The 54287-nt window shown below is 66.3% G+C and carries 55 protein-coding genes and 1 tRNA gene (1 of these 56 running past the window's edge); 23 read left to right on the plus strand and 33 right to left on the minus strand.

The features are described from left to right. Positions 1–733 (plus strand): SDR family oxidoreductase (locus tag ACE3P6_RS13670; protein ID WP_374395958.1); only part of this gene is annotated, 733 nt, incomplete at its 5' end. Positions 734–802: 69 nt separating this feature from the next. Here the strand turns inward: ACE3P6_RS13670 and xylA are convergent. The 5 genes from xylA to xylF form a co-directional block, all read right to left on the minus strand. After that, complete coding sequence (xylA, locus tag ACE3P6_RS13675) at positions 803–2104, minus strand: xylose isomerase (protein WP_374395960.1); 1302 nt, start codon at positions 2102–2104, stop codon at positions 803–805. After that, positions 2101–3540 carry a xylulokinase gene (gene xylB / locus ACE3P6_RS13680; RefSeq protein ID WP_374395963.1) on the minus strand — a complete coding sequence of 480 codons (1440 nt, stop codon included), beginning with the start codon at positions 3538–3540 and terminating at the stop codon, positions 2101–2103. The genes xylA and xylB overlap by 4 nt, the downstream gene beginning before the upstream one ends. Then, a complete protein-coding gene (locus tag ACE3P6_RS13685) occupies positions 3540–4301 on the minus strand; it encodes an ATP-binding cassette domain-containing protein (protein ID WP_374395965.1) in 762 nt (253 codons plus the stop codon). Before ACE3P6_RS13685 ends, xylB begins: the two co-directional genes overlap by 1 nt. After that, positions 4298–5599, minus strand: a complete 1302-nt coding sequence (locus tag ACE3P6_RS13690) for a sugar ABC transporter permease (protein ID WP_374395968.1) — start codon at positions 5597–5599, stop codon at positions 4298–4300. The genes ACE3P6_RS13685 and ACE3P6_RS13690 overlap by 4 nt, the downstream gene beginning before the upstream one ends. 91 nt (positions 5600–5690) lie before the next feature. Then, positions 5691–6713, minus strand: coding sequence for a D-xylose ABC transporter substrate-binding protein (gene xylF, locus ACE3P6_RS13695; protein WP_374395970.1), 1023 nt, complete (start codon positions 6711–6713; stop codon positions 5691–5693). A gap of 582 nt (positions 6714–7295) precedes the next feature. On the opposite strand from xylF, the gene ACE3P6_RS13700 reads away from it, so the two are divergent. Continuing rightward, the gene (locus ACE3P6_RS13700; RefSeq protein ID WP_374395972.1) at positions 7296–8576 is read left to right on the plus strand and encodes an ROK family protein; all 1281 of its coding nucleotides are present in this window, start codon (positions 7296–7298) and stop codon (positions 8574–8576) included. 15 nt (positions 8577–8591) lie between these two features. Here the strand turns inward: ACE3P6_RS13700 and ACE3P6_RS13705 are convergent, their stop codons facing one another. Then, a complete protein-coding gene (locus ACE3P6_RS13705) occupies positions 8592–9434 on the minus strand; it encodes a YihY/virulence factor BrkB family protein (RefSeq protein ID WP_374395975.1) in 843 nt (280 codons plus the stop codon). An 86-nt stretch (positions 9435–9520) separates the two neighbouring features. Between ACE3P6_RS13705 and mgrA the strand changes: the two genes are divergently transcribed. Next, a complete protein-coding gene (mgrA, locus tag ACE3P6_RS13710; RefSeq protein WP_374395978.1) occupies positions 9521–10546 on the plus strand; it encodes an L-glyceraldehyde 3-phosphate reductase in 1026 nt (341 codons plus the stop codon). A 78-nt stretch (positions 10547–10624) separates the two neighbouring features. Here the strand turns inward: mgrA and gltB are convergent, their stop codons facing one another. The 6 genes from gltB to ACE3P6_RS13740 form a co-directional block, all read right to left on the minus strand. After that, entirely contained in the window at positions 10625–15160 is a 4536-nt protein-coding gene (gltB, locus tag ACE3P6_RS13715) for a glutamate synthase large subunit (protein ID WP_374395980.1), read from the minus strand. 13 nt (positions 15161–15173) lie between these two features. Next, complete coding sequence (locus tag ACE3P6_RS13720; RefSeq protein ID WP_374395982.1) at positions 15174–15617, minus strand: GFA family protein; 444 nt, start codon at positions 15615–15617, stop codon at positions 15174–15176. Next, the gene (locus ACE3P6_RS13725; RefSeq protein WP_374395984.1) at positions 15607–16308 is read right to left on the minus strand and encodes a hypothetical protein; all 702 of its coding nucleotides are present in this window, start codon (positions 16306–16308) and stop codon (positions 15607–15609) included. Before ACE3P6_RS13725 ends, ACE3P6_RS13720 begins: the two co-directional genes overlap by 11 nt. 103 nt (positions 16309–16411) lie before the next feature. After that, positions 16412–17848, minus strand: a complete 1437-nt coding sequence (locus tag ACE3P6_RS13730; protein WP_374395987.1) for an NAD(P)-dependent oxidoreductase — start codon at positions 17846–17848, stop codon at positions 16412–16414. A gap of 160 nt (positions 17849–18008) precedes the next feature. Beyond that, positions 18009–18809: an undecaprenyl-diphosphate phosphatase gene (locus ACE3P6_RS13735; protein ID WP_374395990.1), complete on the minus strand. Its 801-nt coding sequence runs from the start codon at positions 18807–18809 to the stop codon at positions 18009–18011. Positions 18810–18812: 3 nt separating this feature from the next. Continuing rightward, positions 18813–19799: a complex I NDUFA9 subunit family protein gene (locus tag ACE3P6_RS13740; RefSeq protein ID WP_374395992.1), complete on the minus strand. Its 987-nt coding sequence runs from the start codon at positions 19797–19799 to the stop codon at positions 18813–18815. Positions 19800–19951: 152 nt separating this feature from the next. Here ACE3P6_RS13740 and ACE3P6_RS13745 point away from each other — a divergent pair. Next, positions 19952–20036 (plus strand) — tRNA-Leu (locus tag ACE3P6_RS13745). Positions 20037–20118: 82 nt separating this feature from the next. On the opposite strand, the gene ACE3P6_RS13750 is transcribed toward ACE3P6_RS13745, so the two are convergent. From ACE3P6_RS13750 to ACE3P6_RS13760, 3 genes are all read right to left on the minus strand, one after another. Further along, positions 20119–21330 (minus strand): class I SAM-dependent methyltransferase, encoded by a 1212-nt coding sequence (locus ACE3P6_RS13750; protein ID WP_374395995.1) that lies wholly within the window; start codon positions 21328–21330, stop codon positions 20119–20121. 78 nt (positions 21331–21408) lie between these two features. Further along, the gene (locus ACE3P6_RS13755) at positions 21409–22641 is read right to left on the minus strand and encodes a sensor histidine kinase (RefSeq protein WP_374395997.1); all 1233 of its coding nucleotides are present in this window, start codon (positions 22639–22641) and stop codon (positions 21409–21411) included. Between the two features lie 203 nt (positions 22642–22844). After that, on the minus strand, positions 22845–23420 hold the full coding sequence (locus ACE3P6_RS13760; RefSeq protein WP_374396000.1) for a hypothetical protein: 576 nt from the start codon (positions 23418–23420) through the stop codon (positions 22845–22847). Positions 23421–23793: 373 nt separating this feature from the next. On the opposite strand from ACE3P6_RS13760, the gene ACE3P6_RS13765 reads away from it, so the two are divergent. Next, positions 23794–23976: a hypothetical protein gene (locus ACE3P6_RS13765; RefSeq protein ID WP_374396002.1), complete on the plus strand. Its 183-nt coding sequence runs from the start codon at positions 23794–23796 to the stop codon at positions 23974–23976. Between the two features lie 244 nt (positions 23977–24220). On the opposite strand, the gene ACE3P6_RS13770 is transcribed toward ACE3P6_RS13765, so the two are convergent. The 3 genes from ACE3P6_RS13770 to ACE3P6_RS13780 form a co-directional block, all read right to left on the minus strand. Further along, on the minus strand, positions 24221–24517 hold the full coding sequence (locus ACE3P6_RS13770; protein WP_374396004.1) for a PRC-barrel domain-containing protein: 297 nt from the start codon (positions 24515–24517) through the stop codon (positions 24221–24223). 115 nt (positions 24518–24632) lie between these two features. After that, a complete protein-coding gene (locus ACE3P6_RS13775) occupies positions 24633–24815 on the minus strand; it encodes a DUF3008 family protein (protein ID WP_374396007.1) in 183 nt (60 codons plus the stop codon). 47 nt (positions 24816–24862) lie between these two features. Beyond that, on the minus strand, positions 24863–25447 hold the full coding sequence (locus tag ACE3P6_RS13780; RefSeq protein ID WP_374396008.1) for a DNA-3-methyladenine glycosylase: 585 nt from the start codon (positions 25445–25447) through the stop codon (positions 24863–24865). 94 nt (positions 25448–25541) lie between these two features. On the opposite strand from ACE3P6_RS13780, the gene ACE3P6_RS13785 reads away from it, so the two are divergent. Then, entirely contained in the window at positions 25542–25811 is a 270-nt protein-coding gene (locus ACE3P6_RS13785) for a hypothetical protein (protein WP_374396011.1), read from the plus strand. A gap of 124 nt (positions 25812–25935) precedes the next feature. After that, the gene (locus ACE3P6_RS13790; protein WP_374396014.1) at positions 25936–26082 is read left to right on the plus strand and encodes a hypothetical protein; all 147 of its coding nucleotides are present in this window, start codon (positions 25936–25938) and stop codon (positions 26080–26082) included. Between the two features lie 198 nt (positions 26083–26280). Here ACE3P6_RS13790 and ACE3P6_RS13795 read toward each other — a convergent pair whose 3' ends face one another. Both ACE3P6_RS13795 and ACE3P6_RS13800 read right to left on the minus strand, forming a co-directional pair. Then, positions 26281–26754, minus strand: a complete 474-nt coding sequence (locus tag ACE3P6_RS13795; protein ID WP_374374371.1) for a sigma-70 family RNA polymerase sigma factor — start codon at positions 26752–26754, stop codon at positions 26281–26283. A 307-nt stretch (positions 26755–27061) separates the two neighbouring features. Then, entirely contained in the window at positions 27062–27820 is a 759-nt protein-coding gene (locus tag ACE3P6_RS13800) for a DUF1013 domain-containing protein (protein ID WP_374374369.1), read from the minus strand. 126 nt (positions 27821–27946) lie between these two features. On the opposite strand from ACE3P6_RS13800, the gene ACE3P6_RS13805 reads away from it, so the two are divergent. Then, entirely contained in the window at positions 27947–28585 is a 639-nt protein-coding gene (locus tag ACE3P6_RS13805) for a ribonuclease T (RefSeq protein ID WP_374396015.1), read from the plus strand. 228 nt (positions 28586–28813) lie between these two features. On the opposite strand, the gene ACE3P6_RS13810 is transcribed toward ACE3P6_RS13805, so the two are convergent. After that, positions 28814–29806: an NAD(P)H-quinone oxidoreductase gene (locus ACE3P6_RS13810; protein ID WP_374396018.1), complete on the minus strand. Its 993-nt coding sequence runs from the start codon at positions 29804–29806 to the stop codon at positions 28814–28816. 17 nt (positions 29807–29823) lie between these two features. Then, positions 29824–30498 (minus strand): COQ9 family protein, encoded by a 675-nt coding sequence (locus ACE3P6_RS13815; protein ID WP_374396021.1) that lies wholly within the window; start codon positions 30496–30498, stop codon positions 29824–29826. 100 nt (positions 30499–30598) lie between these two features. On the opposite strand from ACE3P6_RS13815, the gene rpsU reads away from it, so the two are divergent. Both rpsU and ACE3P6_RS13825 read left to right on the plus strand, forming a co-directional pair. After that, positions 30599–30805, plus strand: a complete 207-nt coding sequence (gene rpsU / locus ACE3P6_RS13820) for a 30S ribosomal protein S21 (protein WP_008027119.1) — start codon at positions 30599–30601, stop codon at positions 30803–30805. A 222-nt stretch (positions 30806–31027) separates the two neighbouring features. Beyond that, positions 31028–31615, plus strand: coding sequence for a TetR/AcrR family transcriptional regulator (locus ACE3P6_RS13825; protein WP_374396023.1), 588 nt, complete (start codon positions 31028–31030; stop codon positions 31613–31615). On the opposite strand, the gene ACE3P6_RS13830 is transcribed toward ACE3P6_RS13825, so the two are convergent. After that, entirely contained in the window at positions 31612–32076 is a 465-nt protein-coding gene (locus ACE3P6_RS13830; protein ID WP_374396026.1) for an Lrp/AsnC family transcriptional regulator, read from the minus strand. The two genes, ACE3P6_RS13825 and ACE3P6_RS13830, sit on opposite strands and share 4 nt — an antisense overlap. 140 nt (positions 32077–32216) lie before the next feature. Here ACE3P6_RS13830 and ald point away from each other — a divergent pair, with 140 nt between their 5' ends. Both ald and ACE3P6_RS13840 read left to right on the plus strand, forming a co-directional pair. Beyond that, positions 32217–33335, plus strand: a complete 1119-nt coding sequence (gene ald, locus ACE3P6_RS13835; protein ID WP_374396028.1) for an alanine dehydrogenase — start codon at positions 32217–32219, stop codon at positions 33333–33335. 55 nt (positions 33336–33390) lie between these two features. Continuing rightward, complete coding sequence (locus ACE3P6_RS13840) at positions 33391–33999, plus strand: sulfite oxidase heme-binding subunit YedZ (protein WP_374396030.1); 609 nt, start codon at positions 33391–33393, stop codon at positions 33997–33999. 58 nt (positions 34000–34057) lie between these two features. On the opposite strand, the gene mscL is transcribed toward ACE3P6_RS13840, so the two are convergent. Beyond that, positions 34058–34429 (minus strand): large conductance mechanosensitive channel protein MscL, encoded by a 372-nt coding sequence (mscL, locus tag ACE3P6_RS13845; protein WP_374396033.1) that lies wholly within the window; start codon positions 34427–34429, stop codon positions 34058–34060. Between the two features lie 173 nt (positions 34430–34602). After that, positions 34603–35547, minus strand: a complete 945-nt coding sequence (locus ACE3P6_RS13850) for an L-threonylcarbamoyladenylate synthase (protein WP_374396036.1) — start codon at positions 35545–35547, stop codon at positions 34603–34605. A 113-nt stretch (positions 35548–35660) separates the two neighbouring features. Here ACE3P6_RS13850 and ACE3P6_RS13855 point away from each other — a divergent pair, with 113 nt between their 5' ends. Then, a complete protein-coding gene (locus ACE3P6_RS13855; protein WP_374396040.1) occupies positions 35661–37364 on the plus strand; it encodes an acyl-CoA dehydrogenase in 1704 nt (567 codons plus the stop codon). Between the two features lie 218 nt (positions 37365–37582). Here the strand turns inward: ACE3P6_RS13855 and ACE3P6_RS13860 are convergent, their stop codons facing one another. The 5 genes from ACE3P6_RS13860 to ACE3P6_RS13880 all read right to left on the minus strand — a co-directional run bounded on the left by ACE3P6_RS13860 (position 37583) and on the right by ACE3P6_RS13880 (position 40694). After that, complete coding sequence (locus ACE3P6_RS13860) at positions 37583–38224, minus strand: CDGSH iron-sulfur domain-containing protein (RefSeq protein WP_374396042.1); 642 nt, start codon at positions 38222–38224, stop codon at positions 37583–37585. 94 nt (positions 38225–38318) lie between these two features. Next, on the minus strand, positions 38319–38495 hold the full coding sequence (locus ACE3P6_RS13865) for a Trm112 family protein (protein ID WP_374372337.1): 177 nt from the start codon (positions 38493–38495) through the stop codon (positions 38319–38321). After that, positions 38492–39148 carry an LON peptidase substrate-binding domain-containing protein gene (locus tag ACE3P6_RS13870; protein ID WP_374396075.1) on the minus strand — a complete coding sequence of 219 codons (657 nt, stop codon included), beginning with the start codon at positions 39146–39148 and terminating at the stop codon, positions 38492–38494. The genes ACE3P6_RS13865 and ACE3P6_RS13870 overlap by 4 nt, the downstream gene beginning before the upstream one ends. A gap of 26 nt (positions 39149–39174) precedes the next feature. Next, the gene (gene trxA / locus ACE3P6_RS13875; RefSeq protein ID WP_374396044.1) at positions 39175–40077 is read right to left on the minus strand and encodes a thioredoxin; all 903 of its coding nucleotides are present in this window, start codon (positions 40075–40077) and stop codon (positions 39175–39177) included. A 59-nt stretch (positions 40078–40136) separates the two neighbouring features. Next, on the minus strand, positions 40137–40694 hold the full coding sequence (locus tag ACE3P6_RS13880; protein WP_374372342.1) for a DNA-3-methyladenine glycosylase I: 558 nt from the start codon (positions 40692–40694) through the stop codon (positions 40137–40139). A gap of 117 nt (positions 40695–40811) precedes the next feature. Between ACE3P6_RS13880 and ACE3P6_RS13885 the strand changes: the two genes are divergently transcribed. The 5 genes from ACE3P6_RS13885 to ACE3P6_RS13905 all read left to right on the plus strand — a co-directional run bounded on the left by ACE3P6_RS13885 (position 40812) and on the right by ACE3P6_RS13905 (position 46201). Next, positions 40812–41678: an EAL domain-containing protein gene (locus ACE3P6_RS13885; protein WP_374396048.1), complete on the plus strand. Its 867-nt coding sequence runs from the start codon at positions 40812–40814 to the stop codon at positions 41676–41678. 415 nt (positions 41679–42093) lie between these two features. Next, positions 42094–43266 carry an acetyl-CoA C-acetyltransferase gene (locus ACE3P6_RS13890; protein WP_374372346.1) on the plus strand — a complete coding sequence of 391 codons (1173 nt, stop codon included), beginning with the start codon at positions 42094–42096 and terminating at the stop codon, positions 43264–43266. 131 nt (positions 43267–43397) lie between these two features. After that, positions 43398–44123 carry a beta-ketoacyl-ACP reductase gene (locus ACE3P6_RS13895; RefSeq protein WP_374396051.1) on the plus strand — a complete coding sequence of 242 codons (726 nt, stop codon included), beginning with the start codon at positions 43398–43400 and terminating at the stop codon, positions 44121–44123. A 201-nt stretch (positions 44124–44324) separates the two neighbouring features. Then, entirely contained in the window at positions 44325–45344 is a 1020-nt protein-coding gene (locus tag ACE3P6_RS13900; protein ID WP_374396054.1) for a sugar-transfer associated ATP-grasp domain-containing protein, read from the plus strand. Beyond that, positions 45341–46201, plus strand: a complete 861-nt coding sequence (locus ACE3P6_RS13905) for a DMT family transporter (protein WP_374396057.1) — start codon at positions 45341–45343, stop codon at positions 46199–46201. Before ACE3P6_RS13900 ends, ACE3P6_RS13905 begins: the two co-directional genes overlap by 4 nt. Here the strand turns inward: ACE3P6_RS13905 and ACE3P6_RS13910 are convergent. The 3 genes from ACE3P6_RS13910 to ACE3P6_RS13920 form a co-directional block, all read right to left on the minus strand. Beyond that, the gene (locus ACE3P6_RS13910) at positions 46198–46365 is read right to left on the minus strand and encodes a YdcH family protein (RefSeq protein ID WP_374372355.1); all 168 of its coding nucleotides are present in this window, start codon (positions 46363–46365) and stop codon (positions 46198–46200) included. The two genes, ACE3P6_RS13905 and ACE3P6_RS13910, sit on opposite strands and share 4 nt — an antisense overlap. 96 nt (positions 46366–46461) lie before the next feature. Next, positions 46462–47220, minus strand: coding sequence for a tRNA1(Val) (adenine(37)-N6)-methyltransferase (locus ACE3P6_RS13915; RefSeq protein WP_374396060.1), 759 nt, complete (start codon positions 47218–47220; stop codon positions 46462–46464). Next, positions 47220–47435 carry a DUF2007 domain-containing protein gene (locus ACE3P6_RS13920; RefSeq protein ID WP_374372359.1) on the minus strand — a complete coding sequence of 72 codons (216 nt, stop codon included), beginning with the start codon at positions 47433–47435 and terminating at the stop codon, positions 47220–47222. Before ACE3P6_RS13920 ends, ACE3P6_RS13915 begins: the two co-directional genes overlap by 1 nt. A gap of 42 nt (positions 47436–47477) precedes the next feature. Between ACE3P6_RS13920 and ACE3P6_RS13925 the strand changes: the two genes are divergently transcribed. From ACE3P6_RS13925 to ACE3P6_RS13945, 5 genes are all read left to right on the plus strand, one after another. Then, positions 47478–48503 (plus strand): polyprenyl synthetase family protein, encoded by a 1026-nt coding sequence (locus ACE3P6_RS13925; RefSeq protein WP_374396063.1) that lies wholly within the window; start codon positions 47478–47480, stop codon positions 48501–48503. Positions 48504–48760: 257 nt separating this feature from the next. After that, positions 48761–49594 carry an FHA domain-containing protein gene (locus ACE3P6_RS13930; protein ID WP_374372363.1) on the plus strand — a complete coding sequence of 278 codons (834 nt, stop codon included), beginning with the start codon at positions 48761–48763 and terminating at the stop codon, positions 49592–49594. Continuing rightward, a complete protein-coding gene (locus ACE3P6_RS13935; RefSeq protein ID WP_374372365.1) occupies positions 49575–50627 on the plus strand; it encodes a PP2C family serine/threonine-protein phosphatase in 1053 nt (350 codons plus the stop codon). The genes ACE3P6_RS13930 and ACE3P6_RS13935 overlap by 20 nt, the downstream gene beginning before the upstream one ends. A gap of 3 nt (positions 50628–50630) precedes the next feature. Further along, positions 50631–53012, plus strand: a complete 2382-nt coding sequence (locus tag ACE3P6_RS13940; RefSeq protein ID WP_374396065.1) for a hypothetical protein — start codon at positions 50631–50633, stop codon at positions 53010–53012. Between the two features lie 154 nt (positions 53013–53166). After that, positions 53167–54287: the 5' portion of a dynamin family protein gene (locus ACE3P6_RS13945; RefSeq protein WP_374396067.1), read on the plus strand. 943 nt of this gene lie beyond the right edge of the window; the window shows 1121 of its 2064 coding nt (coding positions 1–1121); the start codon lies at positions 53167–53169; its stop codon lies off the right edge, out of view.

A 54287-nucleotide genomic window follows, 5' to 3' on the forward strand; every position in this document is an offset into this window, starting at 1 on the left:
CGAGGCCTTCCGAGCCGAGGGGGTGGAGCCACTGATGTGGCCCGGCGACCTTTGGGCCGCTCTGGCCGAGGCGACGCATATCCTCTGCTCTGCCGCGCCGGATGCGCAGGGCGACCCGTTCCTGCGCGCAGTGCCCGGGATTGCGCAGTCGAAAGCGCAGTGGGTCGGCTATCTGTCGACGACCGGGGTCTATGGCGACCATGACGGCGGCTGGGTGGACGAAACCACTCCGCTGACCCCGCAGTCCGACCGGGGGCGGCAGCGGGTGCTGGCGGAGGGCCAGTGGCAGGCGACCGGCCTGCCGGTGCATATCTTCCGGCTGGCGGGCATCTACGGCCCCGGTCGAGGGCCGTTCGAGAAGGTCCGTGACGGCACTGCCCGGCGCATCATCAAGCCGCGGCAGGTATTCAGCCGCATCCATGTCGACGACATCGCGCAGGTGCTGGAAGCGTCGATCCGCCAGCCCGACCCGGGTGCGGCCTACAACGTCTGCGACGACAACCCCTGCCCGCCGGAAGAGGTGATCGGTTACGCGGCACGGCTTCTGGGCCTGCCCGAGCCGCCCGCCGTGCCCTTCGCCGAGGTGGAACCGACCATGACCCCGATGGCGCGGGGCTTCTACAACGAGTCGAAGAAGGTGCGGAACGACCGGATCAAGGCCGAGCTTGGGGTGAAGCTGCTCTACCCCGACTACCCGCAGGGGTTGGCGGCGCTGCTGGCCGGGGGCGACTGAAATGCTCGTCGTCGCCTTCGGCGCTCCTCGCCAAGCGACGAGAAGCCGAAGGCGCACGAGGAGCCGCCGTCAGACGTAGCGGTTCCAGAGGTTCTCCAGCCGCTCCTGCCGCCCGGACTTGGGCTGCGGCTCCAGCTTCTCACTGATCACCCGCGCAGCGGCCTCTTCCAGCGTGCCTTTCAGCATCGCCTGCGCCTTGGGGTCGTTCCAGCCCGCGTAGCGCGTCTTGACCGCAGCCTCCATTTCCCCGCTTTCCAACAGCGCGGCGGCAGCTTTCAGCGCCCGGGCGCAGGTGTCCATGCCACCGACATGGGCCAGGATCAGATCCTCCGGATCCAGCGACTGACGGCGGATCTTCGCATCGAAGTTCACGCCGCCGGTGATGAAGCCCCCCGCCTTCAGGATCTCGTAGAAGGCCACCGCCTTTTCGGCGTGGTTGTTCGGGAACTGGTCGGTGTCCCAGCCGGATTGGTAGTCGTTCCGGTTCATGTCGATCGACCCGAAGATGCCCAGCGCAGCCGCCAGCGCGATCTCGTGCTCGAAGCTGTGGCCCGCAAGGATGGCGTGGCCCTGCTCGATGTTGGTCTTCACCTCCTGCTCCAGCCCGAACTCCTTGAGGAAGCCGTAGACCGTGGCCACATCATAGTCGTACTGGTGCTTCGACGGTTCCTGCGGCTTCGGCTCGATCAGGATCGTGCCCTTGAAACCGATCTTGTGCTTGTAGTCGACCACCTGCTGCAGGAACCGCCCGGCATGGGCGCGCTCGGCCTTCAGGTCGGTGTTGAGCAGCGTCTCATAGCCCTCGCGCCCGCCCCAGAGGACGTAGTTCTGCCCGCCCAGCCGGTGCGTCACATCCATGTTCGCCTTCACCGTCGCGGCGGCATAGGCATAGACGTCCGGGTCGGGGTTGGTGGCGGCACCCGACATCCAGCGCCGGTGGCTGAACAGGTTCGACGTGCCCCACAGGAGCTTGGCCTTGTGCTTGCCCTGCTTCTCGCCCAGGTAGTCGGCGATCTCGTTCAGGTTCTTCAGGCTTTCGGCGAAGGTCGCCCCCTCGGGCCGGGCATCGGCGTCGTGGAAGCAGTAGAACGGCACCCCCAGGATATCGAACATCTCGAAGGCCACATCGGCCTTGAGCTTCGCCAGCGCCATGCCGTCGCCGAACCAGGGCCGCTCGAAGGTCTGCCCGCCGAACGGGTCACCGCCGGGCCAGGCGAAGCTGTGCCAATAGGCGACCGCGAACCGCAGCTGATCCTCCATCCGCTTGCCGAGGATAACCTCGTTCGCGTCATAGTGGCGGAAGGCGAATTCGTTGGAGGACGACGGGCCTTCGTATTTGATCTGCGGGATACCCTTGAAGAATTCGGTCATGTCAGGTCCTTGATGGCGGATTGGGCAGCGCGGAAGCGGGCGTGGCCTGCGTCGAAGGCGTCGGTGAGGGACGGATCGGGCTCGATCACCCGGGCGATGGGCGGCAGAGTGGCGATCTCGGCCCCCGCCCCGGTCGCGGCCATGAGGCCAAGGCGCGCGGCCCCGAAGGCCCCGCCGAAATCGCCCGCGACCGGCAGCTGCACCGGGCAGTCGAGCGCGGTGGCGATGAGCTTCAGCCAGTAATCCGACCGGGTTCCGCCGCCCACCGCCAGCAGGTTCTCCAGCTTCGTCCCGGTGGCGGCCAGCGCATCGCGGCTGTCGCGGATGGCATAGGTCACGCCCTCCAGCACGGCACGGGTCGCGGCCTTGCGGTCGGTGGCGTGTTCCAGGCCGGTGAAGGCCCCGCGCACGGAAGCCGAGTTCAGCGGCGTCCGCTCTCCGCCAAGGTAGGGCAGGAACAGGGTCTTGCCGGGGGCTTGCAGATCGCCCAGCTCGCCGGTCAGCCGGGCGGCCTCGGTGCCGATCAGACGCGCATACCAGTTCAGCGCGTCGGTCGCCGCCAGGATCACGCCCATCTGGTGCCAGGTGTCTGGCAGCGCGTGGCAGAAGGTGTGGACGGCGGTGTCCGGGTCGGGCTGGTAGCCGTCATTGGCGGCGAAGAGGACGCCCGAGGTGCCAAGCGAGACAAACGCCTCCCCCGCCCGCACCACGCCGACGCCGACGCCCGAGGCGGCATTGTCGCCGCCGCCGCCCGCCACGACCACGCCTTTCGGCAGGCCCCAGCGCGTCGACAGCGCCTCGCGCAGAGTGCCCGAAACCTCTGACCCTTCGACAAGACCCGGCATCTGGCTCCGGTCCAGTCCGGTCGCCGCCAGCAGATCATCCGACCAGTCCCGCTTGCCGGTGTCCAGCCAGGAGGTCCCGGCGGCATCCGACATCTCGCCAACATGCTCGCCGGTCAGCCAGAGCCGCAGATAATCCTTCGGCAGCAGGACCTTCGCCACCCGGTCGCGGATCGCCGGTTCGTGCCGTGCGACCCACAGAAGCTTGGGCGCGGTGAAGCCCGGGAAGACGATGTTTCCCGTCAGGCGGCGGAACATCGGGTCGCCATCCAGTTCGGCGGCTTCCTCATGGCTGCGGGTGTCGTTCCACAGGATGCAGGGGCGCAGCACCTCGTCCCGCGCGTCCAGCAGCGTCGCACCGTGCATATGTCCGGACAGCCCGATCCCCCGCACCTGCCCCAGCGGCTTCTGCGCCGCCAGCCGGTCGAACACCGTCTCGGCCGCATGGATCCAGTCGGACGGGGCCTGCTCGCTCCACCCCTCCGCCGGGCGCTGGACCGTCAGCGGCGCGGTGGCCTCGGCAAGGACCGTCTGGTCCTCGCCGATCAGAACCCCCTTCAGCCCGGAGGTGCCGAGATCAAGCCCGATATACATCAGGCGGCCAGATGCGCCGGGCGTTTCCCGAGGATGATCATGCCCAGGATGTCGTCGTCAGTGACTTCGTTCACGTTCACCGTCCCGACAAGCTGGCCGTTCTTCATCACGCTGGCCCGGTCACACAGTTTCATGACGTTGTGGATGTCATGCTCGATCAGGAAGATGCCAAGTCCCTGCGCCTTCAGCTCCTGGATCAGTTCGGCGACCATCTGGGTTTCATGCGGCCCCAGCGCGGCGGTCGGTTCGTCCATGATCAGGATCCTGGCGTTGAAGTAGACCGCCCGCGCGATGGCGACCGACTGGCGCTGGCCGCCGGAGAGCGCGGAGACGGGCACGTTGAACTTGCGGAAGTTGGGGTTGAGGCGGCCCATGATCTTGCGGGTCTCGGCCTCCATCTTCGCGTCGTCGACGAGGCCCCCGCGCTTCAGCTCGCGCCCGAGGAACAGGTTCGAGGCCGCATCCAGATTGTCCGCCAGCGCAAGCGTCTGGTAGATCGTCTCGATGTTCTGGGCCCGGGCGTCGCGCGGGTTGTTGATCTGGACCTCCTCGCCGTTGATCAGGATCTGGCCCGCGTCCTTCTGATAGGCGCCGGACAGGCATTTGATCAGCGTCGACTTGCCCGCGCCGTTGTGGCCGAGAAGGCCGACCACTTCGCCGGGGTAGAGGTCGATCGAGACATGGTCGACGGCCTTGATCCCGCCGAACGAGATCGAGATGTCGCGCATCTCGACCAGGGGAGTGCGTGCAGACTGGTTCATTTGGTCAGCCCCAGACGTTTGCGATACAGGATGTCGACCCAGACGGCGATGACCAGCACCAGGCCCACGATGATGTTCTGGAACGGCGTGTCGACCCCGACCATCGCCATCCCCGATTGCAGGCTCTGCATGATCAGCGCCCCCAGGACCGCGCCGTAGATCGTGCCGATGCCCCCGGCCAGGGCCGTGCCGCCGATGACGGTGGCCGCGATCACCCACAGCTCCCACTTGTCGCCCAGGTCGTTGCCGTGGCTTTGCAGCCGCGCCTGCGCGACCAGCCCGGCGACGGCACAGAGAAAGCCCATCAGGGCGAAGATCTTGACGGTCAGCAGGCGGGTGTTGATCCCGGAAAGCTCTGCCGCATCCGGGTTGCCGCCCATCGCGAAGATATAGCGCCCGAAGGTGGTCTTCTTCGCCACCACGGTCATGACGACCGCCACAAGGATCAGGATCAGGACCGAGATCGGCAGCCCGTGCATCGCGGTGTAGCCCTCGGGCATCGCCTCGCCCCGCGCCTCGAACAGGCGTTTCAGCTTGGCCTCGGGGATCGGATAGCGGCTCAGCCAGCCGACAAAGAACAGGATGGCCCCGACGATCAGCGCGCCCAGCACCGTCTCGGCCCATAGCGGCTTGACCATGAAGCCGTGACCCTGCTTGGTGCGACGCGCCGACATGATGGTCCAGATCGCCACGGCCGAAGCGATCAGGCCGACGACCCAGCTTGCCGTTGCCCCCAGCACGCCCTCGGTACCGCCGAACATCAGGAGGTTCGGATCGGTCAGCGCGACCGATTGGCCGTTGGTGGTGAACCAGTTCAGGTTGCGCCAGATCAGAAGCCCGCCCAGCGTCACGATGAACGAGGGAATGCGCTGGTAGCCGACCAGCCATCCCGTCAGCGAGCCGATGAGCGTGCCGGTGACCAGGCCGATCAGGATCGTCGCCACCAGGATGACCGGGTTGCCATATTCCAGGCCGAACAGCTTCGGCAGCCACTGCGCCTGGCTCATCGCCATCACGGCGGAACACATCGCCAGCATCGAGCCGACCGACAGGTCGATGTGCCGCGCCACGATCACGAAGACCATGCCGCAGGCCATGATCGCCACCGGCACCGTCTGCACCGCGATGTTGAACACGTTGCGCGGGCCCACGAAGGTGCCCCCGGTCCAGATGGTGAAAACGACGGCCACGGCAGCGAAGGCCATGAGCATCCCCAGAAGACGCACGTCGATTTCCAGCGTGTCGATCACGCTGCGACGTGGCGCTGCGGCTTGGGCAGCAACCCCTTGTTGCGTCATGCTTTCCTCCCTTGCGGCGACCTAGCGGCGCCAATCCCCCGAAAGAACAGCCCCGGCCCCTCGCAGGACCGGGGCTCTCCACCCTCTCAGATCATTCGCAGACGGCCACGCCCGAAACGCCGGCGCAGAGCACGTCCTTGGTGATCCAGCCCGCGTCGAGGACGACGTTCAGATTGTCCTTGGTGATCGGAACCGGCTTCAGCAGGACCGAGGTCAGGTCCTTGCCGCCCGGCGACTTGAAGACCGCCGCACCCGGAACATCGGCCATCGCCGTGCCCGAGGCCAGCGCCACGGCGATCTCGCCCGCGGCCTTGCCCAGCGCCCGGCTGTCCTTCCAGACCGACACCGTCTGCGTGCCAAGCGCCACGCGGTTCAGCGCCGCCATGTCGCCGTCCTGGCCGGAAACCGGAATCCCCGCCATGCCCTGCGCGGTCAGTGCCGCCACGACGCCGCCCGCGGTCCCGTCGTTCGACGCGACCACGGCATCGACGCCGTTGTCGGTCTCGGTCAGGATCTGCTCCATGTTCTTCTGCGCATTGGCGGGCTGCCAGTCGTCGGTATAGGCCTCGCCGACGATGGTGATGTCGCCAGCGTCGATGGCGGCTTGCAGAACTTCTTGCTGGCCACCGCGCAGGAAGTCGGCGTTCGGGTCAACCGGCGAGCCCTTGATCATGACGTAGCGGCCCTTCGGCGCCACTTTCAGCACTTCGGCGGCCTGCATCCGGCCCACTTCGACGTTGTCGAAGGTCAGGTAGAAGGCGCGCGGGTCGTCGATCATGCGGTCGTAGCCCACCACCGGCACACCAGCGTCAGCGGCAGCATCCAGCGCCGGGCCGATCGAGGCCGAGTCCTGCGCCAGAATGATCAGCGCCGAGCAGCCTTGCGTGATCATGCCTTCGATGTCGGCCAATTGCTTGGTCGCCGAGGTCTGCGCATCGGCCGAGATGTATTCGGCACCGGCGGCATCCAGCGCGCCCTTGATCGCGGCTTCGTCGGTCTTCCAGCGCTCTTCGCGGAAGTTCGACCAGCTGACGCAGACCTTGAGATCGGCAGCCGACGCCGCCGAGGTCAGCCCCGCAACCGCAACGGATGCGAGCAGAAGAGACTTCTTCATTCTTGTTCCTCCCATGGAATCACCGGACTTGGAACCGGCTTGGCGACCATCGCCTGGCATGATCTGACGCATCTGCACATCAATTGTCAATTTCTGTTCCTTGCAATGTTACTTGCAGGATCAGATTTTACTCTCCCCGGACGCATGACAATGGGGAGACGACCTTGGCAGATTCGTCAGAACCTTGGGAAACATGCCGCGAATAATTTCAGTTGTCAAAATATAAAAGCGCCAGGCCAGCCGAAACCGGCATGGGATGCGGGGCCGCCTTGCACGCGACAGCAGGCTTTTGCGCCCGGATACGGTCGACGCCAGGCTCTTTGGCCGGTTCGGAGGCCCCCCTCCTGCACTCGCTCACAAAGGCTGCAAGTGCAGCAATGGGCAGCACCGCCCGGTCAGCAGGGCTTCCAGCCACGGCCCGCCCCAACCCAGCTCGGATCGCGCCAACAATTTCAGTTGTCAAAATAAATCAGGTGGTGAAAGCTTGGGTCTCCCCGCAGCGCGCCGGATTCCGGCGCGAATGTGGCAAGCTTGTGGCGTCGATGGCCACATTTCCTGGTCTTTCCTTCGGAGAACGAACAAATGCTTCCGAAGCTGCAACCGGCCGCCAGCAGCGAGGGGCGCAAGGGTGTCGGCCCGCTGATTCCCCCGCTCACCGAAAGCCAGCGGCCGTTGCGACAACAGGTGTTCGAACTGGTCCGCGCCGCAGGGCTGATCCCTCGCGTGCAGCTGGCCAAGGATCTCGGCGTCAGCCCGGCCTCGGTCACGACGATGTCGTCCGAACTGATCGAGGCCGGCCTGATCGAGGAGGTCGCCGCCCCGCGCGAGAATGACGCCGGTCGCGGCCGACCCGCCGTCGCCCTCGGCGTCCGGGCGCAGGCCCATCGGGTCGCCGGGATGAAGCTGTCGGATCGCGAACATACCGCAGTCATCGTCGACTTCGCGGGCAAGCTGATCGCCGACGAGTCCATTCCGCGCCTGCCGGGACCGATGTCGCTGCCGGAGATCCTCGACACCATCGAGACGCTCCTCGCCCGCGTCTGCGCCAAGGCAGGCGTGGACCGTGCCGACCTTTCCGCCGTCGGCATCGGGCTTCCGGGCTTCGTGGATTGCGCCGAGGGAGTGGTGTTCTGGTCCTCGATCCTGGCCGAACGCGCCGTTCCAGTCGCCGCTGCGGCCACCAGCCGCCTGGGCCTGCCGGTCTATGTCGACAACGACGCCAACCTTGTCGCACTGGCCGAGCTGTGGTTCGGTGCCGGGCGCAGCCTGTCGGATTTCGCCGTCGTCACCATCGAGCACGGCGTTGGCATGGGGTTCGTGATGAACCACCGCATCTATCGCGGCGCACAAAGGCTGGGGATGGAGCTGGGGCATACCAAGGTGCAGCTGGACGGCGCGCTTTGCCGCTGCGGCCAGCGCGGTTGCCTTGAGGCCTATGTCGCCGACTATGCCCTCGCGCGTGAGGCGACGACGGCGCTGAACTGGGGCCACAAGGAAAGCCAGCCGATCAACGTGCTTCTGGAAAGCCTGTACGACCATGCCAAGGCGGGGAATGCGACGGCGAAGTCGATCTTCCGCCGTGCCGGGCGCTACCTGGCGGTTGGCCTGTCGAACGTCGTCAATCTCTTCGACCCCTCGCTGATCATCCTCTCGGGCGAGCGGATGCGATACGACTACCTCTACGCCGCCGAGACACTGGCCGAGATGGAGAACCTGGCCATCGACACCGGTCGCCCGCGCCCGCCCATCGAAATTCACGCCTGGGGTGACCTCCTCTGGGCGCATGGCGCGGCGGCGCTGGCGCTGTCGGAGGTGACCGAGGCTATCCTGTCGCCAGCCAATCGCGAAATCGCCGCGCAGTAGCCCGCGGCGTTGCGGTCACTGACGAGCCCCCCGCATCCTTGCGTCCAGTTCCGCGTTGATCGCCCCGCCCAGCAGCACGGCCCAGACCGACAGGTACAGCCACATCATCAGGATGATCACCGCCCCGATCGAGCCATAGATCGCGTTGTAGCTGTTGAAATTGGCAAGATAGACCGAGAACCCGATCGACACCCCCGCCCAGGCCAGCGCCGCGACCAGCACGCCGACGCTGATCCAGGGCGAGCGGAACCCGCCCGGCACGTTCGGCCCGAAGCGGTAGAGGATCGACAGGCAGGTGACGACCAGCAGGAACATCGCCCCCCAGGGCAGGACCTTGGTCAGCCAGGCTTCGAACGTGCCGAAGGTCACATAGCTGAGCAGGATCGGCACCACGACCACCGTCACCAGCGCCACGAACAGCGCCCCGATCAGCGCCGTGGTCAGGACGAAATCCACCGCCCAGCCCTTCACGAACCCCCTGGGCCGCGAGCGGTGCACCACGTCCAGCCCCTGCACCAGCGCCGAAACCCCCGCGCGGGCGGAGTAGAGCGCGATCAGCACGGACAGCAGCGTCGTCCATTGCAGGGCGCTGCGCGGCGCGGTGATCAGGCCCATCACCTGATCGTGGATCAGCGTCCGCGCTTCGGGCGGCAGGAAGCGTTCGGCCACCACCAGATAGCCCTGGATCACACCGGGATCGGCGAACATCCCCCAGACCGCGACGGCGGCGGCCAGGCCGGGGAAGACGGCGAACATGGCAAAGAAGGCAACCCCGGCGGCGATCAGGCCGAAATGCCCGTCGCCGACCCGCATCCAGACGCACACCAGGAAATCCCAGACCAGCCGAACCTGCCTCATGCAGCCACCTTCCCCCGGATTGCTGCGTCGCGCAACTTGAAGCCGGATGCCCCGCATGGGATGGTAGCGCCAACAGGAGGACCCAAATGACCTACACCCCCGCCGCCGACCGCTACAGCCGGATGATCTACAACCGCTGCGGCCGCTCCGGCCTGAAGCTGCCCGCGATCAGCCTCGGCCTCTGGCACAACTTCGGCCACGACACACCGCATGCCACGAAACAGGCGATCTGCCGCACCGCCTTCGACCTTGGGATCACCCATTTCGACCTCGCCAACAACTACGGCCCCCCGCCCGGCAGCGCCGAAGAGGCATTTGGCGAACTCCTCCGCACCGATTTCCGTTCCCTGCGTGACGAGCTGATCATCTCGTCCAAGGCCGGGTACGAGATGTGGGACGGCCCCTATGGCGAATGGGGCAGCCGGAAATATGTCATCGCCTCCTGCGACCAGTCGCTGAAACGGATGGGGCTCGACTATGTCGACATCTTCTATTCCCACCGCTTCGACCCCGACACGCCGCTTGAAGAAACGATGGGCGCGCTGGACCACATCGTCCGGTCGGGCCGCGCGCAATACATCGGCATCTCCAGCTACAACAGCCAGCGCACCCGCGAGGCGGTGGCGATCCTGAAGGATCTGGGAACGCCCCTGCTGATCCACCAGCCCAGCTACAACATCCTGAACCGCTGGGTCGAAACCGACGGGCTGAAGGACACGCTGAAGGACCTTGGCATCGGCTCCATCGCCTTCGTGCCGCTGGCGCAGGGCATCCTGACCAACAAATACTTGAACGGCATCCCGGCGGGCAGCCGCGCCGCGCAGGACAAGTCGCTGCATCCGTCGGTGGTGGAAAAGGCGCTGGGGTCGGTCCGCAAGCTGAACGACATGGCCGCCGCACGGGGGCAGACACTGGCGCAGATGGCGCTGGCCTGGGTGCTGCGGAACGGTGGCATCACCTCCGCGCTGATCGGGGCGTCGAAGCCCGAACAGGTGGTCGATTGCGTCGGCGCCTTGCAGAACCTGGACTTCACCGCCGGGGAGTTGGCACAGATCGACGCCATTTCCGAGGAAAAGGCGATCAACCTCTGGGCCAGGTCGTCCGAGGATTGACAGAGATCCCGCCCCGGACCTGATCCGGGGCCTCGTGTTCTTGAAGGAGGCCCCGGATCAGGTCCGGGGCGCTCTCGTTTACTCCGCCGGAACCTTCGCCACCTCGTCCGACAGCGGATAGGGCAGGCGGTCCACCATCTCCTTCGGGCAGACCTGCAGGAAGTTCAGCCGCTCGCGGTCCCAGTTCGCGAGGATGCGCTCGGCGACGCGGCTGCCGGTCTCCTCCAGATGCCGGGTGATCAGGCCTTTCAGCTGCATCTCCCAATGCGGGTGGCCGACCGCGCAGGTCAGGATCGTCTCCAGGTTCATCACATCCTCGGCCACGCCGTCGGGATCGTAGACATAACCCATCCCGCCCGTCATCCCCGCCCCGAAGTTCGCGCCGATCCGGCCCAGGATCACCGCCACCCCGCCGGTCATGTATTCGCAACCGTTCGAGCCGCAGCCCTCGACCACCACCGAGGCTCCGGAGTTCCGCACCCCGAACCGCTCACCAGCGCGACCCGAGGCGAACAGGAACCCGTCCGTCGCGCCATACAGAACCGTATTGCCGATGATCGTGTTCTCCTCCGCCCTCAGCGGCGAGGACATCAGCGGCCGCACGGTGATCGTGCCGCCCGACAGGCCCTTGCCGACATAGTCGTTGGCATCGCCCTGCACTTCCAGCTTGAGGCCCCGCACCGAAAATGCCCCCAGCGACTGCCCGCAGGACCCGGTCAGCTTCACCGTCAGATGGTCGGGCTGCAACGCGTTCCGCATCCCGAACTTCTTCACGATATGGCTCGATGCCCGCGTGCCGATGGTCCGCAGCGTGTTCCGCACGGCATAGGACAGCTGCATTTTCTCGCCGTCCTCGAAGAACCGATGGCCATCCTTGATGATCTCGGCGTCCAGCGTGTCCGGCACCGCATTGCGCGGTTTCGTCCGGTCATAGGTGATCGACCGCGACCCATCCACGCTGATCAGCATCGGGTTCAGGTCGAGGTCGTCAAGGTTCGCCGCCCCGCGCGAAACCTGGGTCAAGAGGTCGGCCCGCCCGATGATCTCGTCGATGCTCCGCGCCCCGATAGAGGCGAGGATTTCCCGCACTTCCTGCGCGTAGAAGGTGATCAGGTTCACCACCTTGTCCGCAGACCCGGTGAACTTCGCCCGCAGCTTCTCGTCCTGGGTGCAGACGCCCACCGGGCAGGTGTTCGACTGGCATTGGCGCACCATGATGCAGCCCATCGCGATCAGCGCCGCGGTGCCGATGCCGTATTCCTCGGCCCCCATCATCGCCGCCATGACGATATCCCGCCCCGTCCGCAACCCGCCATCGGTGCGCAAGGTCACCCGCTCACGGAGGTTGTTCATCGCCAGCACCTGATGCGCCTCGGTCAGGCCCATCTCCCAGGGCAGGCCCGCGTATTTGATGGACGTGGCCGGAGAGGCCCCCGTCCCGCCGTTGTGGCCCGAAATCAGGATCACGTCCGCCTTGGCCTTCGCAACGCCGGCCGCAATCGTGCCCACGCCCGAGGACGACACCAGCTTCACCGTCACCTTGGCGCGCGGGTTGATCTGCTTCAGGTCGTAGATCAGCTGCGCCAGGTCTTCGATGCTGTAGATGTCGTGGTGCGGCGGCGGGCTGATCAGCGTCACCCCCGGCGTCGAATGGCGCAGCCGCGCGATCAGCGCCGTGACCTTCATCCCCGGCAGCTGGCCGCCCTCACCCGGCTTCGCCCCTTGCGCGACCTTGATCTCCAGCTCTTCGCAGGCGTTCAGGTATTCCGCCGTCACGCCGAACCGGCCCGAGGCCACCTGCTTGATCTTGGCAGACGGGTTGTCCCCGTTCGGCTCCGGCGTGAAATGCGCCGGGTCCTCGCCGCCCTCACCACTGTCCGACTTAGCCCCGATCCGGTTCATCGCCACGTTCAGCGTCTTGTGCGCTTCCGGCGACAGCGCCCCCAGCGACATGCCCGGCGTGACGAAGCGCTTGCGGATCGAGGTGATGCTCTCCACCTCCTCGATCGGCACCGGCTTGCCCAAAGCCTTGATGTCCAGCAGGTCGCGCAGGTGGATCGGCGGGTTCGCCCGCATCGCAGCGGAGTACTGCTTCCAGATGTCATAAGACGCCCGGTCGCAGGCCGATTGCAGCATGTGCATCGTCTGCGCTTCCCAGGCGTGCTTTTCGCCCGACCGCCGCGCCTTGTAGAAGCCGCCGATGGGCAGGACGTCCGCGCCGCCCAGCCAGCCGCGCCGGTGGACCTCTTCCAGCTTCTGCTCCACGCCCGTCAGGCCGATGCCCGAGATGCGCGACTGCATCCCCGGGAAATACTCCGCCACCATTGCGCGGCTGAGGCCCACCGCCTCGAAGTTGAGGCCCCCGCGATAGGAGGAGATCACCGAAATCCCCATCTTCGACATGATCTTCAGAAGGCCAGCGTCGATGGCATCGCGATACCGCCGCATCGCGTCGGTCAGGCTGCCATCCAGCAGCCCGCGGTCGATCCGGTCGGCGATGCAATCCTGCGCCAGATAGGGGTTCACCGTCGTCGCCCCCGACCCGATCAGCACGGCAAAATAGTGCGGGTCGATGCACTCCGCCGACCGCACGTTGATCGAACAGAAGGTCCGCAGCCCCTTGCGCGTCAGCCACGAATGCACGGCGCTGGTGGCCAGGATCATCGGCATCCCCACCTTCTCCGCGCCCTGATGCTCATCCGTCAACACCAGCTGCCCCGCGCCCGACCGCACGGCGTCCTCGGCTTCTGCCCGGATACGCTCCAGCCCCTGACGCAGGTCATCCAGCCCCTCGCCCACCGGGAAGGTGCAGTCGATGAAGGCCACCTGGTCGCCGAAGCGCTCCACCATCACTCCGAACTCGGTGGTGGCGACGAAGGGGCTTTCCAGCACCAGGATCTCGGTCTGGGAGTTGTTCTCGTCCAGCACGTTGCGCAGGTTGCCGAACCGCGTCTTCAAGGACATCACCCGGCCTTCGCGAAGCGAGTCGATGGGCGGGTTCGTCACTTGGCTGAAGTTCTGCCGGAAGTAGTGGCTCAGCGGCCGGTAGACCGAAGACAGCACCGCAGGCGGCGTGTCATCGCCCATCGAGGCGACCATTTCCTTGCCGTCCTCGGCCATCGGCGCCAGCACCTGCTCCAGCTCCTCGACCGTGAAGCCCGCTGCGATCTGCCGCTTGCGCAGTTCAGCCCCGGTAAAGGTCTGGTTCTCGGGAATGTCACGCAACAGGCTGTTCAGGTCGACGATCTTGCCGACCCATTCGCCGTAGGGCTGGGACGCCGCCAGCTTGTTCTTCATCTCGGTGTCGTGGAAAAGCTTCCCCTCCACCATGTCGACCGCGATCATCTGCCCCGGCCCCAGCGCGCCCTTTTCGCGGATCGTGCTTTCGTCGACCGGCACCATCCCGGCCTCGGACCCCGCGATCAGCATCCCGTCGCCGGTCACCACATAGCGCATCGGCCGCAACCCGTTGCGGTCCAGGCCGCCGCAGACCCAGCGCCCGTCGGTCATGGCAAGGGCCGCCGGGCCATCCCAGGGCTCGATCACCGAGTTGCAGTAGGAATACATGTCGGCCCAGGCCTTCGGCATGTTCACCGTCTGCTTCGACCAGGCCTCGGGCACCAGCATGGTCTTGGCCATCGGAGCCGACCGCCCCGACCGCACCAGAACCTCGAACACAGCATCCAGCGCGCCCGAGTCGGACGTGCCCCCTGGGATGATCGGCTTGATGTCCTCCGCCGCCTCGCCGAAGTTGGCGCTGGCCATGCGGATTTCGTGGCTCTTCATCCAGTTGACGTTGCCCTTCAGCGTATTGATCTCGCCGTTGTGGGCCAGCATGCGGAACGGCTGCGCCAGCCACCATTGCGGGAAGGTGTTGGTCGAATAGCGCTGGTGGTAGATCGCGAAGGCGCTCTCGAACCTTTCGTCCATCAGGTCGGGGTAGAAGGTCGCCACCTGCTCGGCGAGCATCATCCCCTTGTAGATGATCGACCGGCACGAGAGCGAACACAGATACATCCCCTGGATGCCCGCCGCCGTCGCCGCCTTCTCGATCCGGCGGCGGATGATGTACAGCTCGCGCTCGAACTGCTCCTGGTCCACGTCCTTCTCGCAGCGGATCAGGATCTGCTCGATCTCGGGCCGCGTCGCATTGGCCTTGTCGCCCAGCACCGACACATTCACTGGCACATGCCGCCAGCCATAGATGTAATGCCCCATCCGCAGGACTTCCGTCTCCACGATGGTCCGGCAGCGCTCCTGAGCGCCGAAATCCGTGCGCGGCAGGAAGACCTGGCCCACGGCGATCAGCTTCTTCGCGTCGGGCTCGTGCCCGGTCCGGCGGACCTGATCATAGAAGAACTTGACCGGGATCTGCACATGGATGCCCGCGCCGTCGCCGGTCTTGCCATCCGCATCCACCGCGCCCCGGTGCCAGACCGCCTTCAGCGCATTGATGCCGTTTTCCACCACCTTGCGGCTGGGCTTGCCAGAAATGGAAACCACAAGCCCGACCCCGCAGGAGGAATGCTCGTCCTCGGCCTTGTAGAGCCCGTTCGCATCCAGCCAGGCGCGCTTTGCTTCCTCGGCCTGCACCCAGGCGGCGTCATAGGTCATGGCTTTCCCCTTCTCATTCACTGGCCAGCAGCGGGAATTTCTCCACGCACTGCGCTCGCGTCAAAACTTGCCGACCCTCACCGGCAAAGGCATAGCTGTCGGGCTTGAAGTCGATGTAGATCTCGTTGGCCATCGCCAGACCGTTCGCGTCGTCGAACGTGCCGACCGGCAGTTCCAGGTTCCCCGCATAGGGCCCATTCACTGTTACCCGGAACCACAGCGCCGAGCCGCAGTCCGCGCACCAGGCCCGCTCGGCCCAGGGTGAGGACTGGCGCCGTGCCACATGGCCCAGCCCCGTCCAGGCGACGTTCCCCTCCGGTACCGTGATCCCCAGGAGCGCCAAGCCGGTCCATTTCCGGCACATCGGGCAATGGCAGACCCCGAATTTCGTGCCCGTCAGCCGCGCCTTGAACCGCACGGCGCCGCACAGGCATCCGCCGTCGCGATCAAGGCTCATACCGCGCCCTCCAGACGGATTGCGGCAGTTCCGCCGTCAGCGCATCGCAATCGAACAGCGGCTGGCTGGAGAGGAACCCCTCCTCCCCCGGAAAGACGAACTGCATGGGCGAGCCGTCGATCGGCAGCCATTGCCCGTCGCCGAGGTCGGTCTCGCCCGGCCCGGCGAAGAACAGCCGCCAGTCGGGGTTCACATATTCATTTCCCTTCGACCGGCGGAGCACATTGCCCGCCAGGTCGTATTCGGTGAAATCCACCTCGGTCTGCTGCAGGGTGATCCCGTCGATGACGAAGCTTTCCCCCGTCAGCCGGTCATAGCCCTCGGCCCGGCTGCCGGTGCCGTCTTCCTTCGACAACCCGAAGCTCCAGGTGTCCATGCCTTCCGCGATCAGCTCGCTGTAGCTGGCCGGGTCGGCGGGGTTCGGGTCAAGCACCTGCTTCACCGGATCATAGCTCTCGACCCATTGCCCCTCGCCGTCGATCTTGGAAAAGAAGAACGGCCCCTCCTGATCCAGATCGACACGCCACTGGTCGCCCGGCTGGTCCGCCTCGCAGCGGTAATAGTGCGACACCCGGCAGCCCTTGGACTGCACCGTCATGAACGCCTCGCAACCCTCCGGCGCGGTCCAGGTCCCGGCGAGCGCGGGGGCCGCCGGGGCAGTCAGACAGGCAAGGATCACAAACTTCCGCATCGCCGTTTCACCTTGAATCAGGTCACATATCCTGACGTTTAACTTTCCCCGCATCCGGCGCGCGTATGGATGGAAGCCAGACGCGATCCATACCGGAACCAGACTATTCCGCCGCCACAGCCCCGGTCTGGGCCAGATAGGACAGGATCGCCTCTGCCGCCTCGCGGCCGTCCCGGATTGCCCAGACCACCAGGCTTGCGCCCCGAACGATGTCACCTGCGGCATAGACGCCGGGAAGGCTCGTCTCATGGGTGCGGAAATCGGCCTTGACCGTGCCCCAGCGCGTGACCTTCAACTCCGGCACGCCCCAGAGGCCCGGCAGGTCCTCCGGCTCGAAGCCCAGGGCTTGCACCACCAGATCGGCGGGCTCGACATAGTCGGCGCCCTCGATCACTTCCGGCGACTGGCGGCCCGAGGCGTCCGGCGCGCCAAGGCGCATCTTCTGGACCATCACGCCCTCGACATCCGTGCCGCCGGTGAAGCCCTTCGGCGCGGAAAGCCACACGAATTCAACGCCTTCCTCTTCGGCATTCGCCACTTCGCGCTGCGAGCCCGGCATGTTGGCCCGGTCGCGGCGATACAGGCACTTGACCGACAACGCCCCCTGCCGGATCGCCGTCCGCACGCAGTCCATCGCCGTATCGCCGCCACCGATCACCACCACGCGCTTGCCGCTGGCGTTCAGCTCGCCCGAGTCATACTCGGCCACCTCGTCGCCAAAGCCCTTGCGGTTCGACGCGGTCAGGTAGTCCAGCGCCTTGACGATGCCGCGTGCGCCCACGCCCGGGGCCTCGATGTCGCGCGACTTGTAGACGCCCGTCGCGATCAGCACCGCATCATGCTGGCCCCGGATCGCGTCGAAGGTGATGTCCTCGCCAACATTGCAGTTCAGGACGAAGTTCACGCCGCCCTCCGTCAGCTGGGCATTGCGGCGCTCGACGATATCCTTCTCCAGCTTGAAACCGGGGATGCCATAGACCATCAGGCCGCCCGCGCGGTCGTAGCGGTCATAGACCGTGACCTGCACGCCCTGCCGCCGCAGCATGTCCGCCGCCGCCAGCCCCCCCGGCCCGGCGCCGATGATGCCCACCGATTCCGCGCGTTCCACATGGGGGCGGATCGGCTTGACCCAGCCTTCCTCCCACGCCGTATCGGTGATGTACTTCTCCACCGAGCCGATGGTGACCGTGCCATGCCCCGACTGCTCGATGACGCAGTTGCCCTCGCACAGCCGGTCCTGCGGGCAGATGCGGCCGCAGATTTCCGGGAAGGTGTTGGTCGCCTGGCTGATCTCATAGGCTTCCTGCAACCGGCCCTCGGCGGTCAGCTTCAGCCAGTCGGGGATGTTGTTGTGCAGCGGGCAATGCGACTGGCAATAGGGCACGCCGCATTGGCTGCACCGGCTCGCCTGCTCGGCGGCCTTGCGGTCGGCGAACTCGCGGTAAATCTCGTGGAAATCCTGCGCGCGCGAGGATGCGTCCCGCTTCTCGGGCATCTCCCGGCCGACGGTGACGAATTTGAGCATCTTCTGCGTGGCCATCGGCTGCGTTCCTGGCAAGACTTCCGGGTGCGCCTTGGTACAAGGAAGCGGCTGACAATAAAAGTCAGCACAGTTTACCTATTTGCGGGTTTTTCGGCGGATAAGACAGGAAAGCTGACACTTTTGTGTCGAAATAGGTCAGTATGGTTTCCGAACCCTGCTAGTACCCCATCCAAAGCGCCCCCAGCGCAACCGATCCGACGATGATTCGCCACCAGCCGAACAGGCCATAGCCGTTGCGCGAGATGAAATTCAGCACCCAGCGCACCACCAGCACCGCCGTCACGAAGGCCACCGCGAAGCCCACGGCGATCTGCCAGACCGCGCCGAAATCCAGCACGTCGCGGTTCTTGAACAGGTCATAGGCCACCGCCGCGCCCATCGTCGGCAGGCTCAGCAGGAAGGAAAACTCCGCCGCAGCGCGCTTTTCGACGCCCAGCATCAGCGCCCCGACGATGGTCGCCCCCGAGCGACTGACCCCCGGCACCAGCGCGAGGCACTGGAAGAAGCCGATGGCGAGCGACTTGCGGAAGGGCAGCGCCATCGCGTCGAACTCGACCGGCGGCGGGGCGATCCGGTCGATCACCAGCAGCACCACGCCGCCCAGGATCAACATCACCGCGATCAGCTTGGGCGTCTCGAACAGCACGTCCTTGACGAAATCATGCGCCAGAAGCCCCGCCACCACCGCCGGAAGGAAGGCCAGCAACAGCGACACCAGCGTCCGCCGCGCCGCATCCTCATGACGCGCGCGCAGGACCAGTCGGGTCAGGATCCCGGCATAGACGGTGAACAGCGCCAGGATCGCGCCGAGCTGGATCACCACTTCGAACGTGCGTCCCGCCGACTCGAAGCCCAGAAAGTGCCCGGCAAGGAGGAGGTGCCCCGTCGAAGACACCGGCAGGAATTCGGTCAGCCCCTCCAGCAGCCCGAGCAGAGAAGCGGCAAGCGTGCTGTCCAACCCTCAGGCCTTCTTCAGGTTCTTGGCCGAATCCATGATCGCTGCATATTGGCCCGAGGGACGGTAGCGCCACAGGTATTCCGGCAGCACCGCCTCCATCGCCGTGGGCGTGATGCCAAGGTCGGCAAAACCCCTCGCGCCTGCCGAGACCACATTGTCATGCCGCAGGCTCTTCACCTGGTCGCGGGTCAGCACCTTGTTTTCGACCAGGCCCAGCGTCACGCCCTGCACCATGTCGAAGCCGAAGCCCACGATACGCGCCAGGACGAACGGCATGTTGACCACCGCACGCCGGCGCTGAACGACCGTCAGCATCCGGCCCATCAGCCCACGGAGGCTGTCGACCTCCGGCCCGCCCAGTTCGTAGATGCCGGGCGCCGCCTGCCCCAGCACACCCTTGACCGCCGCCTGCGCCACGTCATCGGCAAGGACCGGCTGGAACCGGGTCTTCGCACCCACCACCGGCAGGATCGGCCCCAGCCGGGTCATGGCGGCAAAACGGTTGAAGAAGCTGTCCTCGGTTCCGAAGACGACCGAGGGGCGCAAGATCACCGCCGACGGGAAGGCTGCAAGCACCGCCGCTTCGCCTTCGCCCTTGGTGCGCGCGTAATCGCTGGCGGCCGAGGCATCGGCACCGATGGCCGAGATCTGGACCAGCGTCTGCACGCCTTCCGCCGCCGCCAGCCGCGCGATCCGCCCCGCGCCTTCTGCCTGCACGGCCTCGAAGGTATTGGCACCAAGGCTGTTCAGCACGCCGACGCAGTTCACCACCGCGTCCGCCCCGCGGATCATCGATCGCACGCTGGCATCGTCGCGGATGTTGCAGGCCAAAGGCTCAACCTGGCCGGGCACTCCGTAGGGCTTGACGAAGAGGGCCTCGTTCGGGCGACGGCAGGCCACGCGCACCCGCCAGCCTTCCTTGGCCATGCGCCGGGCGATGTAGCGGCCGACGAACCCCGAACCGCCGAAGATGGTGACAAGCTTGCTCATGCGCGCACTCCTTCACGGGCGCCCGCAGGGCACCGGAAACCTGCCGGATCATTAGCCGCGCCGCCCCGGACGGGCAAGGCCAAAGCAACCCGAGAATTTTGCAGCGGGGGCCGTTGACTCTGCCAGAGGGCACCGTTACATCGCCCATCAGTGCCCAGATGGCGGAATTGGTAGACGCACTGGTTTCAGGTACCAGCGCCGCAAGGCGTGGAGGTTCGAGTCCTCTTCTGGGCACCATTCTACCGCAGAAGCCGCGCAGTCCCAATGGGTTGCGCGGCTTTGGTGTTTTCTGGCCCTGACTGTGGACCACGCAGTCCGGTCAAGTGTTCCGGGCAGAGTAGAGATAGTCCCGCGTCATCGGGACCGTGCCGCGCGCCTTTGAAAGCTGCAGCTGGTGGATCACCAGAAACGCCTCGGAAAAGCTGAGTTCCGCCGATTGCAGATAGTAGCGCCACATGCGGATGAACCGGTCGTCCTGCAATTGGCGCACCCGGTCGAGGTTCTGGTCGAAACGCTTCAGCCATTCACGCAGCGTCCGTTCGTAGTGGCCGCGCCAGACCTCCAGGTCGGCGAGGATCAGCCCCGATTTCTCGACCACCCGCGAGGCTTCCGAAAGCGAGGGGCAGTAGGCTCCCGGAAAGATGTACCGGTTGAACCAGGGCGAGATCGAGGCTGGCGGCGACCAGCGACCGATGTAGTGGATGAGGGCCACGCCATCGTCGGTCAGCAGGTCCGCGACCTTCTGGAAATAGGTGCGCAGGTGGTGCAGGCCGACATGCTCCATCATCCCCACCGACACGACACGATCAAAGCTGTCGGTCACCGCGCGGTAGTCCGTCATGCGGAATTTGACCTGCCGGTCCAGGCCCTGTGCCCGCGCCCGGGCGCGCGCTTCGGCCAGCTGGACCTCGGATAGCGTGACGCCCACGACCTCGACCCCGTGATCGCGGGCAAGTGTCAGCGCCAGCGTCCCGAAGCCGCAGCCGATGTCCAGGACGCGCATTCCCGGCCGAAGCAGCAGCTTCGCGCCGATATGCGACATCTTCGCCGCTTGCGCCTCTTCCAGCGTCATGTCCGGTCGCCGGAAATAGGCGCAGGTGTATTGCCGGGTATCGTCCAGGAACAGGCCGTAGAGTTCCGGCGAGATGTCGTAGTGATGCGCGACATTGCGCTGCGCGATGCCCAGGTGGTTCGCATTCAGCCAGGACCTTGCCCATCTGGCGCAGGACGCGAAACGGGCGAGGGGTGCGGGAATCTTCCGCCCTCGCACATTGCGCAAGAGAAAGGTGATGAAGCCCCGGACGTCGTTGTCGCGCAACGTCAGGCGACCGTCGACATAGGCTTCACCCAGCGTCAGGTCTGGCCGGATCAGGAAACGTCGCGGCAGGCCAGGATCGTGCAGCACGACTCCGATTGCCGGTTCGCCGCCGGGACCGAAGGAATGGGTTGTGCCATCGGCCAGCGTCAGGTCGATCCGCCCGACGCGCACCCCATATCGCAGAAGCGTCAGGAGCACGCGGTCAGAGATCATCGGCAGGACCCCCCTCACAGATACGGGCATGGGACATCGCAACGCACAGGATGCGGAATGGTTCCCGGAACGGGGCGGTCAGATTTCCCGCGCCAGCCAGCGCCGTCGTGCGACCTCCAGCTTTGCTGCGGTGAGCGGGTTGCGTTCACCGGCTTCGGGAAATCCCTCGTCCTCGCCCCACAGCATCCGCAGGACCCGGTCAGGCAGGCGGCTGGCAAGCCGGGCGGCCTCGGTATCCGCGTAGATGCCGGGGAGCCAATGGCTGCCGATCCGCGCCACGGCATGTCCTGACGCGGTTCTCTCGATGCGAAGCACAGCGGTTTCCGACCGGCGCTCGGGGATGCCGTCGCCAGCGGCAACCTGGTCGGCGGAGGCCGAACCGATGATCGAAAAGGTTGCGTTCAGCCCCTCCGGCAGGAACTCGGTCCTAGCACCCAGCGAGCGCAGCACGGTCGACCCGAAGCCCCGGCGTGTCGGCTCCTGCACGACCGGGCCGCCCCGTTCCGACCAGAGCACCTCGATCTTGCCGGTTTCCGCGTGCCATTCGACCGCAACCATGCCGCCCTCCGCCGACAGCGCCCCGTATTTCGCCGAATTGGTCGCCAGTTCGTGCAGGCCAAGGACCAGTGAAGTCGAAGTCCTGACGATGCAGGGCACCCCGGAAAACCGGAAGCGGTCGATCCCGTGCCCCGCCAGAATGCGCCGCATCAGGGATTCAAGGTCGGCGCCGTCCTCCGGGCTTACGATCAGCGTCTGGGCTTCGGACAACCCCATCAGGCGGCTTTCGAGCCCCTTCCAGAACTCGTCCACCGACGCCGCATTCGGCGCGCTGATCCGACCTGCCGAAATGACCAGATTGAACAGGTTCTGGATCCGATGGTGCAATTCCCCTGCGCGCAGAACCGCCTCGCGTTCGCTGGTGCGCAGCTCATCGAACAGGAGATGCACCAGATGGCCGAGCGCGACGATGATCCCCGTCATCCCCCAGAACACCGCCAGGTTCGCCACCGCGACATCCGGCGGGGGCCAGTCATTTTCCGGCGGGATCCAGAGAAACACCGCCAGCACGCCCCCGGCCAGGGCAACAACAACGGCGGGACCCACGCCCCAGAGGATCGAAACCACCGCGACGGCGGGATAGATGGTGATGAATAGCCGGTCGGGCACGACCGGATGCAACCATCCCCCCGCCAGGATTGCGACCGCCAGCATCAGGAGCGACCAGCCGTATCGGCGAACCGACGATGGCCTTTCTTCGGGCAGCCATGACCGCGCAAAAGCCAGCAACTGGGTGCGCGGCGGGATTCTCACCGATGCAGACTCCCTTGTACAATCGCGACCACGGCCGTGCGAGGGAGCCAAGCCTGCCTGAATCAGCGACCGACCCTGCCCCGGTGCCGAACCATGTAGATGCGACTTGCGGTTCCGACGGAACCACCTGTCACTTCAACCCGAGGTATAGCACGCCTCCCGGTCGTTGTCTTTCCCGAAGGCCCACGGTCACCGGTTCGGCCCTAATTGAGAAACTGCGACCGACCGGACCGCATCGCGTGGTCCATCAAGTCCAGCAACCAGCGGCCAAGGTCTCGTCCGTGCGGCAAGCGCCCACTGTCGTCGATAGCCAGTTGAAGCGCCCGCTCCACCAGACGATCCGCCGCTAGCGGATCGGAAAAGTGCATCCGCGCCTGCTGCCGCAGCATGGGAACAAGCTCGACAATGCTCAGGCTGGCCAATTCACGCGACAGGGTCTCAAGGTGCTGAAGCGCGATGCCCGGCGACAAAGGTTTGCAGATGTAGTCGATCTTCGCGAAACGGGCCGGAAGCAGCTTGCGGTCGTAGCCGGTGAAGAAGACATAGGGCACGTCAAGCTGTAGCAGCCGGTCGGCAAGTGCAAAGGACGTTCGACCTTGGATGTCGATGTCCAGCACCGCAAGGTCGCTGTGCCGGGCTTGCATTCCTGCATCGTCAAGGTCGCTGCAGGGTCCGACGACAATCGCATTCGCAGCCTCCAGGGCAAAGGCTATCTCGGCGGCTGCAAGGCCGTTGTCTTCGACAATGAGAACGCGTTTTCGACGGAAATCGCACTGCATCGGGCAGCTCCCTTGACCAGGGGTATATCGGTGTCCTTGCAGCGCGGGACGTGCTGCGGCGCTGGACGGCGCGATGGCGGACGCGCAACGGATAGTCGCACGGACAGATGAACCGATTGTCTCAGAAAGCGGGGGGAATGGCCATTGGCTGGCCGGGTCGCGGAGATTTTCCGCCGAGCTGTTTGCCTGAACCAGAAGCGCATCACGGTTCTGCCGCATGCTGTGGCTCTGCGGAGGCTGCCCGCAACCGGTAGGACTTCAAACACTCACGTTCTGGTGGGGAAATTCATTTGACCTTCGCCATGCGCAGCACAGTATTCTACATTTCAGGATATCAGTGACGCAGTCGCCACCCCGACAGACGGAGGGAACCATGCCGCAGGATTCCGGGCCCGAACCGCAGGGTGAGGCAGAAATTGCCGCAGCGGTCGGGCGCGTGCTCGACGACCTGAAGGCAGAGCCTGTTCCCGAGAAGATCCTCCAGCTGGCCCGCAAGCTTGATGAGGTCATCGCAGGGCGTCGCAAGGCAGCGGGCGTGACCACGAAGCCGGGCTGAGCGCGCGCGGCGACCCCGCACCGGGGGGTTGATGCGCCCCGGCGGCGGCACTTGCGGGTCCTGCGGGGGAACCGGCTGCGGGTCCGGCATCGGGTCGGGGTAGGTATCGGGCCCAAGCGGATCGCCCGGCACCGGCAAGTCGGGCTCCGAAGGCGGCAAGTCGGGGCGGCCCAAGCGGATTCTTGTCATCTCGAACTCTCCCATGTTGCATCCCGCGACACGGCTTTCACCCGGCATTGGCACCCTAGTCCTTGTGCTCAGGCAGCGCTTTCAGCTGGTCTTTCGTCCAGGACGTCATCCCGTGAACCTGGCCGTTCTGGTCGCGCATCATGTGCAGATCGCCCACGCTGACCAGAACCGGCTTCGATCCGATCCCGAGAAAGCCGCCGACGTCGACGACCGCCTTGCCGGTGCTTCCACTGTCATGCAGGTGCGAAACGGAGCCAACCTTGCTGTCGTCCACGCCATAGATCGGCGCGCCGACCAAATTCGACTCCGTCAGTTCGGCGGCACTCAGCGGGGTGTGATTGCTGTGGTCCATCGCCAGGTTCTCCTTGTTCTTCCGGCCAGAGCCATTCCGACCGTCCGAGGTATCAACCACCGACGGCAGCCATTGTTCCGGCCAGCCGCGCGCGAAGGAACGGTTCCGCGCCTCGTCAGTCCTTCTTCTCTGGCAGGCCTTTCCGCGGTGTGGCTGCAAGCTCTTCCAGCTCGCCTTCCGTCATGGTCCGGGCCATGTCCTTGGCCGCGCCATAGAGGTCCTTCGTGTCCGCCTCACCCCGTTTTGCCGCCAGGGCTGCCCCGGCAGCCTTCTGTTGTGCTTTCGATTTCGCGGGCATTGCCATCTCCTCCTTCATCCTCGGCCGATCGGACCTTGCCCCGATCGTCACCGCAGAATGAAATCACCAGTCGCGTCGGTTTGTTCCGTCGGGTCCTGAACGGGGAAGGCGCGGCTCAGTCCGGGGGCACCCGCCAGACCGAAGCGCCAAGGCAGGTCTGCGGCACGGGTGATACCGATCCGGGGCCCGACCAGAAGCCTCACCGCGTCCTTGCAGGGCTCCAGAACGAACTCGGCATCGCCGAAGCGCTTGCCGTTGTCGGCCAGCGATATCCCCAGCGCCTGCCCGGTCCGCCCCGGCCCGGTAAGCAGCAGCCCGTCCCGGTTCCGTCGCTCCCGCATCCGGACAAGACCCACCTCGGGCCGCATCGCCCGGATCAGCACCGCCTCACCCTCCCGCCCGACCACGTTCAGGCACAGGTGACACCCATAGGACAGGTAGACGTAGACGCCGCCCGGCGGGCCGAACATCGCCGCATTCCGCGTCGTTGGCCCGCGAAAGCTGTGCGAGGCCGGATCGTTGCGGCCGTAGGCTTCGGTTTCCAGAACTGTCCCGCCTACGCCGCGCACCAGAAGCCGGGTGCCGATCAGGGCGCGAGCCAGCGTGGCTATCTCCTGGTCGAAGCTCAGCACGGCATCATGCCCGACCCTCGCCGAATTTCCTGCATGCAGAGGGGAACAGAGCCGACCGCAGCGGCGTTTCTGTCCGGAACCAGGGAACTCCACCATGACCCCGCACGATCCCGCCATCTCCTCTGCCGCAGCTCTGTCCTTGGAGGGCCGCATCCTTGCGCATCGGCGCCTGCTTGTCGAACTGCTGCGCCGGCTCCCGGACGATGTTCGGGCCGATCTCACCGACTGGCTGGATCAGCACGCGCTCTACCAGGATGGGCAGGAAGACCCCGGCGCGGTTCCGGGCGATGCGGTTGCGCTGGAACTGGCCCGAGCCGACGAATTCCGCGCATTGGCAGAGATGTTCAGCGCAGGAAGCCGATAGGCCCGGACCTTGAAACGCGACAGGGGGCCGCCCGACGCGACCCCCTGCCGCCCGATGGTCGACCAGTCACGGAGCTGGCTGCGTTGATCCGCCGGTGTCCGGTGCCGTTGTCGGCGGAGTGGCCGTGTCCGTGCTAGTTCCTTCGGTCCCGGCAGGCGCCGCTTCCGTCGGTGCGGTCCCCGAAGCTGCGGGCTCGCTGGGGGTCGGTTCGGTCGCTGTGGGAGCCGTCATCGCGGGATCGACCACGCTGGCCGACCGCTCGACGCTGTAGGCGATTGCCGCGATGATCACTGCCGCAAGCACCAGGAAGACCAGCCACATGCTTGTCGGTGAGAAGCGCGGCTGGGCAATCGGTTGACCGTCGGTTCGCGGCGTGAGTCTTGGGGGAAGATCGGTCATGGCTTGTCCTTTCTGTCGCAAACCCTGATGTGACGCCTCAACCAGCCGGTCCGCCGATTGTTCCCGGCGCTCAGACCTCTTCCCCCAATGCGACCTGCAAAAGCCGACGCCCCCGATTGATCCGGCTCTTGATCGTGCCGATGTCGACGCCGAGGATGTCGCCAGCCGCCTGGTAGCTTTCGCCGGTCACCAGAACCAGCACGACCGCCTGGCGGTAGGCCGGGGGCAGGCCCATCAGCGCGGCCTCGATCTCGCGGCCCCGGACGTGCCAGTACTGGCCGTCAGGCGAGGAGGGCTGGCCGGAGACGCAGTCCTCGGCGCCGGGACGTTCGCGGGCACGCTTGACGCGGTCGTTGTAGAACCGGTTGCGCATGATGGTGAAAAGCCAGGCGCGCATGTTGGTGCCGGGGGTGTAGGAGGCGGCGCTGGAGATGGCGCGGACCAGGGTATCCTGCACCAGATCGTCCGCATCGCCGTAGCGCCCGGTCAGCGAGCGGGCAAAGAGGCGCAAGGCGGGAATATGGGTCAGCACGTCGTCGGACATTCTCTCCCTCCATGCGAACGCCGGTGGGTCAATGCGGGGCGCGACGCGCGGTTCCGCTGTCCGGGATCAAGATCCCCTGCGGCGGCGGCAATTTGCCGAGGCCTGCGGCTGGACGCGCCGCATCCTGCCTGTCATGCGCGGAAGACTGTCCGCTGTCCACAGTGGACAAACTCAGCGTTCCGTTACATTTCAAATACTTGGCTGCGGACGTTTACGATTTCGCAACCATTTGCCCAAGGCCCGACGCAAAGCAAAAAGCCCGACCGCCAGGCCGGGCTTAGGCAGGTCGGGCAGCGACGTCCGGCGATCAGCGGCGCGGATGGTCGTCCTCGTCCTCGTCGTCGTGCCCACCGGCGGGAAGGTTGAAGAAGCTGTCGGCATCCGAGAAGTCGGACGGGCGGCTTTCGTCCTTTTCCTCGTCGCCGAAGACTTCCAGCCCGGACAGGCCCGAGGGCACCCGCGCATCCGGCGCCATGCCCAGCGACTGCTCGGTCGACACCAGCTTGCGGCGTTCGTCGTCCGACATCACGGTGCCCTCGGCGGCTTTCTTGCGGGCGGCGGCCTGCACGGCGGCGTCAAGCTCGGACTGCTTGCAGAGGCCGAGCGCGACCGGGTCGATCGGCTGGATGCCGGAGATATTCCAGTGCGTGCGCTCGCGGATCGACTGGATCGTCGGCTTCGTGGTGCCGACCAGCTTGCCGATGGCACCGTCCGACAGTTCCGGGTGGAACTTCACCAGCCAGAGGATCGCCGCCGGGCGGTCCTGCCGCTTGGACAAGGGCGTATAACGCGGGCCGCGGCGCTTTTCCTCGCCCACGGCGGCAGCGTTGAACTTCAGCTTCATCCGGTAGAGCGGGTCCGCCTGGGCGCGGGTAATCTCGATCGGGTCGAGCTGGTTGTTGGCGACCGGATCGAAGCCCTTCACGCCTGTCGCCACGTCGCCATCGGCAATGCCCTGCACTTCCAGCTCGTGCATGCCGCAGAAATCCGCGATCTGCGCGAAGCTCAGCGTCGTGTTGTCCACCAGCCAGACGGCAGTGGCCTTGGCCATAAGCGGTTTCGACATCGGATCTCTCCTTTACAAATCTCTCCCGGGCCGGGAAAACGGCGGCGGGCGCTGGCCCGCGAGTTCCACGTTTTCAGGGAATTCACGCGCCCATATAGGGCCGAATTGCACGAAGGGGAAGCGGAAATGCGCCTGTTCCTGTTGACCGTCGCGGCTTTGTGCTGGGCAAATGCCGCAAGGGCCGAAAGTGAGCGGGCGGGCGATTTCGACTATTACGTCCTGTCGCTGTCCTGGTCCGCCGCCTGGTGCGCGCTGGAGGGTGATTCCCGGAGCGATCCGCAATGCGATGCCGGGCGCGGGTTGACCTTCGTGCTGCACGGACTCTGGCCCCAGTTCGAGGACGGCTGGCCGTCGTTCTGCCGCACCGGGGAGCGCGACCCGACCCGGGCCGAAACCGCCGCGATGGCCGATGTGATGGGTGGCGCGGGCCTGGCCTTCTACCAGTGGAAGAAGCATGGCCGCTGTTCCGGCCTGTCCGCGCCGGACTATTACCGCACGGCACGCGAGGCCTTTGGCCGTGTCACCCTGCCCAAGGTCTTCGCCGATGTCTCGCGCCCGTTGACGTTGCCTGCCAGCGTGATCGAGGACGCCTTCATTGAGGCCAACCCCGGCCTTGCCCGCGACCAGATCACCATCACCTGCGAGGACGGGTTGATCCAGGAGGCGCGCATCTGCCTGACGCCCGAGCTGGGCTTTCGCCGCTGTGGGGGCGACACCATCCGCGACTGCCGCCTGAAGGATGCGGTGCTGGAGCCGGTTCGGTAGGGGATCAGGGGGCGGGACCGGACCGAAGAAAAGCAACTGCTGAGGGGAAGTTTGGGGAAAACTGCTTTCTCAAATCGCCGGTGCCCTGAGCAGCTGGGGAACTGCTTCGGGCCAAGTCTGGATCGAAACCTCCGATCCCGCCTGCACCCGGTTTACCCCACGTTAACCGGCGATGCGCGTGAAGAAACCGTCAAACGGCCCGCAGGACCCGCGAAGGTATGGGAATCCCTACGGGTTCACCTTCAGGACGATCTTGCCGACATGCCCGCCGGATTCGATGCGCCAATGCGCGGCAGGGGCGTCGGGCAGCGCATGCTCGCTGTCCATCACCACCTTGACGGCGCCGCGTTCGATCATCGGCCAGACGTTTTCCTCCACCGCCTTCGCGATCCGCGCCTTGGCGAGATCGGATTGCGGGCGCAGGGTCGATCCGGTCAACACCAGCCGCCGTGTCATCACCTCGGCGAGGTTCAGCGTGACCTTGGCACCTTGCAGGAAGGCGATCTGCACCAGCCGCCCGCCATCTGCCAGCGCCTTGAGGTTGCGCTCGATATAGGGGCCGCCGACCATGTCGAGGATCAGGTTCGCCCCGCCCAAAGCCTTCATCTCGGCCACGAAGTCGCTGCTGTTGTAGTTGAAGGCGGCCTCGGCCCCCAGGTCGCGACAGACCTGGCATTTCTCGTCCGACCCCGCCGTTGCGAAGACCCTTGCGCCCAGGGCGCTGGCGATCTGGATTGCGGTCGTGCCGATGCCGCTGGTGCCGCCATGCACCAGGAACCTCTCCCCGGCCTTGAGGCCACCGCGCATCACCACGTTGGACCAGACCGTGAAGCAGGTTTCCGGCAGGCAGGCGGATTCCTTCAGCGACATGCCTTTCGGGATCGGCAGGGCCTGTGCCTCGGGCGTGGCGACATATTCCGCGTAGCCGCCGCCCGGCAGCAGGGCGCAGACCTGATCGCCGATCTGCCAGCGGGTGACGCCGGGGCCGACCTCGACCACGGTGCCGGAACATTCCAGCCCCGGCAGGGGCGAGGCCGAGGGCGGCGGCGCATAGGCCCCGGCGCGTTGCAGCGCATCGGGGCGGTTCACCCCGGCCCAGGCAACCCGGATGATGATCTGGCCGTGTCCGGGCACCGGGACCGGGACGGACACCGGCTTCAGCACATCCGGGCCGCCGGGGGCGGAGATTTCGATGGCAAGCATGCTGTGGGAAAGGGTCATCTCAGCTCTCTTGTTTCTCAGCTCCGGTGGCGGCCCGGCAGGTCATCGCGCAGTCTTGGCGCACGAATGCTTTCCAGAATCTTGCCGGGACCGGCGGCCCAGGCCTTGCCCAGCGGATTCTCCCGGAAGTTGGCCTTCAGCTTCTCGAAGTGCATGACCTGCTCGATCCGCCGGTCCAGGAAATCCCAGGTCGCCTGATGGTCGGTGGAGTCGTCGCCAAGCCAGTAGAGGACGGTCGCGCCATAGACGCCGGACAGGGTCGCGCGTTTGGTATACCAGTTCAGGTCGTCCGATCTGTCGCCCAGTGCTGTCCAGATCCGGTCGGCCGTGCCCCAGATCGCCCGCGCGCCGTCGGCGGCGTGGGTCGGCAGGGAAAAGAGCGTCGTCCCGCGCCGGACCAGTTCGCGGTCGGCCAGTTCCAGCCTTGTCCGCACGGCCAGCGCAATCCGGTCGCGGAAGCGCAGCGAGGTGAGATCGGTCGCCGCCAGCCGGGCCGCCATTTTGGCGTCGCCCCGGGCGTGATAGGCCAGCGCCAGATCGACGCCCCCGCGCGGGAACAGCGACCGGGCCAGCGCCGCGGGCACCCTGGCATCGGCGATTGCCGCCGTCAGGGTGCGCTCCGACCAGCCGTCGAAGGGCACATGGCCCAGTGCCGCGTCCAGCACCCGCGCCTTCATCTCGTCCTCGACCATCGCGCGCTCCTTCCGGTAGACAAGCCAGCCCCTGTTTGTTATAGGGCGCCCGCCTGCACAAGTCAGTGCAACTCTAGCTTAGGAAGGTGGTGACAACCACATGCAGGTCAGCGTCCGCGACAACAACGTCGAACAGGCTCTCCGTGCTCTGAAGAAGAAACTTCAGCGTGAAGGGGTGTTTCGGGAAATGAAGCTCAAGCAGCATTTCGAGAAGCCCTCCGTCAAGAAGGCACGCGAACAGGCCGAAGCGGTCCGCCGTGCAAGGAAACTTGCCCGGAAGAAGCTTCAGCGCGAAGGCGGTCTTTAAGACGTCAGCGACTCTGGGGAAGCGATTCCCGCCCGATCAACCCCCGTCCGCGAGGCCGGGGGTTTTTCATTGCCCGACCGCATGACCTGTCAGCAACTCCAGATTGTGTGGCAACATTGTGGCGCCGCCGTGGTGCAACTTGGGCGGGCATCAACAATCTATTTCCAATTGTCGCCACATTTTGCGGTTTTCCAGCGCCGTCCGGCACCCTACCGTTGCGTCATGATCGAGCTTCGCAAACAGCCCCGCCAGGATCGCTCCCGCGCAAAAGTGGACGGGATTCTCGCCGCCGCCGCCGATCTCTGCTCGGGCCGTGGGCTGGATGCGCTGACGACGAACGCGGTTGCGGCGCGGGCCGGGGTGTCGATCGGATCGCTGTACCAGTATTTCCCTGGCAAGGCCGCGCTGCTGGCCGCCCTGATCCGGGCCGAGCGGGCGAACCTGCTGGAAGCCGTCGAGCGGATCGTGTCGTCGGACGCGGCCCACAGCCTCACACAACTGGTCGATGACCTGATCGAGGCGACTGTCGCGCATTACCTGGCCCGCCCCTCGCTGTCGCGCACGCTGAACCTGGCGCGCAGCCAGTTGCCGCCGGACCCGGAAGCCGCAGAGTTTTCCACCCGGATCACCGTACTGATCGCCGCGCGGCTGGACGAGCTGAAGATCTCGCGCCCGGAGACCACGGCGCAGGACGTTCTTGCCATCCTGCGCGGCATGATCGACGCCGCCAGCGAGGCGCATGAGGCCGACCGCGCCGCCCTGACCGACCGCACCCGCCGCGCGGTGCTGGGGTATCTGCAGGCCGCCTAAACCGCCAGCGCCGTCGTCTTCACCACCGTCCGCAGCGCGAAGCTGGACTGCATCTGCCGCACGCCGGGCAGGCGCGACAGGAACTGGCGGTGGATGCGGGCGAAGTCCTCGGTATCTTCGGCCATCAGCTTCAGAAGATAGTCCGCCGTCCCCGCCATCAGGTGACATTCCAGAAGATCCGGCACCTTCGCCACCTCGCGCTCGAAGGCATCAAGCAGGTCTTCCGCCTGGCTTTGCAGGGTGATTTCCACGAAGACCGTGGTCATCCGCCCCATGCGACGGGCGTCCAGCAGCGCCACATATCCGGCGATGAACCCGTCTTCCTCCAGCCGCTGCACCCGCCGGTGGCAGGCCGAGGGCGAAAGGTTGATCGCCTCGGACAGTTCGGCATTGGTGATACGGCCATTCTTCTGCAGCACCGTCAGGATGCGGCGGTCGGTGGCATCTAGGTCGAGGGCCATGAAATATTCTGCGGCTGATCCGGCTATCTGTCGAAGAACTTACGTCGAACCTCACCGCGCGCCAACCAGAATTCAAAGCATCGCCACAAAATCGGATCAGGATTGCGCACACAGGGGCGCATCGCCCAGTGGAGGAACACATGAAAATCGGATGCCCGAAAGAAATCAAACCGCAGGAATTCCGCGTGGGGATGACCCCGGACGCCGCACGCGAAGCTGTCAACAATGGTCATGACGTGATCATCGAGACCAAGGCCGGGCTTGGTGCAGGCTTCGCGGATGCCGACTATGTCGCCGCAGGGGCCAAGATCGTCGACACGGCGGAGGAGGTCTTCGCCAAGGCCGACATGATCGTGAAGGTCAAGGAACCGCAAGCGGTGGAACGCAAGCGCCTGCGCCCCGGCCAGGTGCTGTTCACCTACCTGCACCTCGCCCCCGACCCGGAGCAGACCAAGGACCTGCTCGCTTCGGGCGCGACCTGCATCGCCTATGAAACCGTGACCGATGACCGGGGCGGCCTGCCGCTTCTGGCGCCGATGTCCGAAGTCGCGGGTCGTCTTGCGCCGCAGGTCGGTGCCTGGACGCTGCAAAAGGCCAATGGTGGCCGTGGTGTCCTGCTGGGTGGCGTGCCGGGCGTGTCGCCCGCCAAGGTGCTGGTCATCGGCGGCGGTGTCGTCGGGACCCATGCCGCCAAGGTCGCCGCCGGGATGGGCGCGGATGTCACCGTGCTGGATCGGTCGATCAACCGCCTGCGCTATCTGGATGACGTGTTCGGCGGCCAGTTCAAGAATGCCTATGCCAGCGCCGGGAACACCATCGCGCTCGCCCGCGAGGCCGACCTGATCATCGGCGCGGTGCTGATTCCCGGTGCGGCGGCCCCGAAGCTGATCAGCCGCGCGCAGCTGAAAGAGCTGAAGCCGGGCGCGGCGCTGGTCGACGTCGCCATCGACCAGGGCGGCTGCTTCGAGACCTCGCGCGCCACCACGCACCAGGACCCGATCTACGAAGTCGACGGGATCATGCATTACTGCGTGGCGAACATGCCGGGTGCCGTGGCCCGCACCTCGACCCAGGCGCTTGGCAACGCGACGATGCCCTTCATGCTGGCCTTGGCCAACAAGGGCTGGAAGAAGGCCTGCGCCGATGACAAGCACCTTCTGGCCGGGCTGAACGTTCATGCCGGCAGGCTGACCTACGAGGCGGTTGGCGTGGCGCTTAACCTGCCGGTCATTTCGGCGGCAGAAGCCCTGAAGATCTGAGGCGACGGAACCGCCGCAGTGCAGCGTATATGGGGCACCAGACAACAGGTGCCCCATGACATTCCTAGGTTACAAGCCCTCGACCCTTCTGCTGTGGGTCGTTCTCTCCCTGCCTGCGCTGACCATGATCGGCCCGCTGCTGGGCGATGATGCCCGCGCCTTCCACCGCCTTCTGCACCCGACCGGCGAATGGGCCGCGCGCTTCATGATCATCGGGATGATGGCCTCGGGCCTGATGCTCGTGTTCCGGGGCCGCCAGTGGCCGCGCTGGCTGATGCACCACCGCCGCGACATCGAGGTGGCGGCCTTCGTCTATGCCGCGCTGCACACGCTGGTCTATGTCACCGATCGGGGCACGCTGGACCGGATCATCGCGGCCCTGCCGCAGACCGAGATCTGGACCGGCTGGCTGGCCATGCTGATCTTCGTGCCGCTGGCGCTCACCTCGAACAACCCCGCACAGCGCTGGCTGCACAGGGGCTGGAAGACGCTGCAACGCGCCGCCTACCCCGCCGCCGTGCTGGTGCTGATCCACTGGGCCTCGCTGCACGACTGGGGCAGCTGGCCGCCCGCCGCCGTGCATTTCGGCCCGCTGGTCGGGCTTTGGGCCTATCGCCTGTGGTTCTGGTATCTGCGTCCGCGCGCACCGCTTGCTGCGGCCTGACATGAAAACGGCCCGCAGGATCGCTCCTGCGGGCCGCTACCTTCGGAGATATCCGGGTTTACTTGGCCTTCAGCGTGGCCAGGATTTCCTTCAAGAGATCGTTGTCCGACGGACCGGCGGGCGCGGCCGGAGCCTCGGCCTTCTTCGGCATCGCCGCGTTGGCGGCCTTGACCAGAAGGAACACCACCCAGGCGATCACCAGGAACTTGATGACGGCGGTGATGAAATTACCGACGTTGAACTTCGCGTCGCCGATCGAGAAGCCCCAGGACGAGAAGTCGATGCCGCCGATGATCATCCCGATCAGCGGCTGGATCAGGTCATCGACCAACGAGGTCACGATCGCGGTGAAGGCTGCGCCGATGATGATACCGACGGCGAGGTCGAGGACGTTGCCCTTCATGATGAAGGCTTTGAATTCGTTAAGCATCGCACGGTTCCCTATGTCTGCCCTGCCTGCATTGGCAGCTTTCCGATTGCTCAGGCGCTTTGGCCTGCGGCAAACTATCGCACAGGTTTTCGCAAGGCAGAACGGGGAAACTTCACCAAAATGCCACAATTCGTGCCGGATCGGCAGGAATTCAACAGCCGGGAAACCGAAGCTCATCCGCGCGGCGCGGCGGCGCGGCGCAGGCGGTCGTTGATCGCGCGGCCAAGGCCGGTTTCCGGCATCGGCGCAAAGGCGATGCGCCCGCCGGGTCCGGCCAGCCGGTCAGCCTCGCGCAGGGTCTGGAACAGCCGGGAGGCCGCCTCGACCAGATCGCCGGAGTCGGACAGGGTGAGGGTCCCCTTCACCGTCCCGAATCCGACCAACAGCTCACCATTCCGCGCCTCGCTCGCCCCCAGGCGCACCAGGGCCTCGGGTGCGTAATGCGAGGCCAGCTGTCCGGGAGAGGTCGGCTTGCCCGCATCGCCGCCCGTCGCGACCGTCACGCCCAGGGCCGCTTCCAACGCCTCGACCGGAAGCCCGCCGGGCCGCAGCAGCACCGGCTCGGGGTCCGCCAGCAGGATGGTCGATTCCAGCCCGACCGCGCAGGGACCGCCGTCCAGCACCGCTGCGATGCGGCCGGCCAGCCCTTCCAGCACATGCCCGGCCTGCGTCGGCGATACCCGGCCCGAGGGGTTGGCCGAAGGCGCCGCCAGCGGTCCGCCGAAGGCCCTGAGCAACCGCTGCGCCAAGGGGTGCTCCGGAACCCGCACCGCCACCGTCTCCAACCCCGCCGTCACCAGCGGCGAAATCCCCGCGCCGTCGCGCAAGGGAAGCACCAACGTCAACGGGCCCGGCCAGAACGCCTGCGCCAGCATGCGTGCCTTGGGTCCGACGTGCGCGATCCGTTCGACCGCGACCAGATCGGGCAGGTGGACGATCAGCGGGTTGAAACTGGGCCGCCCTTTCGCCTCATAGATCCGTGCCACCGCCCGGTCGTCCCGCGCGTCGCCGCCAAGGCCGTAGACCGTCTCGGTCGGGAAGGCGACCAGCTCGCCCGCCGCCAGCAGGCGCGCGGCCTCGGCGATCCCTTCGGCATCGGGGGGCAGGGTGACGGTCATGGTGCTCTGACGCAGCGTCCGGCTTGAAGGGCAACGCGAAAACGGTAGCGTTCACTGGGGCCGTCCATAAGCCAGCCCCCCGCCTTTGCCAAGCCGACTTCAAGGAGAGACCCATGCCCTACCGCGCCCCGGTGAAGGATATCCGCTTCATCCTGGATCATGTGGTGGGCTTCGCCGAAGTCGCAGCCACCCCCCGCTTCGCCGAGGCTACCCCGGATCTGGCCGAGGCGATCCTGACCGAAGCCGGGCGGCTGTCGACCGATATCCTCGCGCCGTTGAACAAGACCGCCGACCGAAATCCGGCAAGGCTGGAGAATGGCGCCGTCGTGTCCTCGCCCGGGTTTGCCGAGGGCTACCGCGCGATTGCCGAGGGCGGCTGGGTCGGCATGGCGGCCAGCCCGGAACATGGCGGGATGGGCCTGCCGATCTCGCTGGCGTTGGGGGTCGACGACATGATGTCGGGGGCCTGTCTGGCCTTGCAGTTGAAGCCGCTCCTCTCCAAAGGCCAGATCGAGGCGCTGGAGCATCACGCCGACGATGCACTGAAGGCGCTGTACCTGCCGAAGCTCACCTCAGGCGAATGGTCGGGCACGATGAACCTGACCGAGCCGCAGGCGGGTTCGGATGTCGGCGCGCTACGGACGAAGGCGGTGCCGAACGGCGACGGGACCTTCGCGATCACCGGGCAGAAGATCTTCATCACCTGGGGCGACAGCGACATCACCGCCAATGTCTGCCACCTTGTCCTCGCCCGCCTGCCCGACGGGGCGGAAGGGACCAAGGGGATCAGCCTCTTCATGGTGCCGAAGTTCATCCCCGACGCCGAGGGTAGGCTGGGGGATCGCAACAGCCTGCGGGTGGTCAGCCTGGAGCACAAGCTGGGCATCCACGGCAGCCCGACCTGCGTGATGGAGTTTTCCGGGGCCAAGGGCTGGTTGGTCGGCGCGCCGCACAAGGGGATGGCGGCGATGTTCACGATGATGAACAACGCCCGGCTGTCGGTGGCTGCGCAGGGGGTTGGCGTGGCCGAGGCGGCGCTGCAGCATGCGCTGGCCTATGCGCTGGATCGGAAACAGGGGGCGACGCCGGTGGAGGGGGGCGGCACGATCATCGACCACGCCGATGTCCGCCGCATGCTGGCCGTTGCCCGGGCCGAGATCTTCGCGGCGCGTGCGATCGCGCTGTCCTGTGCCAAGGCGATCGACATGGCCTCGGCCACCGGCAGCCCGGACTGGCAGGCGCGGGCGGCGCTGCTGACGCCCATCGCCAAGGCCTACGGCACCGATGTGGCCTGCGAGGTCGCGAGCCTGGGGGTGCAGGTGCACGGCGGCATGGGGTTCATCGAGGAGACCGGGGCGGCGCAGTTCCTGCGCGATGCCCGTATCCTGCCGATCTACGAGGGGACGAACGGCATCCAGGCGATGGACCTGGTCGCGCGCAAGATGGCCGATGGCGGCGAGGCGGCGTTCCGGCTGATCGACGAGGTGGAACGCGGGGCCGAGGCGGCGCGGGAGGCTCATCCCGATCTGGCGGGCGAGGTCTGGGCGGCCGCCGAGGCGCTGCGGGAGGCGACGGAGGCGATGCTGGCCCTGCCCCTGAACGACCGCTTCGCCGGGGCGGTGCCGTATCTGCGGGCCTTCGCGCTGGTCCTGGGGGCCGGTGCGCACCTGAAGGCGATGCGGGCCGATCCGGCGCGGGAGGCGCTGGCAAGGGTGATGATCCGGCGGCTGCTGCCCGAGCATGCGGCCCTGCTGGCGCAGGCGAAGGAAGGGGCGGCGGGGCTGTATGCGGTGGGAGCCGAGGAGCTGGCGGCCTGAGCCTGTCCACGGTGGACATTTCCTGATTACCTTTATTTTCCATATACTTGTCTGTTGGCGGTAAGGATTTGGAAACCTTTGCCCACGGGGGGCTCGTCGTGCCCTTCGGTTACTCCTCGCGGATGCCTCCGGCGGGGATACTTGGGCCAGTATGAAAGCCGTGCGGGCGTACCCCCTCTTGCGGCGAGAAGAGGAAGTCGTGACCCGGGAGGCGCGGTTCAGTCCGCCACGAAGCCCGCCGCCTTGTGGCTGCCATCGCAGTAGGGCTTGTTCTTCGAGTGACCGCAGCGGCAGAGGAAGGTCTTGGTGACCTTGTCCGTCGTCCGCCCGGTGCCCGAGACGATCTCCAGGTTCCCCACCACCATCAGCGGCCCGTTCGCCAGCGGCTGCACGTTCAACGGCCCGTTGCGCACCTCCAGCGCCACGAACTCCTTCGCTGCGGGCTCGCCGCTGGCGGTGAAGCCTGCCGCGGCATGCGAGCCGTCGCAGAAGGGCTTGCGCTTCGACTCGCCGCAGCGGCAGAGCGTGGCGCGGGGAGTGGCCTGCGGCTCTCCCCTGATCTGCAACTCGGCCTCGATGGCGAGCGGTCCGTTTTCGCGGACGCGGACAGTGTTCACCAGGGGCGGGGTGTCGGAGGTGGCCGACCCGTCGTTGTGCGACACCCGGATCGCGCCGGACGGGCAGGCCAGTGCCACATGCATCACCTCTTCGGCGCTGGCGGCGTCGGGATGGATCCACTCGCCCTTGACGTTCGGGACGAAGACATCCGGGTGGCCCAGCACGCAGTTGCGGGAATGGACGCAGCGGTGGCTGTCGAAGCGGATGGTGACCTTGCTGCCTTTGACGACTTCCTCGGACATGGCGGCCTCCTGGCTGGGTTGCTGGGGGGTCAGGAAAGCCGGGATTTGCGGTTCGGGCAAGAGTTTGCTGCAAGGCAGGGGCGGCCAGCCCGCGTCAGTCGAGTTCGCGGGCCTCGCTGACCAGCATGACCGGGATGCCGTCGCGGATCGGGAAAGCGAGATGCGCCGCTTTCGAGACCAGTTCCTGCTTCTCGGCATCATAGCTCAGGACGGCATGGGTGACGGGGCAGACCAGCGCCTCCAGCATCCGACGGTCGGCGGGTTCGCTCATTGCAGGATCTCCTCTTCCCCGCCACTGCGGAGGGCAAATTCGATAAGGGTGACGATGGTCTCCCGCCGGGTTTCCAGCGTCGGGGCTTCCAGCAGCGCCTGCTTGTCCTCGGGCGAGAAGGGGCAGAGCATGGAAAGCGAGTTGATCAGCAGCTCGCACTCGGCTTCCTTCAGGCTGTTCCAGTCGGTCGACAGGTTCAGCTTGGTGAAGTAGCGGCCGAGAAGGCCCATGAAATCCTCGCGCCGGAAGCCGGGGTCGTCCTCGACCGGGCCAAGGTCACGGGTGAAGGGGGTCCAGTCGACAAGGCAGCGGCGGTAGGGGGTGAAACCCTGCACCTCCTCGCGCACCCGGTAGCGCGAGATGCCGGAGAGGGTGATCATGTAGCGCCCGTCCTCGGTTTCCGAGAAGCCGGTCAGGCGGCCCGCGCAGCCGATCGCCTGCAGGCGCTTTTCCCCGGCCCGTTTTTCGTTTGCAGGGGATTCGCGGGGCTGGATCATCCCGATCAGGCGGTGGCTGGTCTTCAGGCAATCCTCGATCATTGCCAGATAGCGCGGCTCGAAGATGTGCAGCGGCAGCCGCGCCCGGGGGAGCATCAGCGCCCCGGGCAGGGGGAAGACCGGGAGGGTATCCGGCAGGTCGGCGGCGGTGATCATGGGCATGAGCTAGCCCGCGTCAGGGATCAGGCAAATATCATCGAGGAGAGGCGGCGGCGGCCGGCGAGGACGATGGGGTCCTGCGGCTTCAGCGCCTCGAAGATGGTGAAGAGCTGGGTCTTGGCGGCACCGTCGTTCCATTCGCGGTCGCGGCGGAAGAGTTCGAGAAGCTCGTCGACGGCTTCCTTCTGGTTCCCGGCGGCAAGAAGGGCGGCGGCGAGGTCGAAGCGCGCCTGATGGTTGCCGGGATCGGCCTGGACGGCGGCGCGCAACTCGGCCTCGGGTCCGGCATTGGCGGCCTGTTTCGCGAGTTCGAGCTGGGCGCGGACGGCGTCAAGGTCCTTGGACTTCGCGATGGCCGCAGGGGCAGCGGCGATCAGGCTCTCGGCCTGGTCGAGGTTTGACAGCGCGAGGTGGGCGCGGACGAGGCCGCCATAGGCCACGGCGTTCTCGGGGTCCTCCTCCAGGATCGCGGCGAAGGTTTCGGCGGCATCATTGGCGGCACCCTCGGTCAGCATGTCCTCGGCGGCCTGGATCGCTTCGGCAAGGCCACCGTCCCCGACCAGGGCCGAGACGCGGTCGACGAAGGCTTTGAGTTCGGAAGCCGGGACCGCGCCCTGGAACCCGTCGACCGGCTGGCCCTGCCAGAAGGCATAGACGGTGGGGATCGACTGGATGCGCAGTTGCGCCGCGATGCGCTGGTTCTTGTCGACATCGACCTTGGCCATGCGCACCTTGCCAGCGGCGGCGGTGACGGCGGCTTCGAGCATCGGGCCGAGCGTCTTGCAGGGCCCGCACCAGGTGGCCCAGAAGTCGACGATGACCGGCACCTCGCGGCTGGTCTCGATGACATCGGCCATGAAGGTGGCCTCGGTCACGTCCTTGATCAGATCGGCAGTTGCTTGCGGCGCTTCGCCCAGTCCCAGCATGGCGGACTCCTGTCGGTGTTTGCCCCTATATGGCGGGGCAAGACGGAAAGGCCAAGGGGTCAGCCCCAGCGGCAGGTGGCGAGATGGTCATTGACCATGCCGGAGGCCTGCATGAAGGCGTAGGTGATGGTCGGGCCGACGAAGTTGAAACCTTCGCGTTTCAGGGCCCTGGACATGGCCTGCGACTGCGGGGTCTGGCCGGGGACATCGGCAGGGGTTTGCGGGCGGGCGGAGGGCGGCGGGGCGAAGGACCAGAGGAAGGGCGAGAAGCCCTCGCGCGCCTCGATCCGCAGGAAGGCCTGCGCGCCCCGGATGGTGCCCGCGATCTTGCCGCGGTGGCGGACGATGCCGGGGTCTTGCAGCAGGCGGGCGATCTCGGGCTCGCCCCAGGTGGCGATCAGGGTGGGATCGAAGCCCTGGAAAGCGGCGCGGAAACCGTCACGCTTGCGCAGGATGGTGATCCAGGCCAGCCCGGCCTGGAAGCTTTCGAGACAGAGGAGTTCAAACAGGCGCTTCGGGTCGCGTTCGGGGCGGCCCCATTCGTCGTCGTGATAGGCGGTATACAGGGGATCGGTGCCACACCAGGGGCAACGTATCGAATTGTCGGCATTTTCCATCGCGAGACCTTTGGGTTCGGGGTCGGGAGAATTGGAACAAAATGCGAATTTTGACCTTCCGTTTACCCTTGGCGGTCTAGGCTGTCGACAGTCAACTGCGCCGGCCGGGGGTTTCGCATGGGCTATCTGAAGGAACCGAAGTCATCGAAGTTCGACCGCGACCCGGCGCTGGCCAGCCCGCTGGCGGCGGCGATCTCGGTGCAGGACCGGGAAACGCTGGCGATGGTCGCCTCGGCGCTGAAGGACCGGCGGATGCGGCTGGCGTTCCAGCCGGTGGTCTATGCGGGTGATCCGGGGATCATCGGTTTCTTCGAAGGGTTCATCCGGCTTCTCAACCTGCGCGACCAGGTGATCCCGGCGCGGGATTTCATGGCGGCGGTGGAACAGCAGCAACTGGGGCGCGAGATCGATTGCGCGGCCTTGCAGCTGGGCCTGATGGCCATGCAGCGCAACCCGCAGATCCGGGTGTCGGTGAACATGTCGGCGCGGTCGGTCGGCTACCGGCCCTGGGTGGAGATCCTGCGCCGGGCCTTGCAGGACGCGCCTAGGCTGGGGGCGAACCTGATTCTGGAGATCAACGAAGCCTCGGCCCTGCAGGTGCCCGATGTGCTGAAACCCTTCATGGCGGACATGCGCGAACACGGGATCGTCTTTGCGCTGGATGATTTCGGCTCCGGAATGACCTCGCTGCGGCTGTTGCGCGACCTGGGGTTCGAGATTGCCAAGATCGACGGCAGCCTGGTGAAGAATGTCGACCGCCTGCCGGAAGGCCAGGCCGTCTGCCGGGCGGCAATCGCGCTGGCGGAAGAACTCGGGATGTATGTCGTCGCCGAGGCGGTGGAGACCGAGGGCGAGGCGACATGGCTGCGCGAAGCGGGGGTCGGCTGCCTGCAGGGCTATCTCTTCGGCCCGCCGACGGTGACGCCGGATTTCCGGGCCTTCCGGCATGGTCGGCCTGCGCTCAAGGGACAGGAGTTGGCCTGAGCGCCCCTGGCCAGCGCGGGGCGCGGGCGGGTCGGGGAGAGCGCGTGCCCGGGGCATCGGTGCCGACGCTTGACGCTCGCTCTGAGGCGCCGTGTCGTCGAGAGTTTGCGCTGGCACCCGACCCACTGTCCGGACCTGCCGGACAAGCAGAAGCACCTGTGCCATCGGCAAGCAGAAGCAACCTCGGCGCTTCGGCGCGGACGGACAGCCACCGTCTCGGGCCTCCGGTAGATTTTTGGCAGGGCTTGCACCTTATCCGTCGGCGGTGAAAGCCCGTCGTGCCACCCGGCGAAACAGGCCCGCGACCGCATGGTTCTTGCACTTGCAGCAAGTTGTCCTTACGGCTGGGGCAATGCGGCGCGAGCCCTTCGTGCCACAGCCTTGCAGCATGGACGCACAGGGAGAGGATCAGACCATGACCAATGTCGTAATCGTGTCGGCGGGCCGCACCGCCGTGGGCAGTTTCAACGGCTCGTTCGCCAATACCCCGGCGCATGACCTGGGGGCAGCGGTGATCGAGGGCGTCGTCGCCCGCGCCGGCATCGACAAGGCCGAGGTCGAGGAGACGATCCTGGGCCAGGTGCTGACCGCCGGTCAGGGCCAGAACCCGGCGCGGCAGGCGCATATCAAGGCGGGTCTGGCGAAAGAGGCGAGCGCCTGGTCGCTGAACCAGGTCTGCGGCTCGGGCCTTCGCGCCGTCGCGCTCGGGGCGCAGCATGTCCAGTTGGGCGATGCGCGGATCGTCGTCGCTGGCGGGCAGGAAAGCATGAGCCTGTCGCCGCATGTCGCGCATCTGCGCGCCGGGCAGAAAATGGGTGACCTGAACTTCATCGATTCGATGATCAAGGACGGGCTCTGGGACGCGTTCAACGGCTATCACATGGGCCAGACGGCGGAGAACGTCGCGAACCAGTGGCAGATTTCCCGCGACATGCAGGACACCTTCGCGCTGGCCAGCCAGAACAAGGCCGAGGCGGCGCAGAAGGCGGGCAAGTTCAAGGACGAGATCATTCCCTTCACGGTGAAGACCCGCAAGGGCGACACCGTGGTCGATGCCGACGAATACATCCGCCACGGCGCGACGATGGACGCGATGACCAAGCTCAAACCGGCCTTCGTCAAGGATGGCTCGGTCACGGCGGCGAACGCCTCGGGCATCAATGACGGGGCGGCGGCAGTGGTGCTGATGACCGCCGAGGAAGCGGCGAAGCGCGGGCTGACCCCGCTGGCGCGGATCGCCTCCTATGCGACGGCGGGCCTTGACCCGGCGATCATGGGCGTCGGGCCGATCCATGCCAGCCGCAAGGCGCTGGCGAAGGCGGGCTGGAAGGTCGGCGACCTGGACCTGGTGGAGGCGAACGAGGCTTTTGCGGCGCAGGCCTGCGCGGTGAACAAGGACATGGGCTGGGACCCGTCGATCGTGAACGTGAACGGCGGTGCGATCGCCATTGGCCACCCGATCGGCGCGTCGGGCGCGCGCATCCTGAACACGCTGCTGTTCGAGATGGGCCGTCGCGGCGCGAAGAAGGGTCTGGCGACTTTGTGCATCGGCGGCGGCATGGGTGTCGCCATGTGCCTGGAGCGGTAAGGACGGCGCGTGCAAGCACGCAGCCTGCGACTTTGACGGATCGGGCGCGCAATAATGTTGCGCGCCCGATTTCGTTTCGGTAACAGGATTTCAATGGGATACGGTTGCTTACCTTAAGGAGGAGAATCACGATGGCACGGGTTGCATTGGTCACCGGCGGGTCGCGCGGCATTGGCGCGGCGATCTCGGTCGCGCTGAAGGCGGCGGGTTACAAGGTCGCGGCGAACTATGCCGGCAACGACGAGGCGGCAGCCGCCTTCACCAAGGAGACCGGCATCCCGACCTACAAGTGGTCGGTCGCGGACTATGACGCCTGCGCGGCGGGGATTGCGAAGGTCGAGGCGGACCTCGGACCCGTCGACATCCTGGTGAACAACGCCGGGATCACCCGCGACTCGATGTTCCACAAGATGACGCCGGCGCAGTGGAAGGAAGTCATCGACACCAACCTTTCGGGCCTGTTCAACATGACCCACCCGCTGTGGTCGGGCATGCGCGACCGCAAGTTCGGGCGGGTGGTCAGCATCTCCTCGATCAACGGGCAGAAGGGGCAGGCGGGGCAGGCCAACTATTCGGCGGCCAAGGCCGGGGACCTGGGCTTCACCAAGGCGCTGGCGCAGGAAGGCGCGCGGGCCGGGATCACGGTGAACGCGATCTGCCCGGGCTACATCGCGACGGAAATGGTCAAGGCCATCGACGAGAAGGTACTGAACGAACGCATCATCCCGCTGATTCCCGTGGGCCGCCTGGGCGAGCCGGAGGAAATCGCGCGGATCGTGGTGTTCCTGGCCAGCGAGGATGCCGGTTTCATCACCGGATCCACGATCAGCGCGAACGGCGGGCAGTTCTTCGTGTGATCTCTTGTCAGGGGTGAGTGTCGGACGATACAGCTTGGCCGGTCGCTTTCCGGCCGATGGTAGACCTGCTTGACCGATGCTCGCCCCATTCTTGTCGTTCGCACACCGAAGCCGCAGTTGGACGTGGCGTCCGCGGTTCTGCGTGTCTCCCGTCTGACTGGGCGATCTGCGGCGAAGATTGGGCTGGACGTCATCCGGCGGTTGACCGGAAGCCAGAGGCTGACCCCGAGAGAATACTTCGTTCAGGGTGTCTGGCGCGGCGACCGGGACGAGAGGGCCGCCTATGTCGGGATCAGGTCCGGCAAGCACCTGAACCGATCACTTACCACGGTCGGCGCAGACGATCAGACGCTCCTGATGACCGACAAGTACCTGACAGGACTGATCCTGCAGGCCAGTGGCTTTCCCGTCCCGGATCTCAAGGCGGCATATTCCCAGTTCGCCTGTTTCGGATCGGTTCCGACCTTGCGCACTGCCGGAGAGCTGGCAGCCTGGCTGGAGTTCTCGGGTGAGCTGCCTGCCTTTGCCAAGCCGGTGGACGGGACGATGGCGCTGGGCTCGGTCCCGCTGATCCCGGCTGGCCCCGGAGAGGTGGACATTGGCGGTCGCACGGTTCCGGTGACGGCGCTGGCACAGGAAGTCGCCAATCAGTTTCCGCGCGGCTGGCTGATCCAGGAACAGTTGCGCCAGCCGCTGGAAATCGAGGCGTTGATCGGGCCGGGAATCGGCACTGTCCGGCTGGTGACGCTGTGGGAGGCGGAAGGCCCCGAGCTTCTTTACGCCGTGTGGCGGCACCCGGCTCCCGGAACCTGGGTCGATGCGGCCATCTTCGGCAAACCGAACGTCGGCTGCGCGCTGGACGCAGAGGGGCGGATCACGATGGTCCGGCTTGGCGATTTGCTCACGGGAAAGGACATCACGAACAGCCTGGTCACACCGGACCTTCCCCTGCTGGGCTACCAACTGCCGCAATGGAGCGATATGGTGGAGATCGGGCGGGCGGCGCACAGGCTGTTTCCGGGCCATGCGCTGCTGGGCTGGGACATTGCGATGACGCGGCGCGGACCCGTGATCAGCGAGGTCAATGCAAGCCCCCTGCATTTGTCCTATCAGCGATCCTTCCGTCGGGGCTTCCTGAATCAGGACTTTCGTCCCCGTCTGGACGCTGCTCGGTTGCTGATGCAGGAGCGTTGCGAAGCAAAGCGGATCAGCGGACAATGAACAGGGGAAAGGCGACTCTGATCGGCTTTTCGGCGGTGATGATGTGGTCGCTGCTGGCGCTCTTCACCATCGGCAGCGCGCCGGTGCCGCCACTGCTGCTGAACGCGATGTGCTTCGGGATCGGCGGGTTGATCGGGCTGGTCTGGACGGCGAGGTCCGGCTTCGGCGTGCTGCGCGGGGTGAGCTGGAAGGTCTATGCGTTCGGGACCATCGGCCTTTTCGGCTATCACTTCCTGTATTTCACCGCCTTCCGTCTGTCGCCCACGGCGGAAACCGGATTGATCGCCTATCTCTGGCCGCTGATCATCGTGCTGATGTCGGGTCTTTTGCCGGGGGAGCGGCTGCGGCCGCAGCATGTGGTGGGCGCGCTGATCGCCTTTGCCGGGGCGGCGGTGATCGTGCTGGGGCGGGGCGGCGAGGGCTCGGGCTCGGCGCTGGGGATGGGCCTTGCGTTCCTCTGCGCGCTGACCTGGGCGGGGTATTCGATCCTTTCGCGGCGGCTGGGCGCGGTGCCGACGGAAAGCGTCACGGTCTATTGCCTGTCGACGGCGGCGTTGTCGATGATCTGCCATCTGGCGCTGGAAGACACCGTCTGGCCCCAGGGGCCGCTGGGCTGGGCAGCGGTGCTGGCGCTGGGGATCGGGCCGGTCGGCGCGGCCTTCTTCACCTGGGATATCGGGATGAAGCGCGGCGACATCCAGCTGCTTGGCGTCGCAAGCTATGCGGCACCGCTATTGTCGACGCTGGCGCTGGTTCTGGCGGGGATTGCCAAGCCGACCCCAACCATCGCCCTGGCGGCGGTGCTGATCACCGGGGGTGCGGCGCTGGCCGCCCGGGCCAGCGCCGGGAAACGCTAGTTCGTCGTCAGCCGCGCGATTTCCTCCTTGAGGCGCAGTTTCTGCTTTTTCAGATCGGCGATCTGCAGGTCATCCGTTCCGGGACTGCGCTGAGCGAGTTCAACCATCTCCGAGAGAGTCTCGTGCTTCTTGCGCAGTTCCGCCAGATGCGATGCGATCGTCATGGTCATCCTCCTCGGTTGTTCACACCCCGAGTGCATCACGAAACCCGAGTCGTGTCATCACCTGTTACGGTTATGTGACAGAATGATCCGGCGAATTCAGCGGAACAGCGCCGTGAGGTCTGCCCCGTCGCGCAGCACGGCATTGGCCTGCGGCGTATAGCTTTCGCGGTCGCCGTCATGCTTCGCGCCCTGGTGGATGACGAAGGGGGCGAGCAGGCGGAATGGGGCGCGTCCACCCTTGCGGGCCCGGAGGAGGGCGCGCAGCGCGGGCCGGCCTTCGCGGGCGGCCAGCGGCAGGACGGCAGCGGAACCCAGCTTCGGGGCGAGGGCCGCCAGAACCTCGGGCAAACCATCGGCGCCACAGATCAGCGTCAGCCAGCCACCGGGCCGCAGGCGACGGGCGGCGGCGGCCACCCAGTCGGAGAGCGGCGTTTCCACCTGCATCGCACGGGCACGGATGGCGAGGGGCGAGGGGCTGCCGCCGGCCGGGTAGTAGGGCGGGTTGGCGATGACATGGTCGAAATCGCGGCGGAGCGGTTTCGGTATACGGGCAAGGTCGCCCTCTTGCACCTCGACCGATATGCCGTTGCGTTCGGCGTTGCGTCGGGCAAGGTCGGCATAGGCGGGTTGCAGTTCCAGCCCGGCGAGCGCCAGCCCCGGCACCCGCGCCCCGAGACAAAGCGCCGCAGCCCCTGCTCCGCAGCCGAGATCGAGCACGCTTTGCCCCGGTTCCGCCGGACAGGCGGCGGCAAGAAGGACCGGGTCGGTCGCGGCGCGGTAGCCCTGCACGGGTTGCAAGAGGCGCAGGCGGCCGCAGAGGAAATTGTCGTCCGAGAGCTGATCTTCGGCGAACATCAGGTCGGAAGGGGAATGTCGTTGTCGCGCAGGATGGCGGCGGCGCGGAAGTGGTCCTGATCGGCGACCATCAGCCGCCGGGGCAGGATGCCGATGCTGCCGTCGAGGACGCTCATGTGGACGTCCAGCGGAAAGGCCGCTATACCCTCGCCCTCAAGAAGGACGGTGGCGAAGGCGATCACGGTGGGGTCGGTCGTGCGCAGAAGTTCCTTCATGAATTCGGGTTACTCCCGCCCGACAGGCGGGGCAAGGGCAGCATGAACGGCATGGACGGAGCGGGCGAGAGCGCGGTGCAGAAGATCACGACACCGCAGGACAGGTTGACCTCAGTGCTGGCCGAGGACATGGCGGCGGTGAACCGGCTGATCCGGCAGCGCATGGCCAGCGAACACGCGCCGCGCATCCCGGAAGTCACGGCCCATCTGGTCGAGGCCGGGGGCAAGCGGCTGCGGCCCCTGCTGACGCTGGCCGCGGCGCGGCTTCTGGGCTACGCGGGCGACGATCATGTGAAGCTGGCGGCGACGGTGGAATTCATCCACACGGCGACGCTGCTGCACGACGACGTGGTCGACGAAAGCCAGCGCCGCCGGGGGCGTCCGACGGCGAACCTTCTGTGGGACAACAAGTCCTCGGTCCTGGTCGGGGACTACCTGTTCGCCCGCAGCTTTCAGTTGATGGTCGAAACCGGAAGCCTGCGGGTGCTGGACATCCTGGCCAATGCCTCGGCCACGATCGCCGAGGGCGAGGTGCTGCAACTGACCGCCGCGCAGGACCTGGCGACGGACGAGGCGGTCTACCTGCAGGTCATTCGCGGCAAGACGGCGGCGCTGTTCGCGGCGGCGACCGAGGCGGGCGGGGTGATCGCGGGCGGCGGTGAAGGCGAAATCAAGGCGTTGCGCGACTATGGCGATGCGCTGGGAATTGCCTTCCAGATTGTTGACGACATGCTGGACTACGGCGGTTCCGACGCGGTCATCGGCAAGAACACCGGCGATGATTTTCGCGAACGGAAACTAACGCTCCCGCTGATCAAGGCTGTTGCCAAGGCGAGCCCGGAAGAGCGCGCCTTCTGGGTGCGGGTGATCGAGAAGGGGCAGCAGGGTGAGGGCGATCTGGCACAGGCGATGGTGATTCTGCAGCGGCACGACGCAATATCTGCCTGCCGCAGGGATGCCCTGGCCTGGGTTGCACGCGCCAAATCGGCACTGGACAACCTGCCCGTGCATTCGCTGCGCGAGATTCTTTCCGAGCTTGCGGACTTCGTGGTGAGCCGCGTATCCTGACCCATCCCGATCCGCGAAATGACCGAATTAGGATCATTTTTTGGACAAAGTCTTCCAATAGCAAGGTCCGTCAAGCGGGCGATAAATCCCGTGGCAGTGCCGGTCCTGGCCAGGCGGCTTGCAGGTGACGACGGACAGGTGCGGTGGCGGGTGCGTTGGGCCCGGGGGAACGGAACCAGACCTGTTGAGGTCTTGGTAACCCGATCCGGGTGAAGATGAATGAACCCCAGGCCTGATCTGGGACGGAGTGCGGGACCATGAAATTCTTCGACTGGCTCTTTCGGCGGCAAGCGAAACCGGCGCGCGGCGCCCGGTTCGACGGCAGCGAAGCCGAGCAGATCGAGGCGACCAAGGCCGCGATCGACACGGTCGCCCGGGGCAATGGCCCGGCGGCCGGCCGCTTCCCGAAGCTGACCGACGGCACGCCCGAGGTGCTGACCCGGACTGCGACAAGCGCGGTGGTGGCCAAGGAAGGCCCGACGCCGACGGTCAACATCTGGGAGATGGAGGAGGAGGCCGAAGCGCCGACCCCCGCCCCGGTGCCGACCCCTGCGCGTGAGATTTCGGCCGATGCCGGTGCCCGGCGCCGCGCGACGCGGACCAAGACCCGCGTCCTCGGGTTCGAACCGCAGCCTGCGGCAGTGGTGCCGCTGTTCGACGAAGGCCGGATGGACGAGTCGATCGAGCCCGGCGACAAGGCCGGGGTGGTGATGTATCCCACCGGCTGGCTGGTGATCAAATCCGGCCCCGGTCGCGGGGCGGCCTTCCCGGTGATGCGTGGCGTGTCGCAGATCGGTCGCGGCTCGGACCAGACCATCGCGCTCGACTTCGGCGACATGGCGATCTCGCGGCAGCATCATGCGGCCATCGCCTATGATCCGATGACGCACCAGTTCCACGTCGGCCACGGCGGGAAATCCAACCTGGTGCGGCTGAACGGCAAACCGCTTCTGTCGACGGCGGTGGCGGGCGATGGCGACGAGATCCAGATCGGCGAGACGACTTTGGTGCTGAAAGTGTTGTGTAATGCCGACTTCAATTGGTCGGCGGTCGACTCCGAGGGAGACGCAGATGATATGGCGATCGCGTGAGCCGCGCTACGACGTAGCTTCCGGCATCAGCCAGGGCGCGCGCGACTACCAGGAAGATGCGATCACCGCGGACTTCCCGGTCGGGGCAGAGGCCGGGTTCGTGGTGCTGGCCGACGGGATGGGCGGGCACGCAGCGGGCGATGTCGCCTCGAAGATCGTCCTGACCGAGGTTTTCAGCGAGCTGAAGTTCCATTTCGCCGATGTCTCCGCCTTCGAGGCCCGGGCGCCGGAAATCCTGCGCAATGTCGCGGACCTGGCGAACGAGACCCTGCGCCAGCATACCCGCAGCCACCCGGAAACCGACGGGATGGGCGCGACGCTGGTGGTGCCCGCGCTGGTGGAAAACCGGCTGTGGTGGATTTCCATCGGCGATTCACCGCTGTTCCTGTTCCGCAACGGCAGGCTGAGCCAGCTGAACGAAGACCATTCGATGGCGCCGCAGATCGACTTCATGGTGAAGTCCGGCCTGATGGACCCTCAGGTCGCGGCGAACCACCCGGATCGCAACTGCCTGATCTCGGTGCTGATGGGCACGCGGATCCCGAAGATCGACTGCCCGACGAAACCGGTCGAACTGCTGGCCGGCGACATCGTCGTCTGCGCATCGGACGGATTGCAGTTCCTGACCAATGCCCAGATCGAGAAGGTGCTGGCGAAGTATCGCAAGACCCGTTCGACCGAGATTGCCGAACGCCTGCTGGGCGAGTTGATCAGGCTGGACGATCCCGACCAGGACAACATCAGCTTCACCGTGATCAAGGTGAACGATGCCTCGGTCCGCGTCCGGGAGGAGCGTCCGCGTGGTCCGTCGATGGCGGTCGTCAGGCCGCGTCGGCTGACGACCGTGGCGCCCGAGCATGTGGTGCTGCCGATTCCGAAGCCTGCGCCGATGCCGCTTCCGGGCGCCGAGCCCAAGGCGGCGCGCACGCCGCGCCCGCCGGTGCAGGCGGTGCAAGAAAGCAACCCTGCGCAAGCGGTGGAGGATTTGTCGGCAGTGAGGTTGCGGCCAAGGCGAGTCACCGTCATAAAGTAAGACATGGCAGATCTGGATGGAGAACTGACAGTCGCCCAGCGGCTTGGCCGCGCACTAGACCGCGGGCTCCTGCCCGCCGGAGGCCCGGCGGAGGCTGCGGAGCGTCTGATCGAACGGCTGGAGCGCCCGGCCCGCGTTGCTCTTCTTGGGCTGCCGGGGTCGGGGAAGTCCTCGATCCTCAACTTGCTTGTGGGCAATGCTGTCGTGCCCGAGACGCTGCGCCTGCCGACGATCATCGTCCAGCATGGCGATGTGGCACGGATGATCTGCACGCTGACCGATGGCACGACAAAGATCCTGCCCGGTCATGACCTGGCCGATGTCCTGCCGCTGGCGCCTGCATTGGTGACGCTGGAAATGGACCTGCCGGCGCTGAAGGTGATCAGCCTGCTGGAAGTCTCGGCCGGGCCGATGGAGGCCGAGCAGAAACGCGCCGCGACCTGGGCCAGCAAGCGCGCGGATATCGTGATCTGGTGCTCGACCTCCTACCTGCCGAAAGAGCAGGCGGTGTGGGAAAGCCTGCCGGATTCGGTCAAGGACAACAGCTTCATGTTCCTGACCAAGGTCGACTTGCTGGGCAGCCGCGAGTCCGCGACGGCAATGCATGAGCGGGTCGAGCTGCGCGCGGGCGAGGAATTCCGGCAGATCCTGTCGATCTCGGCCAAGCAGGCGCGGGCGGCGATGCCGCCGGGGGGCGTGGTGAACCGCGAACTGTTCCGCGACAGCGGGGCGTCCGGGGTGATTGCCGCGATCAAGACGCGGGTGCAGTCGGGGCGGCGTGCCGACATGGACACCGCCGAATTGCTGCTGGCGCGGCATGTCGAGGCGAGCGAACTCGTGGCCCGACGCTTCGCCGAACCGGGCGAAGAGACCGAGGCGCCAAAGGCCTGGGCGCCGCCACCCGAGCTGGAATCTGAAGCTGAGCCCGTATCGGAACCCGAGACGGAGGCAGTGGCCGATGTCGAGCCGGAACCGGAACCGGAAGCGCCGGAGCCCGAGATTGCGGTCGAGGCGGAGGAGACCGGGACGCCGGAGAGCGATGAGGAGCCTGCGCCTCTGGAACCGGAGGCCCCTGCCCCGGTGGTCGCAGCCAAGTCGGAGCCGGAACCGGAAGCGGAGCCGACCTCGCGGCGGAGGTTTGCCGACCGGATCAAGCGGGTGGCAACAGACGGCGAGACAGCAGCGACGCCGATGGTGCCTCTGAAGTCGACGTGGAAGTCGAAGGCCGAGGTGGAGTCCGCCGCCGAACCCGAGCCGCCCGCCCCCACGCGCCCGAGCGAGCCCGCACGGCGACCGCGCGCACAGGCCCAGCCGGTTCCCGAAGAAGCGGACGAGCTTGCACGCACGGTCGCCAACGTGGTTTCCGCGCTGGACGCGACACCCCAACCGACCGAAGACGCGGCGCAGCAGGCTGCTGCCGAAGCGGAGCCCGAGCCGACCCCACAGGAAGGGCAGCGGCGGCCTCGTGCGGTTACGCCGCGACCGGAACGGGCCGCACCGGACTCGCCCCGCGCGGCGCGTCCGCAACTGTTCGGCGGACGTCGCCCGGCCCCTGGCGGGGCGCCCTTGCCCGACCTTTCATCGCTGCGCGCCACGCCGGAAGAAATCGCCGCCTCGGCCGAGGCGCGCGAACAGGATCTGGCGGAAGAGCCTGACGACTTGTCGGCGGTGACGGTCGCCGAGGACGGTTGGGAGGAGCCCGAGGTCGAGCCGCCCGCGCCGGAGATGACCACGCCGGAGCCCCTTGCAGCCCGGCCCGAGCGCAGTGCCCGCCTGTTCGACCGCGCGCCGCGCCCGGCGGAACCCGTCGCTCCGCCCCGGGCCGAACCGATGCCGCGGGCAACCCCGGTATCGCGCTCGCCCGCTCCACCACGCGCTCCGGCGGTGCCAGCCGAACCTTTGGCTGCGCGGCACGCCCCGGATGAAGCGCAGTTTTCGCCGCGCGCGATCATGATGCGCGAACGCAGGGTCGAACCCGATGCCCCTGCCCCGCGCCGCGAACGCGCCCGGATCACTGCCCGCGCCCAGCCCGCAGCCGTGGCACCTGCCGCCCCGGCCCCGGTGTCGGGCACCGAGCAGGCGCTGGTGGAGGAGGCGCTTGGCCTGATTCTGTCACGCTCGGCCGAACTGGAGCGGGAGATCGACCCGGACTCGAAGGTTCCGGTCGATCTGATCCTGGATCACACCCGGGAAACCGGAGAGTTAATACAATCGGTGGTTGCGCGCGGCCAGTCCGAACCCTTGCGCCGAATCAACAGCGACCTGGGCGAGGTGATGGACCTTATCCTGTTGATGCAGTTGGAAAGAGGTCACGCGCCCGCCGACGACGCCCTGACCCTTATCCTGCAACTTAGACGCGAATTGGAAACATTGCGCGCGGTGTGACATCATTGTGAGCGTAGAATCGTCAAGAATGTGCCCAATTGGGACCACTTTCCAAACTTATGACATGATTGCGGGGGCTTGTGTCTTTGACCGCCCAGCTTAGATAGCCCGGGCAGGCGATCGGACGGAGCGATCCCGCAAGTGTGAGGTGATCATGGGACTGGGTGCCGTAGCAGAACACCAGGACGAGCCGGAAGCCGTGGCCGTCCAGGAGCCGGAAGTCGCGTTGAAGCGCAACTTCCCGGGGCTGGGGCGCATTGCCGACGCGATCACGCAGTTCGAGGACGTGCTGCGCGATTTCGTGACGATGGCCGACCCGGACACCGCGAAGAAAGTCACCCGGATCATGAGCCAGGTGCGCGAGGTCGAGCCCTCGGTCACCGTGATCGGCCAGATCAAGGCCGGGAAGACCTCGCTTCTGAACGCGATGATCGGCGCGCCGGGGCTGTTGCCCACGGACGTGAACCCCTGGACCTCGGTCGTCACCTCGCTGCACATCAACACGCCCAGCCCCGAGCTGAACGTGAAGGCGAAGTTCAAGTTCTTCGACAACGCCGAATGGGAAAAGCTGGTGTCGAACGGCGGGCGGATCGGCCAGCTGGCGGCCCGCGCCGGGGCGGATGACGAGCTGGAGAAGCTGCGCCTGCAAGTCGTGCAGATGCGCGAGAAGGCGCAGGCGCGCCTGGGCCGCAAGTTCGAGATGCTGCTGGGCACCGAACACCGCTATGGCACCGTCGATGACGCGCTGTTGCGCCGCTATGTCTGCGTCGGCGACGAGGAGGCGGGCGGGGCCGAACAGGGCCGCTTCACCGACATCACCAAGTCCGCCGACCTTTACATCGAGCGCGCGGATTTCCCGGTCATGCTCTGCGTGCGCGACACGCCCGGCGTGAACGACACGTTCATGATGCGCGAGCAGATCACGATCAACGCGGTGCGCGACAGCCGGTCCTGTATCGTCGTCCTGTCGGCGCACCAGGCGCTGACGACGATGGACATGGCGCTGATCCGCCTGATCGCGCACCGCCAGTCGCGCGAGATCATCATCTTCGTCAACCGGATCGACGAACTGCCGGACCCGGCGAACCAGGTGCCGGAGATTCACCGCGCCATCCTGGAGACGCTGGAGAAGAACAACGCGCCGCCGGACATCGACATCATCTACGGCTCGGCCCATTGGGCCAACGCGGTGCTGGAAGGCAAGATCGACGAGATGACCGACGACTCGACCGAGTCGGCGATCAACTGGACCCGCGCCGCCTTTGCCGACAAGAT

It is taken from the genome of Tabrizicola sp. (assembly GCF_041911175.1).
In the GTDB taxonomy this organism is placed as follows: Bacteria; Pseudomonadota; Alphaproteobacteria; order Rhodobacterales; family Rhodobacteraceae; genus Tabrizicola.

What these genes read in the sequence shown, in the direction of transcription:
- ACE3P6_RS13920 (WP_374372359.1), bottom strand. Translation starts at nt 47,435, where the DNA reads ATGAAGGAACTTCTGCGCACGACCGACCCCACCGTGATCGCCTTCGCC.
- ACE3P6_RS13750 (WP_374395995.1), bottom strand. Translation starts at nt 21,330, where the DNA reads ATGATCTCTGACCGCGTGCTCCTGACGCTTCTGCGATATGGGGTGCGC.
- ACE3P6_RS13860 (WP_374396042.1), bottom strand. Translation starts at nt 38,224, where the DNA reads ATGTCCGAGGAAGTCGTCAAAGGCAGCAAGGTCACCATCCGCTTCGAC.
- ACE3P6_RS13805 (WP_374396015.1), top strand. Translation starts at nt 27,947, where the DNA reads ATGCGCCTGTTCCTGTTGACCGTCGCGGCTTTGTGCTGGGCAAATGCC.
- ACE3P6_RS13925 (WP_374396063.1), top strand. Translation starts at nt 47,478, where the DNA reads ATGAACGGCATGGACGGAGCGGGCGAGAGCGCGGTGCAGAAGATCACG.
- ACE3P6_RS13700 (WP_374395972.1), top strand. Translation starts at nt 7,296, where the DNA reads ATGCTTCCGAAGCTGCAACCGGCCGCCAGCAGCGAGGGGCGCAAGGGT.
- xylB (WP_374395963.1), bottom strand. Translation starts at nt 3,540, where the DNA reads ATGTATATCGGGCTTGATCTCGGCACCTCCGGGCTGAAGGGGGTTCTG.
- ACE3P6_RS13930 (WP_374372363.1), top strand. Translation starts at nt 48,761, where the DNA reads ATGAAATTCTTCGACTGGCTCTTTCGGCGGCAAGCGAAACCGGCGCGC.
- ACE3P6_RS13725 (WP_374395984.1), bottom strand. Translation starts at nt 16,308, where the DNA reads ATGCGGAAGTTTGTGATCCTTGCCTGTCTGACTGCCCCGGCGGCCCCC.
- ACE3P6_RS13760 (WP_374396000.1), bottom strand. Translation starts at nt 23,420, where the DNA reads ATGCAGTGCGATTTCCGTCGAAAACGCGTTCTCATTGTCGAAGACAAC.
- ald (WP_374396028.1), top strand. Translation starts at nt 32,217, where the DNA reads ATGAAAATCGGATGCCCGAAAGAAATCAAACCGCAGGAATTCCGCGTG.
- mgrA (WP_374395978.1), top strand. Translation starts at nt 9,521, where the DNA reads ATGACCTACACCCCCGCCGCCGACCGCTACAGCCGGATGATCTACAAC.
- ACE3P6_RS13840 (WP_374396030.1), top strand. Translation starts at nt 33,391, where the DNA reads ATGACATTCCTAGGTTACAAGCCCTCGACCCTTCTGCTGTGGGTCGTT.
- ACE3P6_RS13915 (WP_374396060.1), bottom strand. Translation starts at nt 47,220, where the DNA reads ATGTTCGCCGAAGATCAGCTCTCGGACGACAATTTCCTCTGCGGCCGC.
- ACE3P6_RS13810 (WP_374396018.1), bottom strand. Translation starts at nt 29,806, where the DNA reads ATGACCCTTTCCCACAGCATGCTTGCCATCGAAATCTCCGCCCCCGGC.
- ACE3P6_RS13815 (WP_374396021.1), bottom strand. Translation starts at nt 30,498, where the DNA reads ATGGTCGAGGACGAGATGAAGGCGCGGGTGCTGGACGCGGCACTGGGC.
- xylA (WP_374395960.1), bottom strand. Translation starts at nt 2,104, where the DNA reads ATGACCGAATTCTTCAAGGGTATCCCGCAGATCAAATACGAAGGCCCG.
- ACE3P6_RS13825 (WP_374396023.1), top strand. Translation starts at nt 31,028, where the DNA reads ATGATCGAGCTTCGCAAACAGCCCCGCCAGGATCGCTCCCGCGCAAAA.
- xylF (WP_374395970.1), bottom strand. Translation starts at nt 6,713, where the DNA reads ATGAAGAAGTCTCTTCTGCTCGCATCCGTTGCGGTTGCGGGGCTGACC.
- ACE3P6_RS13685 (WP_374395965.1), bottom strand. Translation starts at nt 4,301, where the DNA reads ATGAACCAGTCTGCACGCACTCCCCTGGTCGAGATGCGCGACATCTCG.
- ACE3P6_RS13795 (WP_374374371.1), bottom strand. Translation starts at nt 26,754, where the DNA reads ATGTCCGACGACGTGCTGACCCATATTCCCGCCTTGCGCCTCTTTGCC.
- ACE3P6_RS13785 (WP_374396011.1), top strand. Translation starts at nt 25,542, where the DNA reads ATGACCCCGCACGATCCCGCCATCTCCTCTGCCGCAGCTCTGTCCTTG.
- ACE3P6_RS13940 (WP_374396065.1), top strand. Translation starts at nt 50,631, where the DNA reads ATGGCAGATCTGGATGGAGAACTGACAGTCGCCCAGCGGCTTGGCCGC.
- ACE3P6_RS13740 (WP_374395992.1), bottom strand. Translation starts at nt 19,799, where the DNA reads ATGAGCAAGCTTGTCACCATCTTCGGCGGTTCGGGGTTCGTCGGCCGC.
- ACE3P6_RS13910 (WP_374372355.1), bottom strand. Translation starts at nt 46,365, where the DNA reads ATGACGATCGCATCGCATCTGGCGGAACTGCGCAAGAAGCACGAGACT.
- ACE3P6_RS13720 (WP_374395982.1), bottom strand. Translation starts at nt 15,617, where the DNA reads ATGAGCCTTGATCGCGACGGCGGATGCCTGTGCGGCGCCGTGCGGTTC.
- trxA (WP_374396044.1), bottom strand. Translation starts at nt 40,077, where the DNA reads ATGCTGGGACTGGGCGAAGCGCCGCAAGCAACTGCCGATCTGATCAAG.
- ACE3P6_RS13895 (WP_374396051.1), top strand. Translation starts at nt 43,398, where the DNA reads ATGGCACGGGTTGCATTGGTCACCGGCGGGTCGCGCGGCATTGGCGCG.
- mscL (WP_374396033.1), bottom strand. Translation starts at nt 34,429, where the DNA reads ATGCTTAACGAATTCAAAGCCTTCATCATGAAGGGCAACGTCCTCGAC.
- rpsU (WP_008027119.1), top strand. Translation starts at nt 30,599, where the DNA reads ATGCAGGTCAGCGTCCGCGACAACAACGTCGAACAGGCTCTCCGTGCT.
- gltB (WP_374395980.1), bottom strand. Translation starts at nt 15,160, where the DNA reads ATGACCTATGACGCCGCCTGGGTGCAGGCCGAGGAAGCAAAGCGCGCC.
- ACE3P6_RS13705 (WP_374395975.1), bottom strand. Translation starts at nt 9,434, where the DNA reads ATGAGGCAGGTTCGGCTGGTCTGGGATTTCCTGGTGTGCGTCTGGATG.
- ACE3P6_RS13885 (WP_374396048.1), top strand. Translation starts at nt 40,812, where the DNA reads ATGGGCTATCTGAAGGAACCGAAGTCATCGAAGTTCGACCGCGACCCG.
- ACE3P6_RS13690 (WP_374395968.1), bottom strand. Translation starts at nt 5,599, where the DNA reads ATGACGCAACAAGGGGTTGCTGCCCAAGCCGCAGCGCCACGTCGCAGC.
- ACE3P6_RS13800 (WP_374374369.1), bottom strand. Translation starts at nt 27,820, where the DNA reads ATGTCGAAACCGCTTATGGCCAAGGCCACTGCCGTCTGGCTGGTGGAC.
- ACE3P6_RS13880 (WP_374372342.1), bottom strand. Translation starts at nt 40,694, where the DNA reads ATGGAAAATGCCGACAATTCGATACGTTGCCCCTGGTGTGGCACCGAT.
- ACE3P6_RS13905 (WP_374396057.1), top strand. Translation starts at nt 45,341, where the DNA reads ATGAACAGGGGAAAGGCGACTCTGATCGGCTTTTCGGCGGTGATGATG.
- ACE3P6_RS13830 (WP_374396026.1), bottom strand. Translation starts at nt 32,076, where the DNA reads ATGGCCCTCGACCTAGATGCCACCGACCGCCGCATCCTGACGGTGCTG.
- ACE3P6_RS13850 (WP_374396036.1), bottom strand. Translation starts at nt 35,547, where the DNA reads ATGACCGTCACCCTGCCCCCCGATGCCGAAGGGATCGCCGAGGCCGCG.
- ACE3P6_RS13770 (WP_374396004.1), bottom strand. Translation starts at nt 24,517, where the DNA reads ATGGACCACAGCAATCACACCCCGCTGAGTGCCGCCGAACTGACGGAG.
- ACE3P6_RS13855 (WP_374396040.1), top strand. Translation starts at nt 35,661, where the DNA reads ATGCCCTACCGCGCCCCGGTGAAGGATATCCGCTTCATCCTGGATCAT.
- ACE3P6_RS13865 (WP_374372337.1), bottom strand. Translation starts at nt 38,495, where the DNA reads ATGAGCGAACCCGCCGACCGTCGGATGCTGGAGGCGCTGGTCTGCCCC.
- ACE3P6_RS13765 (WP_374396002.1), top strand. Translation starts at nt 23,794, where the DNA reads ATGCCGCAGGATTCCGGGCCCGAACCGCAGGGTGAGGCAGAAATTGCC.
- ACE3P6_RS13730 (WP_374395987.1), bottom strand. Translation starts at nt 17,848, where the DNA reads ATGGCCACGCAGAAGATGCTCAAATTCGTCACCGTCGGCCGGGAGATG.
- ACE3P6_RS13890 (WP_374372346.1), top strand. Translation starts at nt 42,094, where the DNA reads ATGACCAATGTCGTAATCGTGTCGGCGGGCCGCACCGCCGTGGGCAGT.
- ACE3P6_RS13935 (WP_374372365.1), top strand. Translation starts at nt 49,575, where the DNA reads ATGATATGGCGATCGCGTGAGCCGCGCTACGACGTAGCTTCCGGCATC.
- ACE3P6_RS13775 (WP_374396007.1), bottom strand. Translation starts at nt 24,815, where the DNA reads ATGCCCGCGAAATCGAAAGCACAACAGAAGGCTGCCGGGGCAGCCCTG.
- ACE3P6_RS13870 (WP_374396075.1), bottom strand. Translation starts at nt 39,148, where the DNA reads ATGATCACCGCCGCCGACCTGCCGGATACCCTCCCGGTCTTCCCCCTG.